Raw genomic sequence first — 44647 nt, 5'->3', positions numbered from 1 at the left:
ATATAATTAAGCCCTTTCAGGGCACTCCGCAAAATTATCATTTAGCTCATTTCCGTACAGAAATGAACTATAATGGATTACCGGCTTATGTAGTTAATCAAAACAAAAGTAGTAAACGTTAAGCAATTCTAAAAAGACCACTTCTTTTTAGGAAAGACCTTCTAATGGCCTGTCTTTTATATGTATTTGTCGATACACAAGACTATACAAAATCAGGTAGAAAAAGTTTGAATCATTTTCTACCTCATAATAGAAGTTTATGATGAAAATATCAGTTATAAATATAAATAATTGGCTAATTAATTACTATTTTTGACACGTAAATGAAAAACAGCGAATAACCCCTATTAAAAACTTAAAATATGATGAAGAAACTACTCACAGCCACTGCTATCGGCTTGGCTTTGTTAACTTGGCACACCAGTTGTACTCAACAACCAAAGGCTCCGGAAGCCTTTACTCCTATCAAAGTAGAAACTCCTGCCCGCCCTACCGGACAAGAAGATGTAATCCAACTCGTTACTCCTAAAATTGATACCGTACGTGTCGGTTTCATCGGCTTAGGAATGCGTGGTCCCGGCGCCGTAGCACGCTGGACTCATATTCCGGGAACTAAGATTGTAGCGTTATGCGACCTGCTTCCCGAACGTGTTGAAAAATCACAAGAAATTTTGAAGAATGCCGGACTCCCTGCTGCTGCTTCTTACAGCGGAGAGGAAGATGCATGGAAAAAACTTTGCGAACGGGATGATATTGATCTTGTATACATAGCTACAGACTGGAAGCATCATGCTGCAATGGGCGTCTATGCCATGGAACATGGCAAGCATGTAGCCATCGAAGTTCCTGCCGCTATGACATTGGATGAAATCTGGCAGTTAATCAACACTTCTGAAAAGACCCGCAAGCATTGTATGCAGCTCGAAAACTGTGTATATGACTTCTTTGAACTGACTTCTTTAAATATGGCACAACAGGGCGTATTCGGAGAAGTGCTTCATGTAGAAGGTTCATATATCCACAACCTGGAAGACTTCTGGCCTGAATACTGGAACAACTGGCGAATGGATTATAATCACCTGCATCGCGGTGACGTATATGCGACTCACGGTATGGGTCCCGCTTGTCAGGTACTTAACATCCACCGTGGCGACCGTATGAAAACATTGGTATCTATGGATACGAAAGCTGTCAACGGACCGGCTTACATTAAAAAACAAACAGGAGAAGAAGTGACCGACTTCCAGAATGGTGACCAGACTTCGACCTTGATTCGCACAGAAAATGGCAAAACGATGCTGATCCAGCACAATGTAATGACCCCCCGCCCATACAGCCGCATGTACCAGATAGTGGGAGCCGATGGCTATGCAAGCAAATATCCGATTGAAGAATATTGCCTGCGACCTACACAAGTTGATTCTAAAGATGTGCCTAATCATGAAAATCTGAATGCACATGGCTCTGTATCCGAAAATGTAAAGAAAGCCTTGATGGACAAATATAAAGATCCGATTCACATAGAGTTGGAAGAAACTGCCAAGAAAGTAGGCGGCCACGGTGGTATGGACTTTATCATGGACTACCGTCTGGCATATTGCCTGCAAAATGGATTACCATTAGATATGGACGTTTATGACCTGGCAGAGTGGTGTTGCATGGCCGAACTTACCAGACTTTCCATCGAAAACAATTCTGCTCCGGTAGAAGTCCCCGATTTCACTCGTGGCGGATGGAATAAAGTACAAGGCTATCGTCACGCTTTTGCAAAATAAAACTGAATATATCCTTTTAGCACGAACATAATGAACCAATCCGGCTTCTCCCCCAAAGCCGGATTATTCATGGGTTCGTGTTTGAACATTTTATAGATTATCATAATCACTTTTATGAAAACAGCTATTCCAAAACCTTCTAAGCAAAGCATTATCCGTGAAGCCAGAGATTATGTAATGATTGCCATCGGCATGATTTTGTATGGCATCGGTTGGACCGTTTTTCTACTTCCGAACGATATCACTACCGGGGGAGTACCGGGTATTGCTTCTATTGTATATTGGGCTACGGGTTTTCCCGTACAGTATACGTACTTCAGCATCAACTTCTTTTTATTGCTACTGGCCCTCAAATTGCTGGGGATGAAGTTTTGCATTAAAACTATTTTTGGAGTATTTACCCTCACCTTCTTTCTGTCCGTCATTCAAAAGCTGACAGCAGGTTTCGGACTCCTTCACGACCAGCCCTTTATGGCATGTGTCATTGGAGCATCCTTCTGTGGAGGTGGTATAGGGGTTGCTTTTTCGGCAAACGGAAGCACAGGAGGCACGGATATTATCGCAGCCATCATCAACAAATACCGGGACATCACATTAGGAAGAGTCGTACTCATCTGCGATATGATTATTATTTCTTCCAGTTATTTTGTCTTAAAAGACTGGGAAAAAGTGGTATATGGGTTTGTTACTCTTTATATTTGTAGCTTCGTTCTCGACCAGGTAGTGAATAGTGCCCGCCAATCCGTACAGTTCTTTATCATATCCAATAAATATGAAGAAATAGGACGGCATATCAACGAATATCCACACCGGGGAGTTACGATTATCAATGCAACCGGCTTTTATACAGGACGAGAAGTAAAGATGATGTTCGTATTAGCCAAGAAGAGGGAATCGCCTATCATCTTCCGGTTGATTAAAGATATAGACCCGAATGCATTTGTGTCACAAAGTGCTGTCATCGGAGTTTATGGAGAAGGATTCGATCATATCAAAGTAAAATAAAAAAGAAATGAAAAACCAATATTGAGAAACATGAAATTTCGACCAACCCCCAATTTATTAACAGGCATTTTCATGGGAATATTTTCCCTGACAACATTTAATGTAATGGCTGAAAAAGCCGTGAAACCCTATTGGCAGGATGTGCAGGTAGTTGAAGTCAACAAAGAGTATCCACGCACTTCTTTTATGACATACAACAATCGCGCTGATGCCTTGAGTGGCAAGTTCGAACGGAGCAAGTATTACCGTTTGCTGAACGGAACCTGGAAATTCTACTTTGTAGACTCTCATAAAAAGCTTCCCGACAACATTACTGACCCGAATACGAATACAGATTCGTGGAATGATATTCAGGTACCCGGTAACTGGGAAGTACAAGGACACGGAATAGCCATCTACACCAATCATGGTTATGAATTCAAGCCACGCAATCCGCAACCTCCGGCTCTTCCCGAAGCGAATCCGGTGGGAGTTTACCGTCGGGATATTGATATTCCGACAGATTGGGACGGACGGGATATCTACCTGCATCTGGCAGGAGCCAAGTCCGGCGTATATGTATATATCAACGGGCAAGAAGTTGGATATAGCGAAGACTCCAAAAATCCGGCAGAGTTTCTTATTAACAACTATGTGAAGCCCGGCAAGAACGTGCTTACCGTTAAAATCTTCCGCTGGAGCACTGGTTCCTATCTGGAATGTCAGGATTTCTGGCGCATGAGCGGTATTGAACGCGATGTTTATCTGTATTCACAACCTAAAGCAGCCCTCAAAGATTTCCGGGTGAAGTCTACCCTGGATGACAGCTACAAGAATGGAATCTTCAGCTTGAATGTCGATTTGAGAAATCACGAGAAGGCAGCAACTAATCTCACATTAGTTTATGAGCTATTGGATGCACAGGGAAAAGTAATCTCTACTGAAGAGAAGACCGCCTATATCCCATCGGACGAAGTACGTACACTTTCTTTCGATCAGAAGCTGGCAGATGTCAATACATGGACATCCGAACATCCGAATCTGTACAAACTGCTGATGACCGTCAAAGAGAATGGCAAAATAAATGAGATTATTCCTTTTAATGTAGGATTCCGCCGTATTGAAATCAAACCTATCGAACAAAAAGCTGCTAACGGAAAACCATACGTTTGCCTGTTCATCAATGGTCAGCCACTAAAACTGAAAGGGGTAAATATCCACGAACACAACCCGTCAACAGGTCATTATGTAACAGAAGAGTTAATGCGTCGTGACTTCGAGCTTATGAAGCAACATAACCTGAACAGCGTACGCCTTTGCCACTATCCGCAAGACCGCCGTTTCTACGAACTTTGCGATGAATACGGTCTTTATGTGTACGATGAAGCCAATGTCGAAAGCCACGGAATGTATTACGATCTTCGAAAGGGCGGTTCATTGGGTAACAACCCCGAATGGCTGAAACCACACATGGACCGTACCATCAATATGTTCGAACGCAACAAGAACTATCCGAGCGTCACCTTCTGGTCGTTGGGAAATGAAGCCGGAAACGGATATAATTTCTATCAGACTTACTTGTGGCTGAAAGAGGCTGACAAAGAGCTGATGAATCGCCCTGTCAACTATGAGCGTGCTCAATGGGAATGGAACTCCGATATGTATGTTCCGCAATATCCAGGTGCCGACTGGCTGGAAAATACAGGAAAGAACGGCAGCGACCGTCCTGTAGCTCCTTCCGAATATGCGCACGCAATGGGAAACTCCACCGGAAACCTGTGGGGACAATGGCAGGCGATTTACAAATATCCGAACCTACAGGGTGGATATATCTGGGACTGGGTAGACCAAGGTCTTCTCCAGAAAGATGAGAATGGAAGAGAATACTGGGCTTACGGAGGTGACTTCGGTGTAGACGCGCCGAGCGATGGCAACTTCCTCTGCAACGGTCTTGTCAATCCGGATCGTGGTCCGCATCCGGCAATGGCTGAAGTGAAATATGTACATCAGAATGTAGGCTTTGAGGCAGTAGATGCCGCTGCCGGTATATTCAAAATCACCAACCGTTTCTATTTCACCAATCTGAAAAAGTATCAGATTCACTATAACGTACTCGCTAACGGAAAGACTATAAAAGGTGGAAAAATATCTTTGGATATTGCTCCGCAGGCATCCAAAGAATTCACCGTACCGGTAAACGGCTTGAAAGCCCAACCGGGAGTGGAATATTTTGTAAACTTCAGCGTGACAACCACAGAACCTGAACCGTTGATTCCAACAGGATATGAAATAGCATACGACCAGTTCCAGCTTCCTATCCAGGCAGAGAAAGCTATTTATAAAGCAAACGGTCCGGCACTGAAAACAACGACTCAAGGAGATGAGCTAATCGTTTCTTCTTCCAAAGTGAATTTTGTATTCAACAAGAATAGCGGATTAGTTACCTCGTATAAAGTGGACGGCACAGAATATTTCAAAGACGGATTTGGTATTCAGCCTAACTTCTGGCGTGCTCCTAATGATAATGATTATGGTAATGGCGCTCCTAAACGTTTACAGGTATGGAAGCAATCAAGCAAAAACTTCCACGTAACGGATGCAACCATGACAACAGAGAATAAGGTAGTTTCCTTACATGTGACCTACTTATTGGCTGCCGGCAACTTGTATGTTGTCACATACAAAATCTATCCGAACGGAGTAGTCAATGTAAATGCCAAATTCACGTCAACAGATATGCAGGCAACAGAAACTGAAGTTTCTGAAGCTACCCGCATGGCTACGTTTACTCCCGGAAGTGACGCTGCCCGCAAGGCCGCTTCCAAACTGGAAGTTCCCCGTATCGGTGTTCGTTTCCGCTTGCCGGCACAGATGAACAATGTACAATACTTTGGCCGTGGTCCGGAAGAGAACTATATCGACCGTAATCATGGAACCCTCGTTGGCGTATATAAGACAACAGCAGATAAAATGTACTTCAACTATGTACGTCCACAGGAAAACGGACATCACACCGATACCCGTTGGATCGCTTTATCTCCCGTCAAAGGAAACGGCCTGGTTTTAGTAGCCGACAGTACGATCGGTTTCAATGCCTTGCGCAACTCTATCGAAGACTTTGACTCTGAAGAGGCTCTGCCCCACCCTTACCAATGGAATAACTTTAGCCCGGAAGAAGTAGCCAATCATGATGAGAATGCCGCCCGTAATGTATTGCGGAGAATGCATCATGTTAATGACATCGTTCCAAGAGATTTCGTAGAGGTTTGTGTGGACATGAAGCAACAAGGTGTAGGCGGATATGACAGTTGGGGTGCACGCCCGGAACCTTTCCACCAAATCCCTGCCAATCGTGATTACCATTGGGGATTCACATTAGTACCTGTTCGCTCGGCTAATCAGGCCAACGAGGCGGCTAAATACGATTATCGATAACCTTAGTATAAATTTTTAAAGAAAAAACCCATGAAAGATTTATCTAGCATTGTAGCTAATTTTAAAGTCCAAGGTACGATAGAAGAAATCAAACCTTTGGGTACAGGACTTATTAACGACACTTACAAAGTAAACACCAAAGAAGCAGATGCTCCCGACTACGTTTTGCAACGCATCAATCATGCCATTTTTCAGAATGTAGAGATGCTTCAATCCAATATTACCGCTGTCACCAATCATATTCGCAAGAAACTAACGGAGGCAGGAGAATCGGATATAGAGCGCAAGGTTTTGAGTTTCCTCGAAACAGAAGAGGGTAAAGCATATTGGTTCGACGGTGATAGCTACTGGCGTGTGATGGTATTCATCCCACGCGCCAAAACGTATGAGACGGTGAATCCCGAATATTCAAATTATGCTGGAGAAGCTTTTGGTAACTTCCAGGCTATGCTGGCCGATATTCCGGAAACATTGGGTGAAACCATACCTGACTTCCACAATATGGAGTTCCGCCTCAAACAATTGCGTGAAGCTGTTGCGAAAGATGCTGCCGGACGGGTATCGGAAGTGAAATACTATCTGGACGAAATAGAGAAGCGTGCAGATGAAATGTGTAAAGCAGAACGTTTATATCGTGAAGGAAAACTCCCCAAACGTGTTTGCCACTGCGATACGAAAGTGAATAACATGATGTTCGACGAGGATGGCAAAGTGCTTTGTGTCATCGACCTGGATACGGTAATGCCCAGCTTTGTCTTCTCCGATTATGGCGATTTCCTTCGTACAGGCGCCAACACGGGTGATGAGGATGATAAAGACCTTGATCGTGTAAACTTCAATATGGAAATATTCAAAGCGTTTACCAAAGGCTATCTGAAAGGAGCCAAATCATTCCTGACTCCAATTGAGATAGAGAATCTCCCTTATGCAGCCGCTTTATTCCCATACATGCAGTGTGTACGGTTCTTGGCAGACTATATCAATGGAGATACTTATTATAAAATCAAATATCCGGAGCATAATTTGGTTCGTACTAAAGCACAATTCAAACTGCTTCAAAGTGTGGAAGCCAACACACCGGAAATGATCGCATTTATCAACGAATGCTTGTTAAATTGAAAAATAAGCTACGCTGTGGTGCAGCTATTTTGAGATATTCTCAAAATTAAAAATATAAGGAACTGTCTAGCGAGCTTTAAATATTGAAAATCACCCGCGCTATAACTATCTGTAGCGCGGGTGAAATGATTAATGAGAGACTTGTTAGCCAGCCCCTTTTTTTGAAATCTTTAATCAGGGATATTATTGAATAATCCCTATTTCTCAATTTTTAATCCTCTGTTTTCAATTTAACAAATGCTCCAGTCTTCCAATAATAGACAATAGGACGACGGAGAAATGGTTTCAGTTTCTCTGCCGTCTCCTTTGACATATAGTCGGGAGTAGCTAATGTAACAGTCAATTCTGTATTTTCTTTATTAAAATCAGCTTTCATCAATAATATATCTGCCGAACGGCGTGCTTCGTCAAACTCATAAACACCTGCTGAATCCGGCGTATTCAAAAAGTCGCCCATCACAGGAAGGGTAATAAAGAGAGATGCTGTAAGCGGTTTCCAGTCATCTGTATAGAAACGGATGCTGCTGTCGCAGGCAGGTGCACAAGCTGTAGAGACTGTACAGATCACATTCGTCGAGTCATTCAAAGCCAACACTTTCATTTGCCAGGTAGATTGAGAAGACATCTGCATACGGATATAATCTTTACTTAGATCAGTCATCTCCGACTTCTTGCCGAAACGATTCTCTACTTGCGCTTTCATCTTACTTTCCAGAAAGTCAATACAATCTTCCCGGTTTACTTTGGTTAGTAACGGGCTTAGAGAATCCGGCATATTCACAAACAGCGTTTTGGCTTCTTGTGCCCAAAGAGCGGTCGAAGCAAAGAGTCCGACAGCAGAAAAGAATATAGTGATTACAAGTTTATTTATTTTCATATCTATCTTATTTAACCTGCGACAAACAGATTTTGTGTAACTGTTTTAATTTTTAGACCCCAAATATAAGAATATCATTCCGATTAACACCAGTATAAGGTCAATCGCTTTGCTTTTTAAATTCTTTTCACGGAAGAGAAGTGCACCGAAAGTGAAAGAGACTACTACACTTCCCCGACGGACCATCGAAACAATGGAAATCATGGAATCGTCATAGCTCAATGCGTAAAAGTAAACGAAATCGGCAGCCGATAGGAAGATAGAAATCAGGATAATCGTCCAGTCCCAGCGAAACGGGGTGGTAGACTTTCTTTTAGGCCACCAAAGCAATAACAGAATAGGACACATAATAAACACTTGATAAACATTATACCAGGATTGTACCAGCATCGGATTCAGAGATTTCATCAGATATTTATCATACAATCCGCTGATAGCACCTGTAATGGCAGCCAGCACGATAAAGAATATCCATTTGTTATGCTTAAAATCAATTCCTTCTTTCTTCCCCGAACGACTTAACATAAAGAAAGAAACAATGGCCAGCATTACCCCGATCCATTGATAGAGATTCAACCGTTCGCCAAATACCAGCATCGCTCCCACAAGCACCATCACCGGACGGGTGGCGTTGATAGGTCCTACTATGGTTAAAGGCAGATGTTTCATTCCGAAATATCCGAATATCCACGAAGACAACACGATGAACGACTTGATGATGATATATTTATGCTGTTCCCAGCCAACAACGGGAACATTAAATATCGTTCCTCCCAACAAGTCCGGTTTATATACGGATATCAAGATAAATGGCAGAAAGATGAGACTGGAAAAAAATGTATTTAGAAACAAAACGGGAAGTACCGCATTATCTTTCAACGATTTCTTCTTGAATACATCATAAAAACCCAGCAAAGTAGCCGAGAGAAATGCTAATAATAACCACATGAGAATATTTATTATTTATTATTCAAATATACTTTCGGGATATTCCACATTTACCAGAAACAGGGCTTGCCCCGGAGCAGATGTTCCGGCTTTGCAACGGTCTTGTTGTTCGATAACCCGCCGGAAGCCTTCAACAGTAAGTTTCCCTCGTCCCACTTCAATCAGCGTACCTACGATAGCTCGCACCATATTTCGCAGGAAACGGTCGGCACGGATGGTAAACACCCAAGTAGCATCATCTTCCTGCGTCCATTCGGCATGAGTGATATGGCAGATATTGGTCTTTACATCCGTATGAAGTTTGCTGAAGCTCGTAAAGTCAGTATACTCGAAAAGGGTACGTGCAGCTTCGTTCATAAGTGCATAATCCAACTGATTATAAACTCGCCAACGATATTGCCGGTTAAAAGGATATTTCGATGTCGTTACATAATACTTGTAAGTTCGCGCAGTCGCATCAAAGCGGGCATGCGCATCCGGATTGACACGGCAAACCCGGTAAACGGAAATGTCCGGAGGTAACAAACGGTTTAATTTATCGGCAACTGATATTTCATCCAACGGCTCATCGAAGTCAAAATGAGCGATCATCAGAGAAGCATGCACTCCGGCGTCCGTACGGCCCGCTCCTATTATTTCTATTTCGCGACGCAGAAAGGTAGACAATGCTTTCATCAGGCATTCCTGCACACTAATCCCATTCGGTTGAATTTGCCAACCATGATAGTTGGTCCCGTCGTAAGCCAAATAAATAAAATACCTTTGCACGCTAATTCCTCATTTTAGGGTTTTCGCGCGCAAAATTAATCATTTTATCTCATTTATCTTTGTATAATTCACATAAACCTGTATATTTACAGGACAAAATAATCATGATTTACTAATACCCCACAATTATGAGTAGTACCATTTTCCTCATCATCGCCCTCGTCACGACAGGCATCTTTCTTATCCAATTCGTATTATCCATCTTTTTCGGAGATATAGATGCAGATGTAGACATGGATGCTGATATCAGTAGTGTAGTTTCTTTTAAAGGACTTACCCATTTCGGAATTGGATTCGGCTGGTACATGTATCTGGCAGGAAACACGGAAATGCAAAGTTACGTCATTGGTATTCTAGTAGGTCTTTTCTTTGTTTTTGCCGTCTGGTTCCTCTATAAAAAAGCATACCAACTGCAACAAGTGAACCACAACGAGCAAACCGATCAGCTTGTGGGACGGGAATGTGTGATCTATTTCAAACAAAGCGACAGCAAATATACTGTACAGACCACCCGGGACGGAGCCATGCGCGAAGTAGACGTCATCTCCGAATCCGGAAAAACATATCAGACTGGCGACAGAACGATTATCACCAGTTACAAAGACGGAACACTATTCATTCAATAATTATTCAAATACACAATTTTATGACACAAGAAATGTTAATCATGGCTGCTATATTAGTGGCAGTCATCCTACTCACTTTTATTGGTATCCTTTCGCGTTACCGTAAATGTAAGAGTGATGAAGTCCTCGTTGTATATGGTAAAACGGGAGGGGATAAGAAATCGGCAAAGCTATATCATGGTGGAGCTGCTTTTGTATGGCCGATTATCCAAGGATACGAATTCCTTTCCATGAAACCAATGCAAATCGAATGTAAACTGACCGGCGCGCTATCCGCTCAAAACATTCGTGTAGATGTGCCGACTACAATCACTGTAGCTATCAGCACCGATCCTGAAGTGATGCAAAATGCTGCTGAACGTATGCTGGGCTTAACGATGGATGACAAGCAGAACTTAATTACTGATGTTGTGTACGGTCAGATGCGTATGGTGATCGCCGATATGACTATCGAAGAATTAAATTCAGACCGTGATAAGTTCCTGGCTAAAGTGAAAGATAACATCGATACCGAACTTCGCAAATTCGGTTTGTATCTGATGAACATCAACATCAGTGATATTCGCGACGCTGCCAACTACATTGTCAACTTAGGTAAGGAAGCTGAAAGTAAAGCACTGAACGAAGCACAGGCTAACATCGAAGAACAGGAAAAGCTGGGTGCTATCAAAATTGCCAATCAGATTAAAGAACGCGAAACTAAAGTTGCGGAAACCCGCAAAGACCAGGATATCGCTATTGCAGAAACGAAGAAACAACAGGAAATCTCTGTTGCAAATGCGGATAAGGACAGAATCTCGCAAGTAGCCATCGCCAATGCGGAAAAAGAATCGCAAGTAGCAAAGGCTGAAGCTGAAAAGAACATCCGTATCGAGCAGGCAAATACTGAAAAGGAAAGCCGTGTTGCCGAACTAAACTCGGATATGGAAATCAAACAGGCAGAAGCTGCCAAGAAAGCTGCCATCGGACGAAATGACGCACAGAAAGAGGTGGCTCTTTCCAATGCAGAACTAGCTGTAACACAAGCCAATGCCGACAAGCAAGCTGGTGAAGCTGCCGCAAAATCGGAAGCTGCCGTACAGACTGCACGCGAAATTGCGCAAAAAGAAGTGGAAGAAGCTAAGGCACGAAAAGTGGAATCTTCATTGAAGGCTGAAAAGATTGTTCCTGCGGAAATCGCCAGACAGGAAGCTATCCTTCAGGCAAATGCCATCGCTGAAAAGATTACCCGCGAAGCGGAAGCCCGTGCAAAAGCTACTTTGGCACAAGCCGAAGCGGAAGCAAAAGCTATCCAATTGAAACTGGAAGCCGAAGCGGAAGGTAAGAAGAAATCATTACTTGCGGAAGCGGAAGGTTTCGAAGCAATGGTAAGAGCGGCTGAATCGAATCCGGCTATCGCTATCCAATATAAGATGGTAGACCAGTGGAAGGAAATCGCCGGCGAACAGGTAAAGGCGTTCGAACACATGAACTTAGGAAATATCACTGTTTTCGACGGAGGAAACGGAGGTACAAGCAACTTCCTGAACACATTGGTGAAAACAGTAGCTCCAAGTCTCGGTGTATTGGATAAATTGCCTATCGGTGAAACAGTAAAAGGTATTATCAATCCGGAAAGCAAAACGGAAGAAAAGCCTGCAACAAAAGCTGACGAGAAAAAAGATAAGAAATAGTTGTGATCCGACATAATATACGCTGATGAGAAAAGAATGATTACTTGTTCTCATCAGCGTTTGTTTTTTATAATATAACTCGAATAAATCTTCTTTGAATATTCCGGATTTATTACGTTCTTTATGTTACATAAAATGTGTTACACAAAATATGTAATAAGTCGTGAAGCCATATCGCTCATTCTTTGTATACAGTTACAATAATCCCGGAATGTCGCCTATTTCGGTCAGCTCCGCTTAGGGCACTAGAAATGATTTTGCGAAATCATTTCTCATATTCTCATACTTTATAGGATAATCATCTGTAATTCAAAGCAATAACACTATGAGAAATACTTTTCAAAAAGGTGTTTCTCATAGTATTTTGCCTGAAATGTCACAAAAAACCGGTATTTCTCATACTTTCATCATGCATTTCTCATACCGGAACTGCTATATAATACCTACATAATAAATGTCAACCCAACCCGAAGATAAGAAAAAAGGTAGTCAACTATTATCAGGGTATTACAGACCCCGGTAGTCCCACATATTGTGGGAAAAGATTCCCTAGCTGGAGAGAATTTATTCCCTCATTTTGCGGGAATAAATTCCCATAATATAAGAGAATACTTTCCCACAATATATGGAACTACCGGGACTAACGGATATACTTACCCAAGATCATAGTATTCGATATATTCATCATATTGAGGCGTTTCTGTAACTCCCCTCTTTCGAAAAAGTTCTTGTATATACTTTTGTTCCTTTGGCTTAATCAACCGTTCTTTATTGCAACAACGATAATAGATCGTTTTGCCGAAGTAGGCTATCATCTGTCGCTTGATAACGGTGGCATCAGCAAGCGGCACCCGGTCCAGCAAATGTTTCATTCCCCGTGCAAACAACACCGGCTTTTCATCAATAAAGTAAGTACAGTCTTCACCATCGGAGGTGACATGTTCGGGATTAATAACCATTACAGCAGCCCGCTCTTTCGGCATTCGGAGAGTTACTTGTCGTCGCAGACATTTGTCCGCACGCAAACAATGTCCATTCAAGCAATGAGCGAAGCTAACGGGCATAGAATTGTAATCGAAATCTGTTTTCATGTGTGTTATGTTTAGTGGGAAAGTGGCCTATTTTTTATAAACCGCTACAAATGTATAAAAATAGCTGGAGGACAGGAAATAAATATACTATTTACTTCAACATATTGATAAAATCTTTATATTTGTCTCCAACATCAACACAGGAACTTATAAGATTATATCTCTCCTGCAAAACTATAAAACAGAATAATCATGAAGACAAAACATTTACTTGGAGCACTACTGTCATTTCTCTATACAATTATCTTTTTTAGCTGTGGAAATAACGATGAAAAAAAGATATATTCTTTATCCTTCGAAAAAGAGTATTACGAACGACCTTTGTTAGGAACAACCAATATCACCATCACAGGTGGAAACAGGGACTACACCGTAACTGTAGAAAAAACTGACATTTTAAATATAGATGTAGATTTATCCAGTTCGATAGGAATGGGAAGCTTAAGGATCACCCCCAAAAAGAAAGGAGAAACAAAGGTGAAAGTAAAAGATAATATCACCAACGAAACGGTTGATTTAAGAATTAAAATTACAGACAGTTATTTGGCATACGCTATAAAAAAAAGTAATCATCCGGCACTTTCTAATGGCACTGTAGTTTATCTTATTAACAATGAAGCTAAAGATTGCTATTTTTTCCGTTATATTGAGTCTAGAGACGAAATATCTCGTATTCCAATAGCAAAAGGAACATACGATTTTTTCACCAAGTTAGAAAGCGGTTCCGGCAACTCGTCTCCTACATACGCCATACCTTATTTAACACTAAACTATGCATCTGACGAACAAGGAAATTTCAGCGATGCAACAGTTCCTCCCACCCCTCACAAATTAAGATTTGAACTATACGATGGAGTTACGAGTGCAAATGCCGTTCTAAATCTTATATCAAAATTTCTAGGTGTAGATTGGAAAGAACTTGTAGAAAAAGCTCTTTCCAGAAGTGAACATACAATAGTACCCACACTAAAAACAACAATTGACAATACAGATTATACCATAATAGGTATATTAAATACCTATCCTGAAATACCAGAGAATATTTTGGAATAGCCCCAAAGTATGAGCCAGAAAATAAAGCAAAGCATAGAACGTATAAAAAAATAGCGTATATTTGCGAGCAAAAAATATAAAATGACTATTTATAAGCTTCGCATATTACCGCTATTTTTACTAGTTATTGGGCTTACAACGCTTACTTCGGGCTGCAAAAAGAAAGACATGTCGCTGAAACTGAATGAGCCACGCAATATTCGTGGCGTCGTCAGCTATAAACGTTCTTTCCCTGATTTGAATGACGCACATCTGGAAGTAGCCAAAAAGATAGGGATTCGTCCATTGGCAGACCGGGAAGCAGCAGAAGATATGAAAGAAAAGCTAACTCATATTACTGACAATGAGTTTTATGTAGTAGATTCATTGACGCACTCTATCCCCTATCTCGTACCGCGTGCCAGTGCACTGCTCGATACAATCGGTTCCAACTTTCTCGATTCATTGGCTGCAAAAGGCTTGAATCCGAATCAGGTAATCATCACTTCCGTATTGCGTACCGAAAACGATGTGAAACGCCTCCGCCGTCGCAACGGAAATGCTTCCGCCAACTCGGCACACTGCTTTGGAGCCACCTTTGACGTCAGTTGGAAACGTTTCAAAAAGGTAGAAGACAAGGATGGAAGACCGTTACAGGATGTAAGTGCCGACACACTGAAACTTGTCTTGTCCGAGGTTTTAAGAGACCTGCGACAAGCTGAAAAATGCTACATCAAATATGAATTGAAGCAAGGTTGTTTCCATATCACCGCCCGATAAATACCCTTTTTCAAAATCTTTGACCAGCATATCATAAAACCTTCAAGGTAAATTTTGCGTTAAGATGGAAAACAGCTATCTTTGTATGAATCCAACGCTAAAAGAATCAGATTATGAGCAAGCTATATCCTATCGGCATACAGAATTTTGAAAGTCTCCGTAACGATGGTTATCTCTATGTAGATAAAACCAGACTCATTTACCAATTAGTAAAAACCGGCCGTTACTATTTTCTTAGCCGCCCGCGCCGCTTTGGGAAGAGCCTGTTGATATCCACCCTTGAAGCTTATTTTTCAGGGAAAAAGGAACTCTTTACGAATTTAGCCATAGAGGAACTGGAGAAAGAATGGATCAAATATCCCATTCTCCACATGGATCTTAACACCGAAAAATATGATACATTGGAAAGTCTGGAAAGTATCTTAAACTTCACATTGGGAAAGTGGGAACGATTGTATGGCACCGCTCCTTCAGAAACAACCTTTGCGTTGCGTTTCCGGGGCATCATCGAACGGGCCAACAAGCAAGCCGGACAACGCGTCGTTATCCTTATTGACGAATACGACAAACCGATGTTACAGGCAATAGGCAACGAACCACTTCAGCGAAAATTCCGCAATACGATGAAGGCTTTCTATAGTGTATTGAAAACTATGGACGGTCATATCAAATTTGCTTTCTTGACAGGTGTCACCAAGTTCGGTAAAGTCAGTGTATTCAGCGACCTGAACAACCTGATAGATATTTCTATGGACGAACAGTACGTGGAACTCTGCGGAATCACAGAAAAAGAAATCCACGATATCATGGAAGAAGACCTGCATATCTTGGCAGATAAACAGAAAATGACTTATGAGGAGGTATGCTCCGAACTGAAAGAATGTTATGATGGTTATCATTTCGTAGAAAATTCCATAGGAATATACAACCCATTCAGTTTGCTCAATACATTCTATAAAATGAAATTCGGTAGTTACTGGTTTGAAACCGGCACCCCGACTTATTTGGTAGAATTACTAAAGAAATCCAATTATAATCTCCAACGTATCACCCATGAAGAAACGGATGCAGATGTACTGAACAGCATTGATTCGACGTCCCGAAATCCTATTCCGGTTATCTATCAAAGTGGATATCTTACGATCAAAGGATTCGACAATCGCTTTGGGATTTATCGACTGGGATTTCCCAATCGGGAAGTAGAAGAAGGTTTTGTAAAATACCTCCTTCCGTTCTATACCAATATAGATGTAATCGAATCTCCTTTCCAAATACGGCAGTTTGTCGATGAAGTGGAACAAGGTGATTATGATGCCTTTTTCCGCCGCCTGCAAAGTTTCTTTGCCGATACACCTTACGAATTGGTACGCGATTTGGAACTACATTATCAAAATGTACTCTTCATCGTATTTAAACTCATTGGATTCTATGTAAAAGCAGAGTATCATACCTCACAAGGACGCATTGACCTCGTCCTGCAAACCGAGCATTTCATCTATGTGATGGAATTCAAACTGGAGGGAACCGCCGAAGAAGCTCTGCAACAAATCAATGACAAACATTATGCACAAGCATTTGCTGCCGACAAGCGACAAATATTTAAAATAGGCATTAATTTCAGTAATGAAACAAGAAACATCGAAAAGTGGATAGTAGAAGATTTGCAGTAAAATTCACCTCCAAACAATCAGAGAATCCAAAACGTTTGATTAAATTTGCAGAAATTTTTCTTTAATACAACTTAATGATAGAGAAGCTGATTGTTCTTGAGGACATTGATCCGGTTATTTTTTACGGTGTAAACAACGCCAACATACAGTTAATTAAAGCTTTATATCCAAAGCTACGCATAGTTGCCCGAGGCAATGTCATCAAAGTGCTGGGCGACGAGGAGGAAATGTGTGCCTTCGAAGAAAATATCACCAAACTTGAAAAGTACTGCGCCGAATATAATTCACTGAAAGAAGAAGTTATCATTGACATTATAAAAGGAAATGCTCCGCAAGCGGAACAGACAGGAAACGTGATTGTGTTCAGCGTCACGGGCAAGCCTATCATCCCCCGAAGCGAAAACCAGTTGAAACTGGTAGAAGGATTCGCCAAAAATGATATGGTATTCGCCATCGGTCCGGCAGGTTCGGGAAAAACATACACTGCTATCGCCCTTGCCGTGCGTGCATTGAAAAACAAAGAAATCAAAAAAATCATTCTTAGCCGCCCCGCCGTAGAAGCCGGAGAAAAACTCGGTTTCCTGCCCGGCGACATGAAAGATAAGATCGATCCATACCTACAACCTTTATATGACGCCTTGCAGGATATGATACCTGCCGCCAAGTTAAAGGAATACATGGAATTGAACATTATCCAAATTGCCCCGTTAGCCTTTATGCGCGGACGTACGCTAAATGATGCAGTCGTTATATTGGACGAAGCCCAGAATACTACCGCACAACAAATCAAAATGTTCCTCACCCGTATGGGTATGAACACCAAAATGATTGTGACGGGAGACATGACACAGATTGACCTTCCCGCTTCACAAACATCGGGATTGGTGCAAGCCCTCCGCATCTTGAAGGGAGTGAAAGGGATCAGTTTTGTTGAACTGAATAAGAAAGATATCGTACGCCATAAACTGGTGGAACGTATCGTGGATGCTTACGAAAAGTTCGATAAAGAAGCGAAAGCCGAACGGAACGGTTCACCACAGAGGACACAGAGTACACAGAGGATTTAATCCAAATATCTCAATGAAGACTCTGTGTACTCCGTGTCCTCCGTGTCCTCCGTGGTGAAATTAAAGAAAGAAGCATAATTTTAATATATATATCATTATGAAAGCATTAACAAAAACAGATTTCAACTTTCCGGGACAGAAAAGTGTGTACCACGGAAAAGTGCGCGATGTGTACAACATCAACGGCGAAAAACTCGTCATGGTAGCAACCGACCGTATTTCGGCCTTTGACGTAGTACTACCTGAAGGTATTCCTTACAAAGGACAAATGCTGAACCAGATTGCAGCTAAATTCCTCGATGCCACTACTGACATCTGTCCGAACTGGAAACTGGCTACTCCGGACCCAATGGTAACAGTGGGTGTGTTGTGTGAAGGTTTTCCAGTGGAAATGATTGTACGTGGTTACCTGTGCGGTAGCGCATGGCGGGCTTACAAAAGCGGTGTACGCGAGATTTGCGGCGTAAAATTGCCGGACGGAATGCGCGAAAACCAAAAATTCCCCGAACCGATCGTCACTCCGACTACGAAAGCAGAAATGGGATTGCACGACGAAGACATCTCTAAAGAAGAAATCCTGAAACAGGGATTGGCTACTCCGGAAGAGTATGAAATCCTCGAAAAATATACATTAGCCCTTTTCAAACGCGGTACTGAAATCGCAGCAGAACGCGGACTGATTCTCGTAGATACAAAATACGAATTCGGCAAGCACAACGGTACTATCTACCTGATGGACGAAATCCACACTCCAGATTCAAGCCGTTATTTCTATGCTGAAGGTTACCAGGAACGTTTCGAAAAAGGCGAACCACAGAAACAACTTTCTAAAGAGTTCGTTCGCGAATGGTTGATGGAAAACGGTTTCCAGGGCAAAGACGGTCAGAAAGTGCCTGAAATGACTCCGGCTATCGTACAAAGCATCAGTGACCGTTACATCGAATTGTTCGAAAACATCACCGGTGAGAAATTTGTGAAAGAAGATACCACCAACATCGCTGAACGTATATTCAAAAACGTTGAAACGTTCTTGAATCGTTGATAGTCAACAAATGACAGATAATAAATGATAGTTGACAGATAATGAATGACAGTTCGTATGCAATTCATCGCATATAACTTCAACCTTAATTATTATCCGCCAACTATCATTTATCAACTATCATCTTCTAACTATCATTTATCAACTATCAATTAAAAAGAATGGACTACCCACAACAACATATCAAGCCTTACGACGAAGAAGGGAAAAAGACCGAGCAAGTGGAACGAATGTTCGACAACATCGCGCATGCATACGATAAGCTGAACCATACCTTATCTCTAGGTATCGACCGCAGCTGGCGCAAAAAAGCGATTGCCTGGTTACGCCCTTTCCAACCGCAGCGTATGATGGATGTAGCTACCGGCACAGGAGATTTTGCTATCCTCGCCTGTCGTAAACTGCAACCTGCCGAACTGATCGGGACGGACATCTCGGAAGGCATGATGAATGTGGGACGTGAAAAAGTAAAAAAGGAAGGACTATCGGACAAGATCTCTTTTGCCCGGGAGGACTGTACTTCACTCTCTTTTGCCGACAATGATTTTGACGCCATCACCGTAGCTTTCGGTATCCGCAATTTCGAAGACCTCGACAAAGGACTCTCCGAAATGTGCCGTGTATTGAAACCGGGCGGTCATCTTGTGATTTTGGAACTTACCACTCCGGACCGTTTCCCGATGAAACAATTGTTTTCCATCTACTCAAAAGTCGTCATTCCATTATTGGGCAAACTGCTCTCCAAAGATAACAGTGCCTACCGCTATCTGCCGGATACCATCAAAGTATTTCCTCAAGGGGAAGTGATGAAAGGAGTCATCGCCCGAGCCGGATTTAGCGAAGTCAACTTCAAACGGCTGACCTTTGGCATCTGCACTCTTTATACCGCAACAAAATAGCAATTCATTGTGAATGATTAATTTAACCCTTATTATATTATGGAAAAATATGGTTTAATCGGCTATCCTCTGCGACATTCATTTTCTATCGGATACTTTAATGAGAAGTTCAAATCCGAAGGAATCAATGCAGAGTATGTGAATTTCGAGATTCCCAGTATCAATAACTTCATGGAAGTGATCGAAGAGAATCCCAACCTGTGCGGGCTCAATGTCACCATCCCTTACAAAGAACAAGTGATTCCTTTTCTGGATGAACTCGATCGTGACACCGCAAAGATAGGCGCAGTCAATGTAATTAAAATCATTCGCCAGCCAAAAGGAAAAGTCAAATTGGTGGGTTACAACTCCGATATCATTGGATTCACTCAATCTATCCAGCCCTTGTTGCAGCCTCATCACAAGAAAGCGCTGATTTTGGGTACCGGCGGAGCTTCCAAAGCTGTCTACCACGGTCTGAAGAATCTAGGTATCGAAAGCATCTTCGTATCGCGCACCCACAAAGCCGACGATATGCTGACTTATGAAGAACTGACTCCCGAAATTATGGCAGAATACACAGTCATTGTCAATAGTACCCCCGTAGGAATGTTTCCTAAGGTAGATTTCTGCCCTAATATCCCTTATGAACTTCTGACACCAAACCATTTGCTCTACGATTTGTTATATAATCCGAACGTTACGCTGTTCATGAAAAAAGGAGAAGCGCAAGGGGCTGTTGTGAAAAACGGTCTGGAAATGCTCCTGCTTCAGGCATTTGCCGCCTGGGAGATATGGCATAAATAAGGGTTAAAAGAAGTTTTTATGAGGAGAAAAGTAGTATATAGCATCATTATTATCATGCTGGCATTGACCGGCTGCACCATCGGAGGAAGTTTTTATATGTTAAACTTCTCATTGACTCCGAATGGCAAAATTTTGTCTAAAGATGCTGACTCTTATCCTTTTATGTATAAAAACTACCCTTTCTTGCGTCCATGGGTGGATAGTCTGAAACAAGTGGATGCACTGAAAGACACTTTCATTATTAACCCGCACGGAATACAACTGCATGCTTATTATGTGGCTGCTCCCCAACCCACCAGCAAGACCGCAGTCATTGTACACGGATATACAGATAATGCTATCCGCATGTTTATGATCGGTTATCTGTATAATCGTGATTTAGGATATAATATATTACTCCCCGACCTGCAACATCAGGGAGAAAGTGAAGGTCCTGCCATTCAAATGGGCTGGAAAGACCGTCTAGATGTATTGCAATGGATGAACATCGCTAATGAAATCTTTGGAGACAGCACGCAAATGGTTGTACACGGAATTTCAATGGGAGGTGCCACCACCATGATGGTATCTGGTGAGGAACAAAAGCCATTTGTCAAATGCTTTGTAGAAGATTGCGGTTACACCAGTGTATGGGACGAATTCTCACACGAGTTGAAAACAAGTTTCCATCTTCCTCCTTTTCCACTCATGTACACCACAAGCTGGCTTTGTGAAAAGAAATATGGATGGAATTTCAAAGAAGCTTCTTCACTGAAACAGGTAGCCAAATCACAACTTCCAATGTTATTTATCCACGGGGACAAAGACACGTATGTGCCTACCTGGATGGTATACCCGCTTTACGAAGCCAAACCGGAGCCCAAGGAACTATGGATTGTGCCGGGAGCCGCTCATGCCGTTTCATACCAAGAGAATAAACAGGAGTACACCGACCGAGTCCGTGCATTCGTCGGACGATACATCCATTAAACCTATTATAACAAGGAGTTTTAGATTCATAACAGAAAAAGTTTCTATATTTGCAAAGATAAAACAAGCGTTATGAAATCAATATTAACTTTTATACTAGCAACTTTTCTTCTGTTCCCACTACAAGCTCAAGAGAAAGTATATACGGTAGACAACCTTCCGAAAGTTCACCTGCAAAACAAAATGCAATATGTTTGCAACCCGGCCGGCATACTTTCACAGGCTGCTTGTGACAGTATAGACTCCATGCTTTATGCCTTGGAACAACAAACAGGAATTGAAACAATGGTTGCCGTAGTTCCCTCAATCGGAGAAGAAGATTGTTTCGACTTCTGTCATCAGCTGCTTAATAAATGGGGTGTAGGAAAAAAAGGCAAAAACAATGGATTAGTCATTTTATTAGTCACCGATCAACGCTGTATACAGTTCTATACCGGTTATGGTCTGGAAGGAGTACTTCCTGATGCTATCTGCAAAAGGATTCAAACAAGATATATGATTCCTTACCTCAAAGATGGGAATTGGGATGCAGGAATGGTGGCTGGTATAAAAGCGACTTGTCAGCGGCTCGACGGCTCGATGGAAAATGATGCTCTCTCCGATTCTAACAGTGGTGGTTCTTTTGATTTTATTCTTGCCATCCTTTGTTTTATCGCCATTGGCGGAGGTCTTGCTTTCTTTTCAGCACGCAAACAAAGTCGCTGTCCAAATTGTGGTAAACATCAATTGCAGAGAAGCGGAAGCAGAGTCGTATCCCGGATTAATGGAGTGAAGACCGAAGATGTCACCTATACATGTAGAAACTGCGGACATACCATCATACGTCGCCAGCAAAGTTATGACAATGATTACCATCACCGGGGCGGTGGCGGAGGCGGTCCGTTCATTGGTGGTTTTGGCGGAGGCAGAGGTGGTTTCGGAGGCGGAGGCGGTTTCGGTGGAGGCAGCTTTGGCGGAGGAATGGGCGGAGGCGGTGGTGCCGGTTCTCGTTTCTAAAATAAATGTTATCCAATGCCCTAGTTTCGAAATAAATTAGTAACTTTACCTAATGACTAAGACAGAAGAAAATGAAAGAGAATAAAGAATATCAAGAAAAAAAAGAACAAGAAAAAGTTGTCCATGAGCCAACTGGTTCTTACGGTATGGACACCATCACCATGAGACAGAAAATTATGGAACGAGTTATGTTAATGGAAGAAAATCAGCTCAAAGAAATGCTTCGATTCTCCAACGAATTGGAACAAAAATCATGGTTATTACCACATACTCAAGAAGAATTAGAGATCGCAATCAACAGAGGTATGGAGGATGTCAAGGCAGGAAGAATTGTTTCACATGAGGATGTTCTCAAATATTATATGAAATGACAAATATTGTTTGGACTCAATCGGCTTTGCAAACGCTAGAATTAGTTTATTTACAAACATTACAATATACAAAAAACGAACGTATAGCTGCTAAATTACATAATAAACTTATCAAAGAAGCAGAGATGCTTAGAACTTTCCCAAATGCGGGAAACATTCTAAATACTTCAGAAAGAGTTACACTCTGTTACAGAGCATTAGTAGTAGACACTAATTATAAACTTATTTATTACGTTGATGCTAATAAGGATGTAATCATTGTGACAGTTTGGGACGTTCGTCAAAACCCTGATAAATTAACAAAAACTATAGAATAATTAGAAACATGAAGAAGTCAATTATTATCATCTTAGCCGTTGTGGCTATCCTTGTTATATGGGCAGTAAGTGTATATAACGGTCTGGTTACTATGGACGAGAATGTAAGTGGTCAATGGGCAAATGTAGAAACTCAATATCAACGTCGTGCCGACTTGATTCCTAACTTGGTAAACACAGTGAAAGGATATGCGACACATGAAAAGGAAACCTTGGAAGGAGTTGTTGCCGCACGTAGCCAGGCTACTCAAATCAAAGTAGATGCTGCCGACCTGACACCGGAAAAGCTGGCGCAATACCAAAAGGCACAAGGTGCTGTAACATCAGCATTGGGCAAGTTATTAGCCATCACCGAGAATTATCCGGACCTGAAAGCTAACCAGAACTTCCTGGAACTTCAAGCTCAACTAGAAGGAACCGAAAACCGTATCAATGTAGCACGCAAAAACTTCAATGATGCTGCATAAGCTTATAACACCAATATCCGCCGTTTCCCGAAGAATATCTTTGCAGGAATGTTCGGCTTCGATAAGAAAGCATATTTTGAAGCAGAGGAAGGAAGTGAAAAGGCTCCGAAGGTAGAATTCTAAAAAAAGATTAGATAAAACACTTCTATATTAAGAGTTAAATTCATAGTTCTCATTACTATGATTTTAACTCTTAATTTTCTATTATTCTTCTCCTTTTCAATAGAATATCCCAAAGTATAAAAGTTAATGATTAACATTTACTAGTACCTAGTTGGCTGTACCAAAAAAAAGCTGTACTTTTGCAGCCGTATACAAAATAATTCTATAACTCATGAGTAATCAACGATACATGATGCGTGGAGTAAGCGCATCAAAAGAAGATGTGCACAACGCCATCAAGAACATCGACAAAGGAATCTTCCCGAAAGCATTCTGTAAAATTATTCCCGATATATTGGGAGGTGACCCGGAATATTGCAACATTATGCATGCCGATGGTGCCGGAACCAAATCATCTCTTGCTTATATGTACTGGAAAGAAACGGGTGACTTATCCGTTTGGAAAGGTATTGCACAGGATGCATTGATTATGAATATCGACGACCTGCTTTGTGTAGGTGCCGTAGACAATATCCTTGTTTCATCTACCATTGGACGTAACAAACTGTTGATTCCCGGAGAAGTAATCTCCGCCATCATCAACGGAACAGACGAATTGCTGGCCGAACTCCGTGAAATGGGTGTAGGCGTATATGCAACCGGTGGTGAAACTGCAGATGTCGGCGATTTGGTACGTACCATCATCGTTGACTCTACCGTAACTTGCCGTATGAAACGTTCAGACGTTATCGACAATGCCAATATTCGCCCGGGTGACGTAATCGTTGGGTTGGCTTCTTACGGACAAGCTACTTACGAAAAAGAATATAATGGCGGTATGGGTAGCAACGGTTTGACGAGTGCCCGTCACGACGTATTCGGCAAATATCTTGCTGAAAAATATCCGGAAAGCTATGATGCTGCAGTTCCTGAAGAGTTAGTTTATTCCGGTAAGTTAAAACTAACAGACAGCGTGGAAGATTCTCCAATTGATGCAGGTAAGTTAGTACTCTCTCCTACCCGTACATACGCACCGGTAGTCAAAAAATTACTTGATGCATTGCGCCCGGAAATCCACGGAATGGTACACTGCTCCGGTGGTGCACAAACTAAAGTTCTGCATTTTGTAGAAAACGTTCGTGTAGTAAAAGATAATCTTTTCCCTGTTCCTCCTTTATTCAAAACGATCCAAGAACAAAGCGGTACGGACTGGGCAGAAATGTACAAGGTATTCAATATGGGACATCGCCTCGAAGTCTACCTGTCACCGGAACATGCAGAAGAAGTAATAGCTATTTCCGAGTCATTCGGTATTCCGGCACAGATTGTAGGACGTGTTGAAGCATGCGAGCAAACAGAATTAATCATTAAGAGCGAATTCGGAGAATTTAGATATTAAAGAATGGCAGACAATAGTACCATACTAGAAAAATTAGACGGACTCGTAGCCCGTTTTGAAGAAATATCTACCCTTATCACAGACCCGGCAGTGATTGCCGACCAGAAACGTTATGTCAAGTTGACTAAAGAATATAAGGAATTAGACGACTTGATGAAAGCAAGGAAAGAATATATCCAATTACTGGGTAATATTGAAGAAGCTAAAAATATCCTTGCCAATGAATCGGACGCTGAAATGCGCGAAATGGCGAAAGAAGAAATGGACAATAGTCAAGAGCGACTCCCGGTGTTGGAAGAAGAAATCAAACTGATGCTTGTTCCTGCCGACCCGCAAGACAGCAAGAACGCTATTCTCGAAATCCGCGGAGGTGCAGGAGGCGACGAAGCTGCTATCTTTGCCGGTGACCTCTTCCGTATGTATGCCAAATTCTGTGAAACCAAAGGTTGGAAAATGGAAGTCTCCAATGCGAACGAAGGAACAGCCGGCGGATTCAAAGAAATTGTTTGTAGTGTGACAGGCGATAATGTATACGGAATTTTAAAATACGAATCGGGAGTACACCGCGTACAGCGTGTTCCTGCTACGGAAACGCAAGGACGTGTTCACACTTCAGCCGCATCCGTGGCCGTGCTTCCTGAAGCAGAAGAGTTCGATGTAGTCATCAACGAAGGAGAAATCAAATGGGACACTTTCCGAAGCGGTGGTGCCGGCGGACAGAATGTAAACAAGGTAGAATCCGGAGTACGTTTGCGCTATATCTGGAAGAACCCGAACACCGGTATTGCCGAAGAAATCCTTATCGAATGTACCGAGACACGCGACCAGCCGAAAAACAAAGAACGCGCCTTGGCCCGTCTCCGTACTTTTATCTACGACAAAGAACATCAGAAATATATCGATGACATTGCCTCCAAACGTAAGACAATGGTATCTACCGGAGACCGTTCAGCCAAAATACGAACTTACAACTATCCTCAAGGACGTATCACCGACCACCGCATCAACTATACAATCTATAACCTGGCAGCCTTCATGGACGGAGACATTCAGGATTGTATCGACCATCTGATCGTAGCGGAAAATGCGGAACGCCTGAAAGAAAGCGAACTTTAGAGAAGTGGAGAGTTGAGAATTGAGAGTTGAGAACGGGTTCTTAAAATAGTAAATAGTAAATTGCAAAATAGTAAATAACAAGATGGATAAGCAACAATTATTTGAAAACATAAAGCGCAAAAAATCATTCCTTTGTGTAGGACTTGATACTGACATCAAGAAAATCCCGGAACATCTGTTGAAAGAAGAAGATCCGATCTTTGCATTCAACAAAGCAATCATTGACGCGACAGCTGATTTGTGTATCGCCTACAAACCCAATCTGGCTTTCTATGAAAGCATGGGTGTAAAAGGATGGATCGCATTTGAAAAGACAGTAAAATATATCAAAGATAACTATCCGGATCAATTCATCATTGCTGACGCAAAGCGTGGTGACATCGGAAATACTTCTGCAATGTATGCCCGCACATTCTTTGAAGAATTGGATATCGACTCTGTAACAGTAGCCCCCTACATGGGTGAAGACAGCGTTACTCCGTTCCTTACCTACGAAGGCAAATGGGTGATCCTGTTGGCATTGACTTCCAACAAAGGATCTCATGACTTCCAATTGACAGAAGACGTAAACGGTGAACGTCTGTTCGAGAAAGTATTACGCAAATCACAGGAATGGGCTGGCGATGACCGCATGATGTATGTGGTAGGTGCTACTCAAGGACGTGCTTTTGAGGACATCCGCAAGATTGTCCCGAACCATTTCCTTCTCGTACCAGGCGTGGGAGCACAAGGCGGTTCACTCGAAGAAGTTTGCAAATATGGTATGAACAGTACATGCGGATTGATTGTTAACTCGTCGCGTGGTATTATCTACGTAGATAAAACAGAGAAATTTGCAGAAGCTGCCCGCACCGCCGCACAAGAAGTGCAAGCACAAATGGCTGAACAACTCAAAGCAATTCTCTGAAAAGGGAAAAAGGATCTCTAAAGAAAACGAATGCCTTACGAAAGAAAGATAATTAACGACCCCGTATTCGGGTTCATCAATATTCCAAAGGGGTTACTGTACGATATAGTACGGCATCCCCTTTTGCAGCGTCTTACCCGCATCAAGCAAGTAGGATTATCATCTGTTGTGTACCCCGGTGCACAACACACCCGCTTCCAACACTCCTTAGGTGCTTTTCACCTGATGAGTGAAGCTATCACCCAACTGGCCTCCAAAGGCAATTTTATCTTTGATAGTGAAGCGGAGGCCGTGCAGGCTGCCATCCTGTTGCATGATATAGGACACGGCCCTTTCTCGCATGTACTGGAAGACACGATTGTAAAAGGAGTCTCGCACGAAGAGATTTCTCTTATGTTGATGGAACGGATGAATAAAGAGATGAACGGCCAGCTGAGTCTTGCCATTCAAATCTTCAAGGACGAATACCCGAAACGCTTTCTGCATCAACTCGTAAGCGGTCAGTTGGATATGGACCGGCTTGATTATCTTCGCCGCGACAGCTTTTATACAGGCGTAACAGAAGGTAACATCGGCTCCGCCCGAATCATCAAAATGCTTGATGTAGCGGATGACCGACTGGTTGTCGAATCCAAAGGGATCTATTCTATCGAGAATTTCCTCACGGCACGTCGCCTGATGTACTGGCAAGTATACCTGCATAAGACGTCCGTGGCATACGAAAAGATGCTGATTAGTACTCTATTGCGTGCCAAAGAACTGGCTTCACAAGGAGTGGAACTGTTTGCATCTCCTGCATTACGTTTTTTCCTTTACAATGATATCAATCCAACGGAATTCTATAACAACCCCGACTGTCTGGAGAATTTTATCCAGCTGGACGACAATGATATATGGACAGCCTTGAAAGTGTGGAGCACCCACACAGATAAGGTACTTTCCACTTTAAGCACGGGAATGATAAACCGAAATATCTTTAAAGTGGAAATTTCGTCGGAACCTATTAGTGAGGACAGAAAAAAAGAATTAACTTTGCACATCAGCCAGCAACTAGGCATACCCCTTTCCGAAGCGAACTATTTTGTCTCTACCCCCAGCATCGAAAAGAATATGTATAACCCGGCAGATGACAGTATTGATATTATCTACAAAGACGGCACTATCAAAAATATTGCCGAAGCATCGGACATGCTGAACATCTCATTATTGTCCAAAAAGGTAAAGAAATACTATCTCTGCTATCAGAGATTACACAGATAAGTATAAAATATTCATGCAATAACACGGAAATCTGAAAAAAAAATCCGTTATTTGTGAACTAATTAAATTTTAAATAAAAGACATGGAGTTCTCGGCTAAGCAAATTGCAGCATTTATCCAAGGGGAAATCATTGGAGACGAAAACGCTACGGTACACACATTCGCTAAAATTGAAGAGGGAATGCCCGGAGCAATTTCTTTCCTGTCAAATCCCAAATATACACCTTACATCTACGAAACACAATCAAGCATTGTCTTGGTTAATAAGGACTTCACTCCCGAACACGAAATTAAAGCTACTCTTATCAAAGTAGACAATGCATACGAAAGTCTGGCTAAATTGCTCAATCTTTATGAGATGAGCAAGCCCAAGAAACAAGGGATAGATTCATTAGCTTTCGTTGCACCCAGCGCCAAAATTGGTGAGAATGTATACATCGGTGCTTTTGCCTATATCGGTGAAAATACCGTGATTGGAGATAATACTCAAATTTACCCCCACACTTTCGTTGGAGACGGCGTGAAGATAGGCAACAGTTGCCTGCTTTACTCCAATGTAAATGTTTATCATGATTGCCGCATAGGTAACGAATGTATCCTGCACTCGGGTGCAGTGATTGGAGCTGACGGATTTGGTTTTGCTCCCACTCCGAATGGATACGATAAGATTCCGCAAATCGGAATTGTTATTCTGGAAGATAAAGTAGATATAGGTGCTAATACTTGTGTAGACCGTGCTACAATGGGAGCTACGGTAGTGCATAGTGGTGTCAAATTAGACAATCTGATACAAATAGCACATAATGATGAAATAGGTTCACATACCGTAATGGCTGCACAAGCCGGAATTGCCGGTTCTACCAAAATTGGTGAATGGTGTATGATCGGAGGTCAGGTAGGTATTGCAGGACATTCCAAAATAGGAGACAAAGTTGGTTTAGGTGCACAGTCAGGTGTACCCGGAGACATTAAATCCGGTAGCCAGCTTATCGGAACTCCTCCTATGGAACTGAAGCAATACTTCAAAGCATCCGTCGCACAAAGAAGCTTACCGGATATGCAGAAAGAATTGCGTAATTTGCGCAAAGAAATAGAAGAATTAAAACAACTATTAAATAAGTAAATAAGTAACCAATGCTGAAACAAAAAACGCTGAAAGATAGCTTTTCACTGAGCGGGAAAGGTCTTCACACTGGACTTGATCTCACTGTAACATTTAATCCTGCTCCGGACAATCACGGATATAAAATCCAACGCATTGACGTAGAAGGACAACCAACTATCGACGCAGTAGCCGACAATGTAACAGAAACCACCCGTGGTACTGTATTGTCGAAAAATGGAGTCAAAGTAAGCACCATTGAACATGGTATGGCAGCCCTTTACGCATTGGGCATTGATAACTGCCTGATCCAAGTTAATGGACCGGAATTTCCTATTTTAGATGGTAGTGCACAATATTACGTACAAGAAATAGAACGTGTAGGAACAGTAGAACAAAATGCCGTCAAAGACTTTTATATTATCAAGTCTAAAATTGAGTTCCGGGATGAAACGACTGGTTCTTCTATCATTGTACTACCTGACGAGAATTTCAGTCTGAATGTACTGGTTTCTTACGATTCGACTATTATCCCGAATCAGTTTGCTACCCTTGAAGATATGCATAATTTCAAAGACGAAGTGGCTGCCAGCCGTACTTTCGTCTTTGTTCGTGAAATAGAGCCGTTGCTCTCCGCCGGATTGATTAAAGGTGGCGACCTGGACAATGCGATCGTAATCTACGAACGCAAGATGTCACAGGAAAGCTTCGATAAGTTGGCAGATGTGATGGGAGTACCTCACATGGATGCCGATCAGTTAGGCTATATCAATCACAAACCGTTAGTTTGGCCCAATGAATGTGCCCGTCACAAACTGCTTGATGTCATTGGTGACCTCGCTCTAATTGGAAAACCGATTAAAGGCCGTATCATCGCTACCCGTCCGGGACACACCATCAACAATAAATTTGCCCGCCAGATGCGGAAAGAAATCCGTCTGCACGAAATACAGGCACCAAGTTACGACTGTAACCGTGAACCAATAATGGATGTAAACCGTATCCGCGAATTGTTACCGCACCGCTATCCTTTCCAACTGGTGGACAAAGTGATTGAAATTGGTGCCAACTACATTGTAGGTATTAAAAATATCACAGCCAACGAACCTTTCTTCCAGGGACATTTTCCACAGGAGCCCGTTATGCCGGGAGTACTTCAAGTGGAAGCAATGGCACAAGTCGGAGGCTTGCTCGTCTTGAATTCCGTAGATGATCCTGAACGTTATTCTACCTATTTCATGAAAATAGATGGAGTGAAATTCCGTCAGAAAGTAGTGCCGGGAGATACAATCATCTTTCGTGTAGAACTGCTGGCACCTATCCGCCGTGGCATTTCTACCATGAAAGGATATGCGTTTGTCGGCGAGAAAGTTGTTTGCGAAGCAGAATTCATGGCACAAATAGTAAAAAATAAGTAATAATTGATATTTAAAAGCATGATAAGTCCTTTAGCGTATATCCATCCCGAAGCTAAGATCGGAGAAAATGTAGAAATTGCGCCTTTTGTATTTATAGATAAGAACGTAGTTATCGGCGACAACAATAAAATTATGGCTAACGCCAATATTTTATACGGTTCACGTATTGGTAACGGAAACACGATTTTTCCGGGTGCCGTTATCGGAGCCATTCCGCAGGACCTCAAGTTTCGCGGTGAAGAATCGACAGCCGAAATCGGAGATAATAATCTGATTCGTGAAAATGTAACAATCAACCGTGGTACGGCAGCTAAAGGGCGCACGATTGTGGGAAATAACAATTTATTGATGGAAGGTGTACACGTAGCACACGACGCATTGGTTGGTAACGGATGTATCATCGGTAACTCTACCAAGATGGCAGGCGAAATCGTCATTGATGATAACGCGATTGTCAGCGCCAATGTATTGATGCATCAATTCTGTCATGTAGGCAGTCATGTAATGATTCAGGGCGGATGCCGTTTCAGTAAAGATATTCCTCCTTACATCATTGCAGGACGCGAACCGATCGCTTTCAGCGGAATCAATATCATCGGCTTGCGCCGTCGTGGCTTCTCCAATGAAGTGATCGAAAGTATTCACAATGCATATCGTATCATCTACCAAAGTGGTTTGAACACGACAGAAGCATTGAAAAAAATAGAAGATGAATTCGAAAAGAGCCCGGAGATTGACTATATAGTCAATTTTATCCGTAATTCAGAACGTGGTATTATTAAATAAACAGTTCAAAATAGTCATATTATGATATACAGATTTACTATCATATCTGATGAAGTTGACGATTTTGTCAGAGAAATACAAATTGATCCGGAAGCAACTTTTTATGACTTCCATGAAGCAATACTGAAATCAGTAGGGTACGCAAACGACCAGATGACTTCTTTCTTTATCTGCGATGACGACTGGGAAAAAGAAAAAGAAGTAACCCTGGAAGAAATGGACGACAATCCGGAAATGGATAGCTGGGTAATGAAAGAAACTACTATCAGCGAACTGGTAGAAGATGAAAAACAAAAACTGTTATATGTATTCGATTACATGACAGAACGTTGTTTCTTCATCGAACTATCCGAAATTATCACCGGAAAAGATATGAATGGTGCCAAATGTACCAAGAAATCAGGAGATGCTCCCAAACAAACGGTAGACTTTGAAGAAATGACCGCTACCGGAGGTTCTCTTGATCTGGATGAAAACTTCTATGGAGACCAGGACTTCGACATGGAAGACTTCGATCAGGAAGGATTTGACATAGGTGGTGACACTAGCAGCCCATACGAAGAAGAAAAATTCTAAGTATTAAGCATCAAGTATTAGGTATTAATTGCTATGTAGTGTCAGGCAGTTAATACCTAATATTTTTTTAGTCCCGTACGCTTTAATACTTAATACTTCTATACTTAATACTTAAAAATCTATGCCTACTCTCATTGTTCTTATAGGTCCTACAGGTGTGGGGAAAACAGAGTTGAGCCTGCGCTTGGCAGAAACATTTCAGACAAGCATTGTATCTGCCGATTCGAGACAGCTTTATGCCGAATTAAAAATAGGTACGGCAGCTCCGACTCCCGATCAACTTAAACGTGTCCCCCATCAACTGGTCGGCACGCTCCACCTCACAGACTATTACAGCGCTGCCCAATACGAAACAGAAGCACTGGAAATTCTGGAGAAATTATTCACGCAACACGAAGTCGTGATTCTCACTGGTGGCTCAATGATGTATGTAGACGCTATCTGTAAGGGAATTGACGATATTCCTACCGTTGATGCGGAAACCCGTCAACTCATGTTACAAAAGTATGAAGAGGAAGGCCTTGAACAACTCTGCGCAGAACTTCGCTTGTTAGATCCGGAATATTACCGGATTGTAGACCTAAAGAATCCCAAGCGGGTGATTCATGCGTTGGAGATTTGCTATATGACCGGACGCACTTATACTTCTTTTCGCACCCAACAAAAAAAACAGCGTCCTTTCCGTATTCTGAAAGTCGGCCTGACTCGTGATCGGGAAGAACTTTATGACCGTATCAACCGTCGGGTAGACCAGATGATGGAGGAAGGATTATTGGAAGAAGTACGTTCCGTACTTCCCTATCGTCACCTCAATTCACTCAATACAGTAGGCTATAAAGAACTGTTCAAATATCTGGACGGAGAATGGGAACTCTCCTTTGCTATAGACAAAATCAAGCAAAACTCCCGCATTTATTCGCGTAAACAGATGACCTGGTTCAAAAGAGATGAAGAAATAAAATGGTTCCACCCGGAACAAGAAACGGAGATACTAGCGTACCTCCGTCAATCTTTATAATTATAGTTAAGAAGAAGAGTCCACTATTAAACACCTATGGAACAAAACATTTACATCTCTTTTAACTCCACAGTTTATTGACAATAAAGTTGCCGATAAAGAACAAGTCGCCCATAAAAATAATGCTGAATACTAGGAAAGTGAAACAAGTACTCCACCGGGCTCCTCCCTCCTCTTCGCCACGTTTGATACGAAGCAGGGAACTATGTAAACAATCACCTGCTATGAACAGTACAAACAAACTCGGTATCAAGTCACCCCATGACACCAACCACAGATTATCACCCTTTCCCATCAGGAACGTCAATGCCACGGCCAATAAGAAGACAGAAGCATATTGCAAGTCTTTTCTTTTTGAATTCATAGTGGTAATGTTTAAAGTCCTTTTCACAAAGATATTGAATCTCACCCAATAATCCTTATCAAATCTATATAAAAATCGGTCAGGCTTTGTTGAATCTAAGTTTATTGTTACTTTTGCAAGTACGAATTAAAACCAAAACCGATTATAAACGCAGATGAAAAAGATCAGCATCACTTTATTACTCTGCCTTCTCTGTCTGACCGGAATGGCACAAGGACAAAAGGCACTCGATTTAAAAGATATTACCTCCGGACGTTTCCGCCCGGAAAATATTCAGGGAGTAATCCCTATGCCTGATGGCGAACACTACACACAGATGAACGCTGACGGCACGCAAATCATTAAATACTCTTTCAAGACAGGCGAGAAAGTAGAAGTGATTTTCGATGTAAATACCACACGCGAATGTGACTTCAAGAACTTCGACAGTTACCAATTCTCGCCCGACGGTCAGAAATTGCTGATTGCTACTAAAACAACACCTATTTACAGGCATTCATACACAGCTGTACATTACATTTACCCTTTGAAACGAAATGATAAGGGCGTTACGACAAACAACATTATTGAACGGCTGTCTGACGGTGGACCTCAACAGGTCCCCGTCTTTTCTCCGGACGGTACCATGATTGCATTTGTACGCAACAATAACATATTTCTTGTTAAGTTGCTTTACGGCAACAGCGAAAGCCAGGTCACAGAAGATGGCAAACAGAATTCGGTAATCAACGGTATTCCTGACTGGGTGTATGAAGAAGAGTTCGGCTTCGACCGTGCTTTGGAATTCAGCGCCGACAATACGCTGATTGCTTTTATCCGTTTCGACGAGTCGGAAGTTCCCTCCTACTCTTTCCCGGTATTTGCCGGACAAGCACCCCGCATTGATGCTTTAAAAGATTATCCGGGCGAATATACATACAAGTATCCGAAAGCCGGATATCCGAATTCGAAAGTAGAGGTACGCACGTATGACATCAAATCACATGTTACCCGTACAATGAAACTCCCATTGGATGCAGACGGATATATTCCGCGTATCCGTTTCACAAAGGATGCCAATAAACTGGCTATCATGACATTGAACCGCCATCAAGACCGTTTTGACCTTTACTTTGCCGATCCTCGTTCCACACTTTGCAAACTTATACTTCGTGATGAGTCTCCTTATTATATCAAGGAGAATATTTTCGATAATATCCAGTTCTATCCGGAATATTTCAGTCTACTTAGCGAACGTGACGGTTACAGTCACCTCTATTGGTATAGCATGGGGGGTAATCTGATTAAAAAAGTTACTAACGGTAAGTTTGAGGTGAAAGATTTTCTGGGATATGATGAAGAAGACGGTTCTTTCTATTACACCAGCAATGAAGAAAGCCCTCTGCGCAAAGCTGTCTATAAAATAGACAAGAAAGGCAAGAAGCTCAAACTATCCCAACAGGTAGGAACCAATACACCGCTCTTCAGCAAATCAATGAAGTATTACATGAACAAGTTCTCCAACTTGAATACTCCGATGCTGGTTACACTGAATGATAATTCGGGCAAAACACTCAAAACGCTTATTACCAATGACGGATTGAAACAAACATTGTCCGGATATGCTGTGCCACAAAAAGAGTTCTTCACTTTCCAAACCACAGATGGCGTGAAGTTGAACGGCTGGATGATGAAACCGGTTAATTTTTCCGCATCTAAAAAATATCCGGTACTGATGTATCAATATAGCGGTCCGGGCTCTCAACAAGTATTGGATACCTGGGGAATCAGTTGGGAGACATACATGGCAAGCCTCGGTTATATCGTGGTATGCGTGGACGGTCGCGGCACAGGAGGTCGTGGAGAAGCTTTTGAGAAATGCACTTATCTGAAAATCGGAGTCAAAGAAGCCAAAGATCAGGTAGAGACTGCCTTGTATCTCGGCAAACAGCCATACGTGGATAAAGATCGCATCGGTATCTGGGGCTGGAGCTACGGCGGATACATGACTCTCATGAGTATGAGCGAAGGAACTCCCGTATTCAAAGCAGGAGTAGCAGTGGCTGCACCCACTGACTGGCGTTTCTATGATACGATTTACACCGAACGCTTCATGCGTACTCCGAAAGAGAATGCGGAAGGATATAAGGAATCATCAGCCTTCACCCGCGCTGACAAACTACATGGAAACTTGTTGTTGGTGCATGGCATGGCAGACGACAATGTGCACTTCCAAAACTGTGCAGAATATGCCGAACAATTGGTTCAACTTGGAAAACAATTTGATATGCAAGTGTACACGAACCGCAATCACGGAATATATGGTGGCAATACCCGCCAACATCTATACACACGGTTGACCAACTTTTTCTTGAATAACTTATAATGACGGACAGAGTACGTAAGCCCGAATGGCTGAAAATTAATATCGGTGCCAACGAACGATACACCGAAACCAAACGGATTGTCGACTCCCACTGCTTGCATACTATATGCAGCAGTGGGCGTTGCCCTAATATGGGAGAATGCTGGGGAAAAGGAACTGCCACCTTTATGATCGGTGGTGACATCTGTACGCGCAGTTGCAAATTCTGCAACACACAAACCGGCCGCCCGCACCCGCTAGACATAAACGAACCTACCCATGTAGCAGAATCTATCGCACTGATGAAGCTGGATCATGCTGTCATCACTTCCGTAAACCGGGATGATCTGCCGGATTTGGGAGCCGAACATTGGGCACGTACCATCCGAGAAATCAAAAGACTGAATCCACAGACAACAATCGAAGTGCTCATTCCTGATTTTCAAGGCAGGATGGAGTTGGTAGATTTGGTAATCGAAGCCCGTCCCGACATTATTTCACACAATATGGAAACCGTACGCCGCATTAGCCCGTTAGTACGCAGCGCGGCAAATTATGATACAAGTTTGCAAGTCATCAGACACATTTCCGAAAAGGGAGTTAAATCTAAAAGCGGTATTATGGTCGGACTGGGTGAGACCCCGGAGGAAGTCGAAACATTGATGGATGATCTATTAACAACCGGTTGTCAGATTCTTACCATAGGCCAATACCTGCAACCGAGTCACCGGCATTATCCCGTTGCGGCATACATCACTCCGCTGCAATTTGCAAAATATAAAACTGTAGGTTTAGAGAAAGGATTCAACATCGTAGAAAGCGCTCCCCTTGTCCGCTCCTCCTACCACGCAGAGAAACATATTCGTTAGCAAACAAAACACATACACGATTTGTTTTATAGATAGAACCGACAAATAAACATAAATATAGAGATGGCTCATAAAGGAATACTTTCTTCCGCATTTAACATGTCGCTGGGTTTTATCCCCGTTATTATTTCCATTTTATTGTGTGAACTTATAACGCAAGACACGGCTATTTACATCGGTACAGGCATAGGTATTATAGGTATATACCTTTCTTATCGACGTAAAGGATTGTTAATTCCAAATTTTATCCTCTATATAGCGACCGGAGTGTTAGCACTATTATCCGTAGCAGCTCTCATTCCTGGTGATTATGTTCCCCCCGGTGCGCTTCCACTTACGCTGGAAGTCAGTATTCTCATTCCGATGTTGAGCCTTTACATGCATAAGAAAAGGTTTATCAACCACTTCTTAAAACAGATAGGTTCTTGCAACAAGCGTTTATATGCGCAGGGAGCAGAAGCAGCCGTTGTATCTGCCCGCATTGCCTTGATTTTCGGAATACTGCATTTTATTATAATCAGCATTACCATCGTTTTCCAAGACCCGTTGAGCAAGACGAGCATGTTTGTACTCTATAAAGTGTTACCCCCTGCTGTCTTTCTGATGAGTATCCTGTTCAATCAGATCGCCATCCGTTTCTTCAATCATTTAATGTCACACACGGAATATGTTCCTATTGTGAATACCAAAGGAGACGTGATCGGGAAAACACCTGCAATAGAAGCTGTTAATTACAAAAACGCATACATCAATCCGGTGATAAGAATTGCCATATCCACTCACGGAATGTTATTCCTTTGCGACAGGCCATCAACAGCCATTCTGGATAGAGGGAAAGTAGATATTCCCATGGAATGTTATCTTCGCTACGGAGAATCTCTGGAAGCAGGCGCCACTCGTTTAATCAACAATGCTTTTCCTCATGAAAAAGGTATCAAACCTGAATTCAACATCGTTTATCACTTCGAGAATGAAGTGACCAACCGTCTTATCTATCTATTCATTGTCGATATCAAAGACGATTCCATCCTTTGTACCCCCCGCTTTAAAAACAGTAAGCTGTGGAGTTTCAAACAGATAGAGGAGAACTTAGGAAAAGGCTTCTTCAGCAGTTGCTTCGAAGATGAATATGAACACCTGAAAGGCGTTATTTATATAAGAGAAAAATACAGGGAATCTTAGATAAATCGGGCACATGTCCTTTCCAGTCCTTCACTGTACGCGTCTGTATATATTCTCCTTCACAAGTAATATTGGCAGCGATACAGAGCTTTGTTTGAGGACGGCAATTCAACAAAATATCCTCCACCATCTTATGATTCCGGTAAGGCGTCTCTATGAAAAGTTGCGTTTGATTTTCAGCATACACACGCTGCTCCAATGCTTTTAGTTTCTTGGCACGTTCTCCCGGTTCAATCGGCAGATAACCGTGAAACGCAAAACTCTGTCCGTTAAAGCCGGAAGCCATCACGGAAAGGATAATGGATGAAGGTCCGACCAAAGGAACCACTTTCAGCTTTTTACGTTGTGCGATAGCAACCACATCCGCTCCCGGGTCAGCTACTGCCGGACAACCTGCTTCGGAGATAACCCCCATTGAAGCTCCACCCACCAAAGGTTGCAGATAACCGGAAATATCATCAGGAGAAGTATGCTTGTTCAACGGGTAAAATGTCAATGCATCAATATCAATCTCCCGGTCCACCTTTTTCAGGAAACGCCGGGCAGAACGAACATCTTCGACTATAAAATACCGGATACCAGAAATGATCTCCTTATTATAAGAAGGCAATACCTTTTCAATAGACGTATCACCTAACGTCACGGGCAACAAATAGAGGGCAGTTTCCACTTTTAAAATTGAGAATTAAGACTATACTTTAATATTAAAAATCAAATAAGGTTTTGAGCGAAGCTAATTAAAAATTGAAAAATGCAACAGTTTAGGAAGCCAGATAGTTGGATTCACTTAACATCACATGATAATCAGTAAATTCCAGGAGATCTTTCAGTTTCATGTCCTTATGCTTTTTCATATAAGAAGCGATGATTCTTGCTCCCATCCATGTTCCGATTAATGCCGGAGCTTGAGCACCCAACATATCGACAGCAGGGGCAGGCTTCATATAATAGCGGATCACCATCGGGTCGCGTGCATGCAGATGATCGTTGGTACAGATATAATTCCATATCTCCTTTTCATTCTCCTTACACCAGTCGTTTTCCTCCTTGGAATATCCCATCGCTTCGCCGATATCACTATATCCCAATAAGTTTTGCACGACGTAGTTGATTTTTCCGGAGTGCATCATCAAGTCAATCAAACAAGTACCCTCATGATAGTTCATTCCGTAACGGCTCAAAAGATAAAAAGCAAAACAATCCGGCACAATCCGTTCCGGACGCATCGAGCGACATTGATAATCGTAATAGAAACGCTTATAAAGAGGATAATCTTCCCCCATATATTTATCAAGACTGATCCCTAATAAAGAATCCACCAAAATAATAGATTCGTTGAAAGCAGACACTTGCGAATAGATAAACGGCACTTTCGTATCAGGCACTTCCTTCTTCAGTTTTCGGAATCCTTTGTTAAGTCCTTTTTCCACCTCATCCAGATTAGGGTACTTTGCTTCCACATCGCTAAGCAAACGGACTAAAGTCGTATCCGAATAGAATTTCTGCAGACGTTGCGAAATGGTATCATCTTTCACCGTACCGATAGACAATACATCCTCAATCAGGATTTTCGTCGGCATACGGTAGTCCATCGTCAACTTCTGCATAGCAGAAAAGCTGTTGGAGCGAACGTATTCGCTCAACAGCTTATCATATCTTAGAACAGAAATCTCCTCTTCCTTCTGCTCCGTACCCTTTCCCGTGCTTATCCCACAGGAGGTGAAAAGCATACTAATTAAAATAATAAGAAGAGAGATCCGTAGTTTCATAATCTTTTATCCGTAAATGATGTTACCATTTTCGTCCATATACTCATCGAGTCCTTTCTCATAAGTAGCCATGGCACGAAGACTCATACCTACGCTGGAGAATCCACCGTCATGGAATAAGTTTTGCATAGTCACCTTACGGGTAAGATCGGAGAACATCACGATGCAATAATCGGCACATTCGTCAGCCGTAGCGTTTCCGAGCGGAGACATACGGTTGGAGAAGTCAAACAGTTTATCCATACCTTTCACGCCCGAACCGGCAGTAGTAAATGTAGGAGACTGTGAGATAGTGTTCACACGCACGCTATGTTCGCGTCCGTAGATGTAACCGAAGCTACGTGCAATAGATTCCAGCAATGCCTTTGCATCTGCCATATCGTTGTAGCCGTAGAAAGTACGTTGTGCGGCCACGTAGCTCAAAGCAACAATAGAACCATAATCAGCAATAGCATTCATTTTTTTAGCCGACTGAATCATTTTGTGGAATGAAACAGCTGAAATATCCAATGTCTTATCCAACATTCCATAGTCAAGGTCATCGTAAGTACGTTTCTTGCGCACGTTGGGAGACATACCGATAGAGTGGAGTACAAAATCAATTTGTCCACCCAGTATATCCATGGAGGTTTTGAAGACATTTTCCAAATCTTCTACGCTGGTGGCATCTGCCGGAACAACCTGGCAATTTAATTTCTGGGCCAAAGCGTCGACTTCTCCCATACGGATAGCCATCGGAGTATTTGATAATGTAATAGTTGCACCTTCTTCTACGGCACGCTCTGCCACTTTCCAGGCAATAGACTGATCGTTCAAAGCACCGAAGATAATACCTCTTTTTCCTTTCAACAAGTTGTAACTCATATCTTTTAATAGTTAAATTTTGTGCAAAGATAGGAACTTTTTATCAGCTAGCCAAAGTTTGTTTCAATATATTGTGTAAGGGGTTACAATACGGACATACCTTCTAAAATATCTCATTAATAACCAAATGTAATAACCGATTTTAATAACACTTGGTAATAACAAAGATGAGTGAACAGGTATTTTTAGATTTCAGTTTAAATTTCAATTTGCGGCAGACAAAGAAGAATATGCCAACCATTATTTACGCTCTGTTTACCTTTAGAGGGAGACAGTACAAGGTCAATATTGGCGCCAAGGTTTATCCAACGCAATGGAATAAGCGGAAGCAGATAGCCACTATCAGCAACGGGCAAACAAGGCTGGATAATCGCAATAATGAGATAGTCAATAAAAAAATAAGGTCGCTTCTTGCTATCTTTGAAGAGAAGAAGAATTATCTTTGTGAGAACTTAGAAAGGATAGACTTCCTCTTTGAAGAAATGAGGCAAGCTATTAATCCTAATCTTAAAACTCGTTATACAATTATGAAAGATAACAACCAATTATCTGCAACACTTATCTTAAGTCAGATGGCAGAAAAGAATATTCTTTCAGAGAATAGTCGAAAGATATATTTGGGATATGTAACGGCATTTAAAGAGTATTTGGAAGCCAAAGGTATAAGCAACAGTTTATCTGCCATAAATACAGATGTACTGGAAGATTATCAACAATTTCTACTGGAAAGGAATCCTGTGAAAATAAAAACTCTCCTTAACAAAGTCAAGGGGATTGTAACGTTAATCAACCATGCCAATAAGGATAAAGCTATCAAAGCAAACATAAACACCAATGGCATAACATATCTGGAAGACAAGCGGAGCAAGGAGCAGAAGAAAAGCAAACAAGTTCCATTAACAGAAGAACAATTATTAGCCATATATAATTATGCAGATTTAAGACCTAGAGAAGTAGAAGCTAGGGATTTGTTTATTTGTCAGTGCTTGTTAGGACAGCGTATTTCAGATTTGCCTAAAATATTTAAGGGAGAATATACGATTACAAAGCTAGAGGACGGTAATGAAGTGATTTCATTTATAGTTCAAAAGACCACAGAAGAGGCTACATTGTATCTCTTTCCTGTAGTGAAAGAAATATTAGAGAGGTACAAAGAAACAGGTTTTAAGTATATAGATTTGCTTACAGAAGATGAAAGGATAGTCAAGAAGAATGAAGCTAAGCTGAATAGAACAATTAAACAGGTATGTGAGAAGGCGGGACTGGATAGCGATATAAACTATGTTGAACAAATAGGCAGTAATATAACTAAAAAGAGAAAGAAACTATTTGAGTTAATTCATACTCAAACAGCAAGACATACTTTTATCACTTTGATGTGTCGTTTGGGTATACCTAAAGAAGATGTTATAATAGCAACTGCGCATACAGATACCACAATGATAGACGATGTTTATTTGCACGAAACTGTAAATGACAAAGGGACAAGGCTCATTAATTCTTTAAAGAAAATCAAAGGTAGTACATTATTCAAGATTGAAGAGGCAAACAACATGGTAGATACTACTATGAATGAAGAAGAAACGGTTAAGAAACCAATTTCAACTGCAAGCGTAACTAATAATATAACCTTCGATACTTTGCTAGACACTCAATTTTTTGCGTCTAAAATCAATAAGGCTGTTAAACTACAATCACAGGTAGGTCATTTGAAAAATGGGAAACTGTGTAGCTATGACAATGAAATCACATCCCTTATAAGCGAGATAGAAAAATTCTCCCAATCTTCCACTTCTGATTCTGATGTGGCAAAACAATATGTGAAACAGTTATCTGTTGGGAAGCAGTCAGATTTGTATGACAGTTTTAGAGAAATGATTATCAAGTGCGTTAAGATTGGTATCAGTAAGGATGCAATTATGCAGTTTATCAATAAGGCTTTGGAAATAAGCTTGTTGGATAAGGAAAGATTCACCAATATAAAAGAAATCACTACAGCCTTATTGGATAAAAGAAACAAGGGCTGACGAGCTTTTTAGGAAATCAAGGCTTCTGGTAAGCCTGAACATCATATTCTCCCCGAACAGCTACAGCTATGGGGAGAATTTTTGCTTTATCGCATCCTCAACTCAAATATTCCACAATTTCGACTTGTCGTTTGGTGATGCGGTCGGGACTTTATACCTTTGCAACGTGATTGAAAGTCAGAAATGACCGAGTTCCTCATCACCCAGATTCACCACTACAAACCTAAATCTACTCCAAATGAAAGAACTGACCTACGCTGACATTCGTAAAATGGCACTGGAGCATGGCATCAAGGACACAAGGCTTCACATTGGGCTTTGGGCTACTGACCGATACGTCAAGAAGAGAAAAATGATACAAGGCAAGACTTACACAATCTATCTGCCATATCATAAGCCGGAGCAGAAACAGTTTTAAGTCCTAGACCTACTCTCAACTATTAAACAGAGTACACCATTGTCAACTAATCATCTAATTAGTATCACTATCTACTAATGTGCTTACTAATACAGCAAAGTTATGTGCTGAAGTATTGATATTACCAGATTATAAAGGTGTGCTTATTCCCCCCTTTAGCGGTGTGCTTAATCCCCTTTTGGAGCGTGCTTATTCACCCCCTGTCTACACTCCTAGATACTACACTCCATACAGCCATACCGTAAAGTTCTGACGAACTTTCAGTAGGTGGGATAAGTAGGATATATAAATCAATAATATATGTGGCATTATAATAATAATTTATATGAGAAACTAAGCGAACTAAGGAAAGTGAACAGACTAAGTTCCACTAAGATGAGATTCTTGTTAAAGACCAATCAGATTATTTTGATTAACCATATTGAGCGTTTGCCTTATGAAAGACACGAAACTTCCATTCAAGGAGTACACAGTTATGAGTAATAATCTGATTCAGAATCTAAACTGTTCAGATGTGTACAGGACTTATACCTTGCTATTGACAGCAGATAAAGATTCTTTGGAAACCAATACCACATTAAAACAGCTTGCAGGGTTTGTAGGGGAAGAACTGGATAATTACAAGAAGAGTAAAAGTACATTATCCTTCAATGACAAATTAAGGGCTACAGGCGAGGTTGTTATACGTGATATAGATTCTAAACGGAAGGACAGGCATTGGACTATATACAGATTCAATCAAGTAGAGCCAGGCAATTATAGAAGAATTGGCAGAGAGTTCTACGATACTTACAATACTTTAGATTTGAAGCTAAGAGGATTCATATTAAAACTATTCAGTGTAACAGAGCCGCATAGTTATGTTATCAAATTATCATCCATAAGGAAATTGAAGGAGCTTATTCACATGGGACATAGCACTATTAGTCGGTATATAGAGCAGTTAAAGGATTTGGATTTATTGGATGAAATTGGTGACTGTCTGATTCTAAAGGTCAAAGGCTTAATAATAGACCAGCCTAAAGATAAGCAAGTAAAGAAACTAATTGCCATGTTCGACCACATGATAGACTTCAACGAAGGCAATAACAAACCATTATCCAGAGAATGTATGATTTATAAGAAGTATAAGGAGAATGGATTTAAAGATGTCAAGAATATCCACGCTTTTATGAAGTCAATACAAGCAGGTACAGTAGGAAGAAAGCGACCTGTTAAGGAAGATATACCTTATGAGATTATTCTGTAGTTAGTTTGTAAGCAATAAAGCTCCAGACCATTAAACGGGTTTGGGGCTTTTTATGTATATCCCCAACTCAAAAATATAGATACTTAAAATTCATACCCCCGCCCCTTTTATTGAGGAAGTGTTTTCTATTTGGAGTTTATGCTTTGATAAAGTGAAATATTTAATCTATTAATCCCCTAAAATAA

40 protein-coding genes and 1 pseudogene are annotated in these 44647 nt (G+C 41.6%); 33 read left to right on the top strand and 8 right to left on the bottom strand.

The genetic code is table 11. The annotated features are described in order from the left end of the window. Positions 1-365: 365 nt before the first annotated feature. From DW862_RS22510 to DW862_RS22495, 4 genes are all read left to right on the top strand, one after another. Complete coding sequence (locus tag DW862_RS22510; RefSeq protein WP_120070540.1) at positions 366-1775, top strand: Gfo/Idh/MocA family protein; 1410 nt, start codon at positions 366-368, stop codon at positions 1773-1775. Between the two features lie 114 nt (positions 1776-1889). After that, positions 1890-2780 (top strand): YitT family protein, encoded by an 891-nt coding sequence (locus DW862_RS22505; RefSeq protein ID WP_004312663.1) that lies wholly within the window; start codon positions 1890-1892, stop codon positions 2778-2780. A gap of 72 nt (positions 2781-2852) precedes the next feature. Beyond that, positions 2853-6194 carry a glycoside hydrolase family 2 TIM barrel-domain containing protein gene (locus DW862_RS22500; RefSeq protein WP_165861964.1) on the top strand — a complete coding sequence of 1114 codons (3342 nt, stop codon included), beginning with the start codon at positions 2853-2855 and terminating at the stop codon, positions 6192-6194. Positions 6195-6224: 30 nt separating this feature from the next. Then, on the top strand, positions 6225-7313 hold the full coding sequence (locus tag DW862_RS22495) for a phosphotransferase enzyme family protein (RefSeq protein ID WP_120070533.1): 1089 nt from the start codon (positions 6225-6227) through the stop codon (positions 7311-7313). 211 nt (positions 7314-7524) lie between these two features. On the opposite strand, the gene DW862_RS22490 is transcribed toward DW862_RS22495, so the two are convergent. From DW862_RS22490 to truA, 3 genes are read right to left on the bottom strand one after another with little or no spacing between them, the layout of a single operon-like run. Further along, positions 7525-8190 (bottom strand): DUF3256 family protein, encoded by a 666-nt coding sequence (locus DW862_RS22490; RefSeq protein ID WP_120070530.1) that lies wholly within the window; start codon positions 8188-8190, stop codon positions 7525-7527. 45 nt (positions 8191-8235) lie between these two features. Continuing rightward, positions 8236-9138, bottom strand: a complete 903-nt coding sequence (locus DW862_RS22485; RefSeq protein WP_008020829.1) for a DMT family transporter — start codon at positions 9136-9138, stop codon at positions 8236-8238. An 18-nt stretch (positions 9139-9156) separates the two neighbouring features. Then, on the bottom strand, positions 9157-9906 hold the full coding sequence (gene truA / locus DW862_RS22480; protein WP_120070527.1) for a tRNA pseudouridine(38-40) synthase TruA: 750 nt from the start codon (positions 9904-9906) through the stop codon (positions 9157-9159). 128 nt (positions 9907-10034) lie between these two features. Between truA and DW862_RS22475 the strand changes: the two genes are divergently transcribed. Beyond that, positions 10035-10532: a hypothetical protein gene (locus tag DW862_RS22475; protein ID WP_120070524.1), complete on the top strand. Its 498-nt coding sequence runs from the start codon at positions 10035-10037 to the stop codon at positions 10530-10532. Between the two features lie 20 nt (positions 10533-10552). Further along, positions 10553-12205 carry a flotillin family protein gene (locus tag DW862_RS22470; RefSeq protein ID WP_120070520.1) on the top strand — a complete coding sequence of 551 codons (1653 nt, stop codon included), beginning with the start codon at positions 10553-10555 and terminating at the stop codon, positions 12203-12205. Positions 12206-12858: 653 nt separating this feature from the next. On the opposite strand, the gene DW862_RS22465 is transcribed toward DW862_RS22470, so the two are convergent. After that, positions 12859-13296 (bottom strand): DUF6078 family protein, encoded by a 438-nt coding sequence (locus tag DW862_RS22465; RefSeq protein ID WP_008020821.1) that lies wholly within the window; start codon positions 13294-13296, stop codon positions 12859-12861. Positions 13297-13488: 192 nt separating this feature from the next. On the opposite strand from DW862_RS22465, the gene DW862_RS22460 reads away from it, so the two are divergent. The 21 genes and pseudogenes from DW862_RS22460 (at position 13489) to miaA (ending at position 33376) form a co-directional block, all read left to right on the top strand. Beyond that, a complete protein-coding gene (locus tag DW862_RS22460) occupies positions 13489-14349 on the top strand; it encodes a hypothetical protein (protein WP_120070516.1) in 861 nt (286 codons plus the stop codon). A gap of 81 nt (positions 14350-14430) precedes the next feature. Then, entirely contained in the window at positions 14431-15108 is a 678-nt protein-coding gene (locus tag DW862_RS22455; protein ID WP_008020814.1) for a DUF5715 family protein, read from the top strand. 110 nt (positions 15109-15218) lie between these two features. After that, complete coding sequence (locus tag DW862_RS22450; RefSeq protein WP_120070513.1) at positions 15219-16778, top strand: ATP-binding protein; 1560 nt, start codon at positions 15219-15221, stop codon at positions 16776-16778. Between the two features lie 74 nt (positions 16779-16852). Beyond that, on the top strand, positions 16853-17845 hold the full coding sequence (locus DW862_RS22445) for a PhoH family protein (protein WP_022199898.1): 993 nt from the start codon (positions 16853-16855) through the stop codon (positions 17843-17845). Positions 17846-17942: 97 nt separating this feature from the next. Beyond that, the gene (locus tag DW862_RS22440) at positions 17943-18887 is read left to right on the top strand and encodes a phosphoribosylaminoimidazolesuccinocarboxamide synthase (protein WP_117809785.1); all 945 of its coding nucleotides are present in this window, start codon (positions 17943-17945) and stop codon (positions 18885-18887) included. Positions 18888-19048: 161 nt separating this feature from the next. Continuing rightward, complete coding sequence (gene ubiE, locus DW862_RS22435) at positions 19049-19786, top strand: bifunctional demethylmenaquinone methyltransferase/2-methoxy-6-polyprenyl-1,4-benzoquinol methylase UbiE (protein ID WP_004315680.1); 738 nt, start codon at positions 19049-19051, stop codon at positions 19784-19786. Positions 19787-19825: 39 nt separating this feature from the next. Continuing rightward, positions 19826-20572: a shikimate dehydrogenase gene (locus DW862_RS22430; protein WP_008645474.1), complete on the top strand. Its 747-nt coding sequence runs from the start codon at positions 19826-19828 to the stop codon at positions 20570-20572. Between the two features lie 18 nt (positions 20573-20590). Beyond that, positions 20591-21541, top strand: a complete 951-nt coding sequence (locus DW862_RS22425; protein ID WP_165861962.1) for an alpha/beta hydrolase — start codon at positions 20591-20593, stop codon at positions 21539-21541. A 72-nt stretch (positions 21542-21613) separates the two neighbouring features. Then, complete coding sequence (locus DW862_RS22420; protein ID WP_120070510.1) at positions 21614-22537, top strand: YgcG family protein; 924 nt, start codon at positions 21614-21616, stop codon at positions 22535-22537. 71 nt (positions 22538-22608) lie between these two features. Continuing rightward, positions 22609-22908 carry a hypothetical protein gene (locus tag DW862_RS22415; RefSeq protein ID WP_004315684.1) on the top strand — a complete coding sequence of 100 codons (300 nt, stop codon included), beginning with the start codon at positions 22609-22611 and terminating at the stop codon, positions 22906-22908. Beyond that, a complete protein-coding gene (locus DW862_RS22410) occupies positions 22905-23225 on the top strand; it encodes a type II toxin-antitoxin system RelE/ParE family toxin (protein WP_008645477.1) in 321 nt (106 codons plus the stop codon). Before DW862_RS22415 ends, DW862_RS22410 begins: the two co-directional genes overlap by 4 nt. 8 nt (positions 23226-23233) lie before the next feature. Continuing rightward, positions 23234-23815 (top strand): annotated as a pseudogene (locus DW862_RS22405) (LemA family protein). 211 nt (positions 23816-24026) lie between these two features. Continuing rightward, positions 24027-25193 carry an AIR synthase-related protein gene (locus DW862_RS22400; RefSeq protein ID WP_004320904.1) on the top strand — a complete coding sequence of 389 codons (1167 nt, stop codon included), beginning with the start codon at positions 24027-24029 and terminating at the stop codon, positions 25191-25193. A gap of 3 nt (positions 25194-25196) precedes the next feature. Further along, the gene (gene prfA, locus DW862_RS22395; RefSeq protein WP_004301709.1) at positions 25197-26309 is read left to right on the top strand and encodes a peptide chain release factor 1; all 1113 of its coding nucleotides are present in this window, start codon (positions 25197-25199) and stop codon (positions 26307-26309) included. Positions 26310-26391: 82 nt separating this feature from the next. Continuing rightward, positions 26392-27216, top strand: a complete 825-nt coding sequence (gene pyrF / locus DW862_RS22390; protein ID WP_004301706.1) for an orotidine-5'-phosphate decarboxylase — start codon at positions 26392-26394, stop codon at positions 27214-27216. Between the two features lie 30 nt (positions 27217-27246). After that, the gene (locus DW862_RS22385) at positions 27247-28476 is read left to right on the top strand and encodes an HD domain-containing protein (RefSeq protein WP_120070507.1); all 1230 of its coding nucleotides are present in this window, start codon (positions 27247-27249) and stop codon (positions 28474-28476) included. Positions 28477-28558: 82 nt separating this feature from the next. Next, positions 28559-29599, top strand: coding sequence for a UDP-3-O-(3-hydroxymyristoyl)glucosamine N-acyltransferase (gene lpxD, locus DW862_RS22380; protein WP_074706692.1), 1041 nt, complete (start codon positions 28559-28561; stop codon positions 29597-29599). Positions 29600-29610: 11 nt separating this feature from the next. Beyond that, positions 29611-30996 carry a bifunctional UDP-3-O-[3-hydroxymyristoyl] N-acetylglucosamine deacetylase/3-hydroxyacyl-ACP dehydratase gene (locus DW862_RS22375; protein WP_004301699.1) on the top strand — a complete coding sequence of 462 codons (1386 nt, stop codon included), beginning with the start codon at positions 29611-29613 and terminating at the stop codon, positions 30994-30996. Positions 30997-31014: 18 nt separating this feature from the next. Then, the gene (gene lpxA, locus DW862_RS22370; protein ID WP_004320906.1) at positions 31015-31782 is read left to right on the top strand and encodes an acyl-ACP--UDP-N-acetylglucosamine O-acyltransferase; all 768 of its coding nucleotides are present in this window, start codon (positions 31015-31017) and stop codon (positions 31780-31782) included. 21 nt (positions 31783-31803) lie between these two features. Then, positions 31804-32358, top strand: a complete 555-nt coding sequence (locus tag DW862_RS22365) for a hypothetical protein (RefSeq protein ID WP_004301697.1) — start codon at positions 31804-31806, stop codon at positions 32356-32358. Positions 32359-32479: 121 nt separating this feature from the next. Then, the gene (gene miaA, locus DW862_RS22360; protein ID WP_004308534.1) at positions 32480-33376 is read left to right on the top strand and encodes a tRNA (adenosine(37)-N6)-dimethylallyltransferase MiaA; all 897 of its coding nucleotides are present in this window, start codon (positions 32480-32482) and stop codon (positions 33374-33376) included. A 61-nt stretch (positions 33377-33437) separates the two neighbouring features. Here the strand turns inward: miaA and DW862_RS22355 are convergent, their stop codons facing one another. Next, a complete protein-coding gene (locus DW862_RS22355; RefSeq protein ID WP_004301693.1) occupies positions 33438-33740 on the bottom strand; it encodes a hypothetical protein in 303 nt (100 codons plus the stop codon). Positions 33741-33894: 154 nt separating this feature from the next. Between DW862_RS22355 and DW862_RS22350 the strand changes: the two genes are divergently transcribed. From DW862_RS22350 to DW862_RS22340, 3 genes are all read left to right on the top strand, one after another. Continuing rightward, positions 33895-36105 (top strand): S9 family peptidase, encoded by a 2211-nt coding sequence (locus DW862_RS22350; RefSeq protein WP_008645487.1) that lies wholly within the window; start codon positions 33895-33897, stop codon positions 36103-36105. Further along, complete coding sequence (gene lipA / locus DW862_RS22345; RefSeq protein ID WP_120070503.1) at positions 36105-36953, top strand: lipoyl synthase; 849 nt, start codon at positions 36105-36107, stop codon at positions 36951-36953. Before DW862_RS22350 ends, lipA begins: the two co-directional genes overlap by 1 nt. A 63-nt stretch (positions 36954-37016) precedes the next feature. Beyond that, positions 37017-38135: a hypothetical protein gene (locus DW862_RS22340; protein ID WP_118408766.1), complete on the top strand. Its 1119-nt coding sequence runs from the start codon at positions 37017-37019 to the stop codon at positions 38133-38135. Here the strand turns inward: DW862_RS22340 and DW862_RS22335 are convergent. The 3 genes from DW862_RS22335 to DW862_RS22325 all read right to left on the bottom strand — a co-directional run bounded on the left by DW862_RS22335 (position 38101) and on the right by DW862_RS22325 (position 40768). Beyond that, positions 38101-38805 carry an SAM-dependent methyltransferase gene (locus DW862_RS22335; protein ID WP_008645497.1) on the bottom strand — a complete coding sequence of 235 codons (705 nt, stop codon included), beginning with the start codon at positions 38803-38805 and terminating at the stop codon, positions 38101-38103. The genes DW862_RS22340 and DW862_RS22335 overlap by 35 nt on opposite strands. A 91-nt stretch (positions 38806-38896) precedes the next feature. Further along, positions 38897-39904: a gliding motility lipoprotein GldB gene (locus tag DW862_RS22330; RefSeq protein ID WP_120070500.1), complete on the bottom strand. Its 1008-nt coding sequence runs from the start codon at positions 39902-39904 to the stop codon at positions 38897-38899. Positions 39905-39910: 6 nt separating this feature from the next. After that, on the bottom strand, positions 39911-40768 hold the full coding sequence (locus tag DW862_RS22325) for an enoyl-ACP reductase (protein ID WP_120070497.1): 858 nt from the start codon (positions 40766-40768) through the stop codon (positions 39911-39913). 167 nt (positions 40769-40935) lie between these two features. Here DW862_RS22325 and DW862_RS22320 point away from each other — a divergent pair, with 167 nt between their 5' ends. The 3 genes from DW862_RS22320 to DW862_RS22305 all read left to right on the top strand — a co-directional run bounded on the left by DW862_RS22320 (position 40936) and on the right by DW862_RS22305 (position 44462). Beyond that, positions 40936-42795: a phage integrase SAM-like domain-containing protein gene (locus DW862_RS22320; protein WP_087306254.1), complete on the top strand. Its 1860-nt coding sequence runs from the start codon at positions 40936-40938 to the stop codon at positions 42793-42795. A gap of 238 nt (positions 42796-43033) precedes the next feature. Continuing rightward, positions 43034-43213, top strand: a complete 180-nt coding sequence (locus DW862_RS22315; RefSeq protein ID WP_087306252.1) for a hypothetical protein — start codon at positions 43034-43036, stop codon at positions 43211-43213. A gap of 436 nt (positions 43214-43649) precedes the next feature. After that, positions 43650-44462 carry a hypothetical protein gene (locus DW862_RS22305; protein WP_120070494.1) on the top strand — a complete coding sequence of 271 codons (813 nt, stop codon included), beginning with the start codon at positions 43650-43652 and terminating at the stop codon, positions 44460-44462. Positions 44463-44647: the final 185 nt, after the last annotated feature.

It is taken from the genome of Bacteroides sp. AM37-9 (assembly GCF_003603455.1).
GTDB lineage: Bacteria > Bacteroidota > Bacteroidia > Bacteroidales > Bacteroidaceae > Bacteroides > Bacteroides xylanisolvens.
Note: the sequence above shows the minus strand (reverse complement) of the source record. Positions and strands in the feature narration are given on the sequence as shown.

Bases quoted from the DNA above. Each gene is read 5' to 3' on its own strand.
- DW862_RS22340 (WP_118408766.1), top strand. From the start codon at position 37,017: ATGGCTCATAAAGGAATACTTTCTTCCGCATTTAACATGTCGCTGGGT.
- DW862_RS22500 (WP_165861964.1), top strand. From the start codon at position 2,853: ATGGGAATATTTTCCCTGACAACATTTAATGTAATGGCTGAAAAAGCC.
- DW862_RS22420 (WP_120070510.1), top strand. From the start codon at position 21,614: ATGAAATCAATATTAACTTTTATACTAGCAACTTTTCTTCTGTTCCCA.
- DW862_RS22430 (WP_008645474.1), top strand. From the start codon at position 19,826: ATGGAAAAATATGGTTTAATCGGCTATCCTCTGCGACATTCATTTTCT.
- DW862_RS22510 (WP_120070540.1), top strand. From the start codon at position 366: ATGAAGAAACTACTCACAGCCACTGCTATCGGCTTGGCTTTGTTAACT.
- DW862_RS22320 (WP_087306254.1), top strand. From the start codon at position 40,936: ATGAGTGAACAGGTATTTTTAGATTTCAGTTTAAATTTCAATTTGCGG.
- DW862_RS22325 (WP_120070497.1), bottom strand. From the start codon at position 40,768: ATGAGTTACAACTTGTTGAAAGGAAAAAGAGGTATTATCTTCGGTGCT.
- DW862_RS22305 (WP_120070494.1), top strand. From the start codon at position 43,650: ATGAAAGACACGAAACTTCCATTCAAGGAGTACACAGTTATGAGTAAT.
- DW862_RS22455 (WP_008020814.1), top strand. From the start codon at position 14,431: ATGACTATTTATAAGCTTCGCATATTACCGCTATTTTTACTAGTTATT.
- DW862_RS22495 (WP_120070533.1), top strand. From the start codon at position 6,225: ATGAAAGATTTATCTAGCATTGTAGCTAATTTTAAAGTCCAAGGTACG.
- lpxD (WP_074706692.1), top strand. From the start codon at position 28,559: ATGGAGTTCTCGGCTAAGCAAATTGCAGCATTTATCCAAGGGGAAATC.
- DW862_RS22465 (WP_008020821.1), bottom strand. From the start codon at position 13,296: ATGAAAACAGATTTCGATTACAATTCTATGCCCGTTAGCTTCGCTCAT.
- prfA (WP_004301709.1), top strand. From the start codon at position 25,197: ATGGCAGACAATAGTACCATACTAGAAAAATTAGACGGACTCGTAGCC.
- DW862_RS22475 (WP_120070524.1), top strand. From the start codon at position 10,035: ATGAGTAGTACCATTTTCCTCATCATCGCCCTCGTCACGACAGGCATC.
- DW862_RS22445 (WP_022199898.1), top strand. From the start codon at position 16,853: ATGATAGAGAAGCTGATTGTTCTTGAGGACATTGATCCGGTTATTTTT.
- miaA (WP_004308534.1), top strand. From the start codon at position 32,480: ATGCCTACTCTCATTGTTCTTATAGGTCCTACAGGTGTGGGGAAAACA.
- DW862_RS22385 (WP_120070507.1), top strand. From the start codon at position 27,247: ATGCCTTACGAAAGAAAGATAATTAACGACCCCGTATTCGGGTTCATC.
- DW862_RS22365 (WP_004301697.1), top strand. From the start codon at position 31,804: ATGATATACAGATTTACTATCATATCTGATGAAGTTGACGATTTTGTC.
- ubiE (WP_004315680.1), top strand. From the start codon at position 19,049: ATGGACTACCCACAACAACATATCAAGCCTTACGACGAAGAAGGGAAA.
- DW862_RS22470 (WP_120070520.1), top strand. From the start codon at position 10,553: ATGACACAAGAAATGTTAATCATGGCTGCTATATTAGTGGCAGTCATC.
- DW862_RS22355 (WP_004301693.1), bottom strand. From the start codon at position 33,740: ATGAATTCAAAAAGAAAAGACTTGCAATATGCTTCTGTCTTCTTATTG.
- DW862_RS22350 (WP_008645487.1), top strand. From the start codon at position 33,895: ATGAAAAAGATCAGCATCACTTTATTACTCTGCCTTCTCTGTCTGACC.
- DW862_RS22375 (WP_004301699.1), top strand. From the start codon at position 29,611: ATGCTGAAACAAAAAACGCTGAAAGATAGCTTTTCACTGAGCGGGAAA.
- lpxA (WP_004320906.1), top strand. From the start codon at position 31,015: ATGATAAGTCCTTTAGCGTATATCCATCCCGAAGCTAAGATCGGAGAA.
- DW862_RS22490 (WP_120070530.1), bottom strand. From the start codon at position 8,190: ATGAAAATAAATAAACTTGTAATCACTATATTCTTTTCTGCTGTCGGA.
- DW862_RS22485 (WP_008020829.1), bottom strand. From the start codon at position 9,138: ATGTGGTTATTATTAGCATTTCTCTCGGCTACTTTGCTGGGTTTTTAT.
- lipA (WP_120070503.1), top strand. From the start codon at position 36,105: ATGACGGACAGAGTACGTAAGCCCGAATGGCTGAAAATTAATATCGGT.
- DW862_RS22460 (WP_120070516.1), top strand. From the start codon at position 13,489: ATGAAGACAAAACATTTACTTGGAGCACTACTGTCATTTCTCTATACA.
- DW862_RS22425 (WP_165861962.1), top strand. From the start codon at position 20,591: ATGAGGAGAAAAGTAGTATATAGCATCATTATTATCATGCTGGCATTG.
- DW862_RS22505 (WP_004312663.1), top strand. From the start codon at position 1,890: ATGAAAACAGCTATTCCAAAACCTTCTAAGCAAAGCATTATCCGTGAA.
- DW862_RS22440 (WP_117809785.1), top strand. From the start codon at position 17,943: ATGAAAGCATTAACAAAAACAGATTTCAACTTTCCGGGACAGAAAAGT.
- DW862_RS22410 (WP_008645477.1), top strand. From the start codon at position 22,905: ATGACAAATATTGTTTGGACTCAATCGGCTTTGCAAACGCTAGAATTA.
- pyrF (WP_004301706.1), top strand. From the start codon at position 26,392: ATGGATAAGCAACAATTATTTGAAAACATAAAGCGCAAAAAATCATTC.
- DW862_RS22315 (WP_087306252.1), top strand. From the start codon at position 43,034: ATGAAAGAACTGACCTACGCTGACATTCGTAAAATGGCACTGGAGCAT.
- DW862_RS22330 (WP_120070500.1), bottom strand. From the start codon at position 39,904: ATGAAACTACGGATCTCTCTTCTTATTATTTTAATTAGTATGCTTTTC.
- DW862_RS22415 (WP_004315684.1), top strand. From the start codon at position 22,609: ATGAAAGAGAATAAAGAATATCAAGAAAAAAAAGAACAAGAAAAAGTT.
- DW862_RS22400 (WP_004320904.1), top strand. From the start codon at position 24,027: ATGAGTAATCAACGATACATGATGCGTGGAGTAAGCGCATCAAAAGAA.